At 64.1% G+C, this 57,107-nt stretch carries 52 protein-coding genes and 1 pseudogene (1 of these 53 running past the window's edge); 15 read left to right on the forward strand and 38 right to left on the reverse strand.

Translation table 11 applies throughout. The annotated features are described in order from the left end of the window. The 4 genes from DUGA2_RS33810 to DUGA2_RS27955 form a co-directional block, all read right to left on the reverse strand. Positions 1-4,039: S-layer family protein (locus DUGA2_RS33810; protein WP_210402603.1), on the reverse strand; the 4,039-nt coding region annotated here is incomplete at its 3' end. A gap of 19 nt (positions 4,040-4,058) precedes the next feature. After that, positions 4,059-5,330: a filamentous hemagglutinin N-terminal domain-containing protein gene (locus tag DUGA2_RS34275; protein WP_070272663.1), complete on the reverse strand. Its 1,272-nt coding sequence runs from the start codon at positions 5,328-5,330 to the stop codon at positions 4,059-4,061. Positions 5,331-5,583: 253 nt separating this feature from the next. After that, a complete protein-coding gene (locus DUGA2_RS27950) occupies positions 5,584-7,863 on the reverse strand; it encodes a CHASE2 domain-containing protein (RefSeq protein WP_070272664.1) in 2,280 nt (759 codons plus the stop codon). Positions 7,864-7,881: 18 nt separating this feature from the next. Next, complete coding sequence (locus DUGA2_RS27955; RefSeq protein WP_070272665.1) at positions 7,882-9,507, reverse strand: HD family phosphohydrolase; 1,626 nt, start codon at positions 9,505-9,507, stop codon at positions 7,882-7,884. 209 nt (positions 9,508-9,716) lie between these two features. Here DUGA2_RS27955 and DUGA2_RS27960 point away from each other — a divergent pair, with 209 nt between their 5' ends. Next, positions 9,717-10,613 carry an MBL fold metallo-hydrolase gene (locus DUGA2_RS27960; RefSeq protein WP_070272666.1) on the forward strand — a complete coding sequence of 299 codons (897 nt, stop codon included), beginning with the start codon at positions 9,717-9,719 and terminating at the stop codon, positions 10,611-10,613. An 11-nt stretch (positions 10,614-10,624) separates the two neighbouring features. Then, positions 10,625-12,982 (forward strand): GspE/PulE family protein, encoded by a 2,358-nt coding sequence (locus tag DUGA2_RS27965; RefSeq protein WP_070272667.1) that lies wholly within the window; start codon positions 10,625-10,627, stop codon positions 12,980-12,982. Here the strand turns inward: DUGA2_RS27965 and DUGA2_RS33220 are convergent. From DUGA2_RS33220 to DUGA2_RS27980, 3 genes are all read right to left on the reverse strand, one after another. Further along, on the reverse strand, positions 12,865-13,458 hold the full coding sequence (locus tag DUGA2_RS33220) for a hypothetical protein (protein WP_141753404.1): 594 nt from the start codon (positions 13,456-13,458) through the stop codon (positions 12,865-12,867). The genes DUGA2_RS27965 and DUGA2_RS33220 overlap by 118 nt on opposite strands. Before the next feature lie 138 nt (positions 13,459-13,596). Then, complete coding sequence (locus DUGA2_RS27975; RefSeq protein WP_070272669.1) at positions 13,597-14,064, reverse strand: GNAT family N-acetyltransferase; 468 nt, start codon at positions 14,062-14,064, stop codon at positions 13,597-13,599. 10 nt (positions 14,065-14,074) lie between these two features. Beyond that, the gene (locus tag DUGA2_RS27980; RefSeq protein ID WP_229214789.1) at positions 14,075-14,875 is read right to left on the reverse strand and encodes a metallophosphoesterase; all 801 of its coding nucleotides are present in this window, start codon (positions 14,873-14,875) and stop codon (positions 14,075-14,077) included. A gap of 210 nt (positions 14,876-15,085) precedes the next feature. Between DUGA2_RS27980 and DUGA2_RS27985 the strand changes: the two genes are divergently transcribed. Next, positions 15,086-15,322 (forward strand): antitoxin, encoded by a 237-nt coding sequence (locus DUGA2_RS27985; protein WP_070272670.1) that lies wholly within the window; start codon positions 15,086-15,088, stop codon positions 15,320-15,322. 137 nt (positions 15,323-15,459) lie between these two features. Here DUGA2_RS27985 and DUGA2_RS27990 read toward each other — a convergent pair whose 3' ends face one another. Beyond that, entirely contained in the window at positions 15,460-15,915 is a 456-nt protein-coding gene (locus DUGA2_RS27990; RefSeq protein ID WP_070272671.1) for a nuclear transport factor 2 family protein, read from the reverse strand. A gap of 72 nt (positions 15,916-15,987) precedes the next feature. Between DUGA2_RS27990 and DUGA2_RS27995 the strand changes: the two genes are divergently transcribed. After that, the gene (locus DUGA2_RS27995) at positions 15,988-16,587 is read left to right on the forward strand and encodes a TetR/AcrR family transcriptional regulator (RefSeq protein WP_070272672.1); all 600 of its coding nucleotides are present in this window, start codon (positions 15,988-15,990) and stop codon (positions 16,585-16,587) included. On the opposite strand, the gene DUGA2_RS28000 is transcribed toward DUGA2_RS27995, so the two are convergent. Further along, the gene (locus tag DUGA2_RS28000; RefSeq protein WP_070272673.1) at positions 16,564-16,950 is read right to left on the reverse strand and encodes a hypothetical protein; all 387 of its coding nucleotides are present in this window, start codon (positions 16,948-16,950) and stop codon (positions 16,564-16,566) included. The genes DUGA2_RS27995 and DUGA2_RS28000 overlap by 24 nt on opposite strands. A gap of 24 nt (positions 16,951-16,974) precedes the next feature. After that, positions 16,975-17,610, reverse strand: a complete 636-nt coding sequence (locus DUGA2_RS28005; RefSeq protein ID WP_070272674.1) for a TetR/AcrR family transcriptional regulator — start codon at positions 17,608-17,610, stop codon at positions 16,975-16,977. Positions 17,611-17,678: 68 nt separating this feature from the next. Between DUGA2_RS28005 and DUGA2_RS28010 the strand changes: the two genes are divergently transcribed. Then, a complete protein-coding gene (locus DUGA2_RS28010; protein ID WP_070272675.1) occupies positions 17,679-18,869 on the forward strand; it encodes an MFS transporter in 1,191 nt (396 codons plus the stop codon). 28 nt (positions 18,870-18,897) lie between these two features. Here DUGA2_RS28010 and DUGA2_RS28015 read toward each other — a convergent pair whose 3' ends face one another. The 7 genes from DUGA2_RS28015 to rpsF form a co-directional block, all read right to left on the reverse strand. Next, a complete protein-coding gene (locus DUGA2_RS28015; RefSeq protein WP_008450933.1) occupies positions 18,898-19,908 on the reverse strand; it encodes an inorganic phosphate transporter in 1,011 nt (336 codons plus the stop codon). 21 nt (positions 19,909-19,929) lie between these two features. Then, a complete protein-coding gene (locus DUGA2_RS28020; RefSeq protein ID WP_070272676.1) occupies positions 19,930-20,556 on the reverse strand; it encodes a DUF47 domain-containing protein in 627 nt (208 codons plus the stop codon). A gap of 60 nt (positions 20,557-20,616) precedes the next feature. Next, the gene (locus DUGA2_RS28025) at positions 20,617-22,002 is read right to left on the reverse strand and encodes a replicative DNA helicase (protein ID WP_008450937.1); all 1,386 of its coding nucleotides are present in this window, start codon (positions 22,000-22,002) and stop codon (positions 20,617-20,619) included. 121 nt (positions 22,003-22,123) lie between these two features. Then, positions 22,124-22,576: a 50S ribosomal protein L9 gene (rplI, locus tag DUGA2_RS32960; RefSeq protein WP_008450939.1), complete on the reverse strand. Its 453-nt coding sequence runs from the start codon at positions 22,574-22,576 to the stop codon at positions 22,124-22,126. Positions 22,577-22,610: 34 nt separating this feature from the next. Continuing rightward, complete coding sequence (gene rpsR, locus DUGA2_RS28035) at positions 22,611-22,901, reverse strand: 30S ribosomal protein S18 (protein WP_008450941.1); 291 nt, start codon at positions 22,899-22,901, stop codon at positions 22,611-22,613. 15 nt (positions 22,902-22,916) lie between these two features. Further along, positions 22,917-23,222, reverse strand: a complete 306-nt coding sequence (priB, locus tag DUGA2_RS28040; RefSeq protein WP_043482237.1) for a primosomal replication protein N — start codon at positions 23,220-23,222, stop codon at positions 22,917-22,919. Between the two features lie 18 nt (positions 23,223-23,240). Continuing rightward, positions 23,241-23,627: a 30S ribosomal protein S6 gene (rpsF, locus tag DUGA2_RS28045; protein ID WP_070272678.1), complete on the reverse strand. Its 387-nt coding sequence runs from the start codon at positions 23,625-23,627 to the stop codon at positions 23,241-23,243. Positions 23,628-23,917: 290 nt separating this feature from the next. On the opposite strand from rpsF, the gene lexA reads away from it, so the two are divergent. Next, positions 23,918-24,556: a transcriptional repressor LexA gene (gene lexA, locus DUGA2_RS28050; protein WP_008450946.1), complete on the forward strand. Its 639-nt coding sequence runs from the start codon at positions 23,918-23,920 to the stop codon at positions 24,554-24,556. A gap of 3 nt (positions 24,557-24,559) precedes the next feature. Here the strand turns inward: lexA and DUGA2_RS28055 are convergent, their stop codons facing one another. The 21 genes from DUGA2_RS28055 to DUGA2_RS28150 all read right to left on the reverse strand — a co-directional run bounded on the left by DUGA2_RS28055 (position 24,560) and on the right by DUGA2_RS28150 (position 46,566). Next, on the reverse strand, positions 24,560-25,675 hold the full coding sequence (locus tag DUGA2_RS28055) for a serine hydrolase (RefSeq protein WP_083296512.1): 1,116 nt from the start codon (positions 25,673-25,675) through the stop codon (positions 24,560-24,562). A 74-nt stretch (positions 25,676-25,749) separates the two neighbouring features. Next, positions 25,750-26,244 carry a hypothetical protein gene (locus DUGA2_RS28060; RefSeq protein WP_070272680.1) on the reverse strand — a complete coding sequence of 165 codons (495 nt, stop codon included), beginning with the start codon at positions 26,242-26,244 and terminating at the stop codon, positions 25,750-25,752. Positions 26,245-26,304: 60 nt separating this feature from the next. Continuing rightward, the gene (locus tag DUGA2_RS28065; RefSeq protein ID WP_070272681.1) at positions 26,305-27,549 is read right to left on the reverse strand and encodes a cystathionine gamma-synthase family protein; all 1,245 of its coding nucleotides are present in this window, start codon (positions 27,547-27,549) and stop codon (positions 26,305-26,307) included. A gap of 55 nt (positions 27,550-27,604) precedes the next feature. Then, on the reverse strand, positions 27,605-29,128 hold the full coding sequence (purF, locus tag DUGA2_RS28070; RefSeq protein WP_070272682.1) for an amidophosphoribosyltransferase: 1,524 nt from the start codon (positions 29,126-29,128) through the stop codon (positions 27,605-27,607). Positions 29,129-29,167: 39 nt separating this feature from the next. Then, a complete protein-coding gene (locus DUGA2_RS28075) occupies positions 29,168-29,656 on the reverse strand; it encodes a CvpA family protein (RefSeq protein WP_070272683.1) in 489 nt (162 codons plus the stop codon). Positions 29,657-29,674: 18 nt separating this feature from the next. Next, on the reverse strand, positions 29,675-30,742 hold the full coding sequence (locus DUGA2_RS28080) for an SPOR domain-containing protein (protein ID WP_070272684.1): 1,068 nt from the start codon (positions 30,740-30,742) through the stop codon (positions 29,675-29,677). Positions 30,743-30,764: 22 nt separating this feature from the next. After that, a complete protein-coding gene (gene folC / locus DUGA2_RS28085) occupies positions 30,765-32,054 on the reverse strand; it encodes a bifunctional tetrahydrofolate synthase/dihydrofolate synthase (protein ID WP_070272685.1) in 1,290 nt (429 codons plus the stop codon). A gap of 182 nt (positions 32,055-32,236) precedes the next feature. After that, a complete protein-coding gene (gene accD, locus DUGA2_RS28090) occupies positions 32,237-33,109 on the reverse strand; it encodes an acetyl-CoA carboxylase, carboxyltransferase subunit beta (protein ID WP_070272686.1) in 873 nt (290 codons plus the stop codon). 108 nt (positions 33,110-33,217) lie between these two features. Continuing rightward, positions 33,218-33,556: a hypothetical protein gene (locus DUGA2_RS28095; RefSeq protein WP_070357804.1), complete on the reverse strand. Its 339-nt coding sequence runs from the start codon at positions 33,554-33,556 to the stop codon at positions 33,218-33,220. Beyond that, the gene (locus DUGA2_RS32965; protein ID WP_071658989.1) at positions 33,486-33,761 is read right to left on the reverse strand and encodes a BrnT family toxin; all 276 of its coding nucleotides are present in this window, start codon (positions 33,759-33,761) and stop codon (positions 33,486-33,488) included. Before DUGA2_RS32965 ends, DUGA2_RS28095 begins: the two co-directional genes overlap by 71 nt. Positions 33,762-33,830: 69 nt before the next feature. Continuing rightward, positions 33,831-34,628 carry a tryptophan synthase subunit alpha gene (gene trpA / locus DUGA2_RS28100; protein WP_070272688.1) on the reverse strand — a complete coding sequence of 266 codons (798 nt, stop codon included), beginning with the start codon at positions 34,626-34,628 and terminating at the stop codon, positions 33,831-33,833. A 10-nt stretch (positions 34,629-34,638) separates the two neighbouring features. Then, positions 34,639-35,874: a tryptophan synthase subunit beta gene (trpB, locus tag DUGA2_RS28105; protein ID WP_070272689.1), complete on the reverse strand. Its 1,236-nt coding sequence runs from the start codon at positions 35,872-35,874 to the stop codon at positions 34,639-34,641. Beyond that, complete coding sequence (locus DUGA2_RS28110; RefSeq protein WP_070272690.1) at positions 35,837-36,547, reverse strand: phosphoribosylanthranilate isomerase; 711 nt, start codon at positions 36,545-36,547, stop codon at positions 35,837-35,839. Before DUGA2_RS28110 ends, trpB begins: the two co-directional genes overlap by 38 nt. An 8-nt stretch (positions 36,548-36,555) precedes the next feature. Continuing rightward, positions 36,556-37,359 (reverse strand): tRNA pseudouridine(38-40) synthase TruA, encoded by an 804-nt coding sequence (gene truA, locus DUGA2_RS28115; protein WP_070272691.1) that lies wholly within the window; start codon positions 37,357-37,359, stop codon positions 36,556-36,558. 48 nt (positions 37,360-37,407) lie between these two features. Then, on the reverse strand, positions 37,408-40,194 hold the full coding sequence (locus DUGA2_RS28120) for a FimV/HubP family polar landmark protein (RefSeq protein WP_083296513.1): 2,787 nt from the start codon (positions 40,192-40,194) through the stop codon (positions 37,408-37,410). Between the two features lie 233 nt (positions 40,195-40,427). Beyond that, positions 40,428-41,555, reverse strand: a complete 1,128-nt coding sequence (gene asd / locus DUGA2_RS28125; protein ID WP_071658990.1) for an aspartate-semialdehyde dehydrogenase — start codon at positions 41,553-41,555, stop codon at positions 40,428-40,430. A 37-nt stretch (positions 41,556-41,592) separates the two neighbouring features. Then, entirely contained in the window at positions 41,593-42,663 is a 1,071-nt protein-coding gene (leuB, locus tag DUGA2_RS28130; RefSeq protein ID WP_070272693.1) for a 3-isopropylmalate dehydrogenase, read from the reverse strand. Positions 42,664-42,676: 13 nt separating this feature from the next. Further along, positions 42,677-43,324 (reverse strand): 3-isopropylmalate dehydratase small subunit, encoded by a 648-nt coding sequence (gene leuD, locus DUGA2_RS28135; RefSeq protein WP_008450979.1) that lies wholly within the window; start codon positions 43,322-43,324, stop codon positions 42,677-42,679. A gap of 54 nt (positions 43,325-43,378) precedes the next feature. Continuing rightward, on the reverse strand, positions 43,379-43,504 hold the full coding sequence (locus DUGA2_RS28140) for an entericidin A/B family lipoprotein (RefSeq protein WP_008450980.1): 126 nt from the start codon (positions 43,502-43,504) through the stop codon (positions 43,379-43,381). A 31-nt stretch (positions 43,505-43,535) separates the two neighbouring features. Continuing rightward, complete coding sequence (gene leuC / locus DUGA2_RS28145) at positions 43,536-44,939, reverse strand: 3-isopropylmalate dehydratase large subunit (RefSeq protein ID WP_070272694.1); 1,404 nt, start codon at positions 44,937-44,939, stop codon at positions 43,536-43,538. A gap of 241 nt (positions 44,940-45,180) precedes the next feature. After that, on the reverse strand, positions 45,181-46,566 hold the full coding sequence (locus tag DUGA2_RS28150) for a chemotaxis protein CheA (RefSeq protein ID WP_229214790.1): 1,386 nt from the start codon (positions 46,564-46,566) through the stop codon (positions 45,181-45,183). A gap of 18 nt (positions 46,567-46,584) precedes the next feature. Here DUGA2_RS28150 and DUGA2_RS28155 point away from each other — a divergent pair. From DUGA2_RS28155 to DUGA2_RS28195, 9 genes and pseudogenes are all read left to right on the forward strand, one after another. Next, positions 46,585-47,997 (forward strand): annotated as a pseudogene (locus tag DUGA2_RS28155) (chemotaxis protein CheA); the annotation flags it as partial. 241 nt (positions 47,998-48,238) lie between these two features. Further along, positions 48,239-49,642 carry a 3-isopropylmalate dehydratase large subunit gene (gene leuC / locus DUGA2_RS28160; protein ID WP_070272694.1) on the forward strand — a complete coding sequence of 468 codons (1,404 nt, stop codon included), beginning with the start codon at positions 48,239-48,241 and terminating at the stop codon, positions 49,640-49,642. Between the two features lie 31 nt (positions 49,643-49,673). Then, positions 49,674-49,799 carry an entericidin A/B family lipoprotein gene (locus tag DUGA2_RS28165; protein ID WP_008450980.1) on the forward strand — a complete coding sequence of 42 codons (126 nt, stop codon included), beginning with the start codon at positions 49,674-49,676 and terminating at the stop codon, positions 49,797-49,799. Positions 49,800-49,853: 54 nt separating this feature from the next. Next, positions 49,854-50,501 (forward strand): 3-isopropylmalate dehydratase small subunit, encoded by a 648-nt coding sequence (leuD, locus tag DUGA2_RS28170; RefSeq protein ID WP_008450979.1) that lies wholly within the window; start codon positions 49,854-49,856, stop codon positions 50,499-50,501. A 13-nt stretch (positions 50,502-50,514) separates the two neighbouring features. Beyond that, positions 50,515-51,585 (forward strand): 3-isopropylmalate dehydrogenase, encoded by a 1,071-nt coding sequence (leuB, locus tag DUGA2_RS28175; protein ID WP_070272693.1) that lies wholly within the window; start codon positions 50,515-50,517, stop codon positions 51,583-51,585. 37 nt (positions 51,586-51,622) lie between these two features. Next, a complete protein-coding gene (asd, locus tag DUGA2_RS28180) occupies positions 51,623-52,750 on the forward strand; it encodes an aspartate-semialdehyde dehydrogenase (protein ID WP_071658990.1) in 1,128 nt (375 codons plus the stop codon). A gap of 233 nt (positions 52,751-52,983) precedes the next feature. Beyond that, on the forward strand, positions 52,984-55,770 hold the full coding sequence (locus tag DUGA2_RS28185) for a FimV/HubP family polar landmark protein (protein ID WP_083296514.1): 2,787 nt from the start codon (positions 52,984-52,986) through the stop codon (positions 55,768-55,770). A gap of 48 nt (positions 55,771-55,818) precedes the next feature. Next, positions 55,819-56,622: a tRNA pseudouridine(38-40) synthase TruA gene (truA, locus tag DUGA2_RS28190; RefSeq protein WP_070272691.1), complete on the forward strand. Its 804-nt coding sequence runs from the start codon at positions 55,819-55,821 to the stop codon at positions 56,620-56,622. Positions 56,623-56,630: 8 nt separating this feature from the next. After that, positions 56,631-57,107, forward strand: the 5' portion of a protein-coding gene (locus DUGA2_RS28195; RefSeq protein WP_070272690.1) for a phosphoribosylanthranilate isomerase. Its footprint extends 234 nt past the window's final position; only the first 477 of its 711 coding nucleotides appear in the window; its start codon is at positions 56,631-56,633; its stop codon lies beyond the right edge, outside the window.

Genomic DNA, 57,107 nt, shown 5'->3' on the forward strand with positions numbered 1-57,107 from the left:
GCCGATCATTAACTCCGGCAATGCCGCCGCTGCCGACGCTGATGCTGCCGTTGGTGGCGAGCGCCGAAATGCTGCCGCTCGGCGAATCCACCGTCAAATGGCCGCCCAGCACGATGTCGTTGATCGCGGCCAGGCTGATGGTGTTGTTCGCATGCAGATTCGAGTTCCCGATCAACATGATGTCGGTGCTGGCCGACAGCGTGATGTCATTCCCCGTGATGGTGTCGGTGATCGTCACCGGGCTGTGCGCGGCGATCGACACGCCGCCGCCGTTGCCCGCCACGATAGCGCCTTCGGTACGGATGCCGCCGTGGTTGTCGATGACGATGTTGCCGCTGTAGGAGCTCAACGGTCCCAGATGCAGTTCGCCGCTGGCGACGGTGTTGTTGAGCTGGATGCCGCCTGTGCCATTGGAGCCGTAGAAGGCGCCCACATGGTTGCCGGTGTTGGTCAGCGTGATGCCGCTCGAGGCCATCACGTGCAGGCTGTCCGCCGTCAGCGCGCCGGTCTGGGAGATCGACCCGCTCTCAACGGCGTTCAGCGTGATGCCGTTCTGCGCCCGCACGGTGCCGACGGCGATGTTGCCCGAGGAATTGACGGTCAGCGAGCCGCTCATGTTAATGCTGCCGTTGGTCTGGGTCAGGTTGTTGACGGTCAGGTTGGCGGCGCTGTTGGTACCGCTCAGCACGCCGTTGGTCAGCGTCAGCGAGGTCGCTTCCATCGCGCCATTCAGCACCAGGCCGCCACCGTTGAGGTTGAGCGTGGCGCCGGTCAGGTAGGATTTGCTGCCGCCGCTGGCTATCGTCAGCGCGCCGCCGGTCAGCGCCAGCTGGCTGCCGCTGCCGACGGTGATGGTGTTGAGCGTGGCGTCGCCGCCGTTGCCGTTGTAGGTGATGGTGCCGGCGCTGGCGCCGATGACCGCGGCCAGCACGTTGGCGCCGTCCGGTGCGATGTTCAAGGCCCAGTTGCCGGCGTCGCTCCACAAGCCGTTGCTGCTGTTGCCGGTCCAGGTCGATGCGGTGCGCGGCGTGATCGTGCCCTTGATGCTGGATCCGAGCACGTAGTTGCCGGCGCTGGCGCCGCTGAGGCCCAGCGGCGGGCCGCTGAGGCTGACGGTCTTGTCGACGCCGGCGTTCTTGTCGAGATAGTGGACCGAACTGCCTTCGCCATAGTTCAAAGTGACCGTATCGGATTGGAACAAACCGATCAGGTTGGCGCCGCTGAGCGTCCCGGAGGTGCTGTTGTCATACTGCCGGCTGGCCAGGCTGACGTTCAGCGTGGCGGGCGTGACGACCAGCGGCGCGGAGCCGCTGTAGCTGATGTCGTACTTGGTCGAATACAGGCCGGTGAACGTGTCGTAGGTGCCGACGTTGATCCCGCCGACATACTTGATCGTACCGCCGACATCGGGATGGGTGTAAGCCGGGTTGTAGGCACCGGCCTGGCCGTTGTACACCTTGGTGTAACCCGGACCGTTGACGTCGACCGAGAACGGCGTCAGGAAAGCCTTCAGCAGCGGCATCGTGTTGCCTTCATAGATGCGCCATACCGGCGTGCTGGCGAAATCGAAACCGGTGAAGCTGGCCTGCTGCTTGATCTGCGTGTCGCTCAGGCCGACGGCGTAGATGCTGACCTGCGGTGCGCCAGTGGTCTGGAAAAAGCTGTTCGCGATCGAACCGCCGTTGCCGCCATCGCCGACCAGCGCGTCGATGAGGTCGTTGGTATTGGACCTGCCGGTGCCGCTGCTATACGTGGCGCTCAAGCTGCCATAGGTGTCCAGCCCACCCAGCAGGCCGCCGGTCTTGCCGGTGCTGTTGGCGCTCTTGCCGGTCACGTTGCCGATCACGTAGGAATTGCTGATACTGCCGCTGGAATAGCCGGCCAGGCCGCCGACATAGGCGCCGTTGCCGGTGACGTCGGATTCGATGGCGACGCCGCTGACGTTGCCGCCGTAGTTGATGCTGCCCACCAGCAGGCCGGTGTAGCCGCCGCCCTCGACCGTGGCGCCGGTCAGTTTGACGTCCTGTATCGTGCCCGAACCAAGCACCGAGAACAGGCCGACATGGTTGCTGCCCGGGCGATAGATGTTCAGGCCGCTGATGGTTTTGTGGTTGCCGTTGAAGGTGCCGAAGTAAGAGTGGTCGAGGTCGCCGATCGGCTTGAAGCCGGAGAAGATCCCCGACTGCGGCGTGGTCTGGTTCCAGTGCGCGGTCTCGCTGGCATCGATATCGTTGTTGAGCACATAGGATTGGCTCGATCTCGAAAGCGAACCGACGCCTTGCAGGCCGTAGACATCGACGATCTGGTACGGTGCGCTGCTGCCGTCGCCGTCGGCCGCACGGACGAAGCTACCGTTGCCGCTGATGCGAAAATCATAAGCGCTGAAGCTCGGCAAGCTGCCGACCTGCGACCAGTTGCCCGCTTGCAGATCGAACACGCCGTTGACCGCGACGCTATCGGTGGCGGTGATGTTATTGGTCGCATTGAGTATCAGGCCCCCGGCGGTGACAGCCGCCTGCATTGCTACGCTGCCGGTGGCGCTCAGTTTTAAATTGCCCGCATAGGTCAGCGGCTGGCTGACGAGGATATCGCCGGCAGCGACCTGGTTCTGGTTGCTCACTTCCACCCAGTTGCCGGCGCCGTAATGCGCACTGGCCAAATCGGCGTTGGTCAACGCCAGCGTGTTGGCCGGATTGCCGGTGGCGCCGATGTCGACCGGATTGGTGGTGGCCAGACTGATCGACGTGCCGTTGAGCGAGCCGCCGTCCAGCGTCATCTTGCCGGAGAAAAGATTGATGTTGGCGCTCGATGTGACGCTGCCGTTGTTGGTAATGCGGTGATCGCCGTTGGACTGCGTGATCAGGCTGATCACGCCCGTGTTGGCCACGGCCGCGCCGTTGTTGATCAGCAAGTTGCCGCCCGGGCTGAGCAGCGTCAGCGTCCCCTGGTTCTGCCCCCCCGTCAGATCCAGGTTGCCCACTACGGTCAGGTTGCCGGTGCCAGTGCCGTGGCCGGTGATCGTCAGCGAGCCATTGTTCGGCAGGCTGATACCGGTCAGTTCATCCTGGCTTAGGCCCAGCATGCTGGCGCCATCTATTGCCCCGCTTCCGACCTGAATCGAAACGTTGTCGGTATTCGGCAATAACGTCACGCCGTGCGCCGTAGCACCAATGGTCATGGTGCCGTTGAGCCCCATGTTGTCGGCCTGGATTGCGATATTGCCCCCAGTGGACCACAGGTTGACGCCATTGCCGACGGTGGCAATCCCGTTGGTCTTGTCCGAGGTCAGTGTCATGTTGCCGGCACTTTTAAGATTGCCGCTGACAGTCACATCGCCGTTATGGGCGATCGCCGTCATCGTGCCGCCGGCGGTGCTGGCCCCGAGATAGATGTTGACCGCCTCCAACGTCAAATTGCCGCCGGTTGCTTCCAGGGTTGACGCTGTGCCAATGGTATTGCTGGGATTATTCAGGACGATGTCGTTGGCAGCGATGGCGCTGATGCTGCTGATGGTCAAGGCATCGCTCGGACTTGTGTGCTGCGCGATGGACCCACCCGAATGTAGGGTCAGCGAACCGCCGGTACCGGTCATTGCGGCGTTCAGGCTGATATCGCCGCCGGCAGTGAAGCTGGCAGTGCTCAATGAACCCAGCGTCATGGCCGTGTTGAGCGCCACGTCGGTCCCTGCGGTCAGCGTCAGCGCGCTAGACGGCCCCAGCGTCAAGCCGGCATTGAGGCCGATGTTATGCGCGGCTGTCAGCGTCAGGCCGCTTGAAGAGCCGAGCGAGAGCGCTGCGTTGACGCTGATGTCGTTGCTGGCCGTCAGCGTGAGGCTGCGGTTGTTCGGTACCGCGAACGCGCTCAGGACGGAGATATTCCCGCTGTCGCTGCCGCTGATATTGGCGGTGTTGACCGTAACGTTGTTGCTTGCCAGCGCACTCGTCAGTGTACCGGTCAACAACAGTGAATTCGACAAGCTGCCGGATTCGGCAAAATCCGGACCGCCCAGCAAGTTGGCGTTGCCCAGTGAACCCGGCAAACCGGAAACGCCACTATCGTCAGCGATATAGATGTTGGTAGGATCGAGCAGCAGCGGCTGGCCGGCTGGCGCCCTTGGGCGCGCGGGTATCGACCTTGCCCTGCATGTCCAGGTAGTGGCCCGAGGTTTCGACGAAGCCGCCATTGCCGCCCGCCGCGCCGCCGCGCGCGGCAATGCTGCCCAACACCTGCGTCGCCTTGTCGCTCCAGACGATGACCTTGCCGCCGTCGCCGTTGACCGTGGCGTCCGCCTTGATGACGGCGTCCTTGCCCACATACGATTGCTGCGCATTCTGCACCGCCGCGTTCTTGCCCTGGTAGTCGCCGCCGACCAGTACCGAACCGCCGCCCGCCGCGCCGCTGGCGTCGACCACGGCATCGCCGGTCAGGCCCACCTGCGCGCCCAGCAGCCGGATATCGCCGCCCGTGTTCAGGTTGCTGCCGGTGGCGCTGGTCGTGCTGCCCGCCTCCAGCAGCGTGGTGCCGCTCGATTTCAGGATGATCTGGCCGTTGGCGCCGCGCACCGCGCTGTTGGCGCTGATGCCGCCGCGCTGGCTGACCAGCGCGCCATACACGCCGACCCGGCCGCCCTGCGCCACGATCTGCCCCAGGTTCAGCGCCATGTCGGCAGGCGCCGACACCACCACCTGCACATTCGGATCCTTCGAATCGAACAGCTGCACGCTATGCCCCGCCGCCAGCACCACATCGCCGTTCGGCGACGAGATCACGCCGCTGTTTTCCACCGCCGGCGCGACCAGGAAGATCTGGCCGCCGGACGGCGTGGTGATCGCGCCGGCGTTGCTGACCTTGCCCGCCGTGGCGGCGCCGCTGAAGTTGTTTTTACCGGCCAGGAAATCGGCGTTCGATATCGCCAGGCTGGACGCCACCAGGCCGTTGACGTCCACCCGCGAACCGGCGCCGAACAGCACGCCGTTCGGATTAATCAGGAACACCTTGCCGTTCGATTGCAGCGAGCCGAGGATGCGCGTCGGATCCTGACCGGTGATGCGGTTGAGCACCTTGCTGTCGGCGCCCTGCTGGATGAAGCGCGCCACCTCGTCCGAGGCCAGCGAGAAGCTCTGCCAGTTGATGATGGTGTTGGGCGTATTGGTGATCGAGTAGGTCTTGCCGGTGAGGTTGAAACTGGCCTGCCCTGCCACCACCGACGGATTGACCGGACCAGCCTGCGCCGTGGCGTAGCACGTGGCCACCAGCACGGCGATCAGTTTGCGGCGCAGCGGCGCGGCGGCGGCGCGGCGTTGTGGGGGGCGGCTGGTCTGGGCTTTCATAACGACATCCTCTATCCGGTGTGGATTCGTGCCCGTGGGCGTCATGGTGCCCCGCAGGCGAGTTTTCAGATTGGTTGTGCAGGAGGGATGAAAGCACCCCGCAAAGTATATCCGGTGGGTAACTAATGTTACCTACCAGTGTAGTCTTCTTTGCCGTGGCCGCCACTTTTTTTGCTGTCTGAAAGACAGTTTTTTCCCAGCTTGTGGCTAGATTGCGCTTTATTGTTTCGCCATCATCTTTGAGCTTTTTTTACTATTTGGTTTCGAACGTGGTGACGCCGTCCCAGTCCGCGCCGGGAGGATGTGCTCGGTAGTAAGTGATGCGCTCAGTATAGAGGGAATAAAGGCTGCGCTCTGGAAATGTTGCGGACAAATCAACAATAATCTGCGTTGCGTGGTCCCATTGTTGCAAGCGCACAGCAGCGAGGGCCGTATGCCAGCGTTCCAACTCGTCGCGGGTGGCGGCATCGAGGTCTTTTTCCAGCACGATCGGTTCGAAAATCGCCACCGGTTCGTTCTTGCCCTTGACCCGCACCAGGTCCAGCTCGCGGTAGGCGAACTCCGGCGCGGCGGCGCGGGTGGCCTCGCCGACGGCGATGCCGACGCCGTAGACCTTGGTGATGCCTTCCAGCCGCGAGCCCAGGTTCACGGCGTCGCCCATGACGGTGTAGGCGCGGCGTATCTTCGAGCCCATGTCGCCCACGTGCATCAGGCCGGAGTTCAGGCCTATGCCTATCTTCAGCGGCGGCCAGCCGCGCGCCATGAAGTCGTCGTTGAGGCGGTGGGCCGAAGCCTGCATCAGCAGCGAGGTGGCGACCGCGCGGCTGGCATGGTCGGCAAACGCCACCGGCGCGCCCCAGAAGGCCATGACGGCGTCGCCGATGTACTTGTCGAGCGTGCCGCGATGGCTGTCGCGGATGTCTTCCGACATTGCCGTCAGGTAGAGGTTGATGTATTCGCGCAGCTGCCTGGGCGTCAGTCCTTCGGAGATGGTGGTGAAGCCGCGCACGTCGACGAACAGCACGGTCAGCTCGCGGCTCTCGCCATCCATATTGTATTTTTCCGGATCGTCGGCCATCTCGGCCACCAGCTCGGGCGCCACGTATTCGCCGAAGCGCGACACCAGCGCCTGGCCCTTGCGCACCTCGAAGAAATAACCCCAGGCGACGTTGAGCACGAACACCGCGAAGATCACGATCAGCGGCATGGCCAGGTTGAAGATCAGATTCAGCTCGCTGTAGGCGTAGTAGTTGACGCCGACCGCCGCGCCCAGCACCAGCGCGCCCAGCAGGATGGAGCGCAGCGGCGACAGCGCCGCCAGCGCCAGGCTCAGCGCCAGGCCCACCAGCAGGATGACGATGCCCTCGATCGCGCCGGCCCAGTCGGGGCGGGACTTGAAGCGCATGTCGAGGATGGACTTGATGATGTTGGCGTGGATCTCCACCCCCGGGTATTCCGGGTTGACGGGCGTGGCGCGCAAGTCGACCAGGCCGGGCGCGGTGGTGCCGACCAGCACGATGGCGCCCTTGAGCAGCGCCTGAGGCGCCCGCCCGGCCAGCACATCGGCCGCCGACACGTAGCGGAAGGCGCCGCCGCGCGGGCCGCCCTGGCCGCGGAACTGGACCACGGTGGTCATCGCCTCGCCGACCGGGATCACCCGCTGCCGCTTGCCGGGCAACAGGATGGTGACGGAATCGAAGCCGCCGCTGGAGAGCTGGTTTTGCGACAGCTGGTCCACCGTCTGCGACAGGAAGGGCTTGATCGCCAGCGCCTTCAGGTAGACGCCGGCCGTCGCCAGCGACAGCGCCGGGTAGTAGTTGTCGCCCACCTGCTGGATCAGGCCGGCGGTGCGGACGATGCCGTCCAGGTCGGTGACAACGCTGAAGCTGCCGGCGCCGGCGGCCGCGCTCTGCAGCACGCCGATGTTGGCCTCGTAGCCGGGCGCGGAATAGGCCAGCAGTTCGCGGCCGTTCAAGTCCTGCTCGGTAATGATGGGGGCCGGCAGCTGGCCCTTGACCTGGTCGGCCGACATATTAAAGCCCAGCACCACCGGCTGCCCTTTGAGCGCGGCGGCGAACAGGCCGTCGTAGTCCATCGCCGGCTTCAGCGTGGCCAGCCGCTGCCTGAGCGCCGGCACGTCCTTCAACTCGCCGTTGGACAGTTGCTCCAGCACGCCGTAGCCGGAACTGGTGTCCGGCTCGGGAAAGGAAATATCGAAACCGATGGCGCTGACCTGGTAGTGCCGGGTCAGCTGCGTGACCAGCCGCGCCTGGATGTTGCGGCTCCACGGAAAGCGCCCCACTTCGGTCAGGGCCTTGCCGTCGATGTCGACGATGACGATGCGGGGGTCGAGCACCGGCGGTTCGAGCTTCATGCGCTCGCCGGCCAGCAGGCTGTCGAGGCGGCGCACGGCGTCGATCTCGACCACGCCGGCCGTGTAGGCCACGCCGAACGCCGTCACCAGGATGCCCAGCAGCCAGCGCGGGCCGTACTTCAGCAGGGTCTTGGCCCACTTGGCGGGGAACAGGCGCACGCGCTCTCCTTGCCCGGCTTAGGGCGTGTAGCCGGGGATCTTGGCTTCGTCGATGACGTCGATCTGTTTTTCGTCCATGTTCTTGTGGGCGAACTCCAGGTAGATCTTGCTGCGGATGAAGATGTCGAACAGGTCGGGATCGATGTGGCCGTTGAGCGAGAAGTTGCCCAGGATGCGCAGCGACTCGGACAGCATCTTGCCCTTCTTGTAGGGGCGGTCCTTGGCGGTCAGCGCCTCGAAGATGTCGGCGATCGCCATCAGCCGCGCCTGCACCGACATCTGGTCCTTGGTCAGGCCGCGCGGATAGCCCTTGCCGTCCATGCGCTCGTGGTGGCCGCCGGCGTACTCCGGCACGTTCTTCAGGTGCTTGGGCCACGGCAGCGCCTCCAGCATGCGGATCGTCATCGAGATGTGGTTGTTGATTTCCTTGCGCTCGGACTCGGTCAGCGTGCCGAACTTGATGGTCAGGTTCATCACTTCGTCGGCGTCGAGGAAGTCGCGCTCGACGCCGTCGGGGCCGGTCCAGCGGTGCTGGGCGATGGCGCGCACGCGGTCCTGGTCGGCCGCCTGCATGCCCTCGCCGCCGACGTTGGCGTCGCGGATGAAGTCGCGCTCGGCGCGCAGCGTCGCCTGCTGTTCAGCCAGCTCCTGCGCGATGGCGGCGATGGCGGCCTGGTCGCCGCCGGCCGCCACCTGGCGCTTCAGCGCGGCGATCTCGGCGTCGCGCAGCAGCACCTCGAAGCGGGTGTCGATCAGGGCGATGCGGTCGAAGATGGTTTCCAGCTTGGTGGCCTTGTCGACCACGTGCACCGGCGTGGTGATCTTGCCGCAGTCGTGCAGCAGGCCGGCCAGCCACAGCTCCTTGCGGTCGGCGTCGTTCATGCGGAAATCGGCCATCGGGCCGGTCTCGGTGTTGTGCACGGCCTCGGCCAGCATCATCGTCAGCTCCGGCACGAACTGGCAATGGCGGCCCGTGTACGGCGATTTTTCATCGATGCCGATGTTGATCAGGTTGACCAGCGATTCCAGCAGCTCCTCCAACTGGGCGATCAGGCGCTGGTGGGTCAGCGCCACGGCGGCCTGCGCCGCCAGGGCTTCGATGAAGCGCTGGTCGGTCTGGCTGAAGGCGCGGATCGCGCCGCTGTCGTCCTTGGCGTTGATCAGCTGCAGCACGCCGACCAGCTCTCCCTCGTGGTCGCTCATCGGCACCGTCAGGAACGATTGCGAATGATAGTGGCGCAGCTGGTCGAACTTGACCATGGCGGAGAAGTTGAACACGTCGGCCTTGTAGACGTCCTCGATGTTGACCGACAGGCCGAAGTGGGCGGCGTAGGCCGCCACCGAGGCCAGGTTCTTCTCGCCGTTGTCGTCGAACAGCGGCACGCCGGGCGCGGTGATCGCCGCGCCGTTGACGCCGCCCTGGTGGGTCTGCAGCGTGTCGTTGATCAGGATCGTGAAATCGAGGTAGCGCTTGTCCTCGCTGGGCCGGTACAGCGTGCCGCCGTCGGCGTTGGTCATGCTTTTGGCAACGATCAGGATACGCTCCAACAGCGTCTCGGTATCGTGACTGCTGCCCAGCTCGACACTGAGTTCGGTCAGCTGGTCCAGCCGCTGGGCGATCTGCGTTTGATTCAACTCTTGCATGGTTGTTTTTTCGACACCTGTTGGAGAAGCGCTCGCTGCGGCAGGGCGCGCAGGAGTCCTTTGGAAGTGTAGCTCCAGCGCAAGCTGTTGTACATCGGGAAATGGTCCATGACACAAAATTACCCCGGCCAGTGTCGGGTTTTTCCCTGTTGCCGGGAAAAAAAGCTATCATCGGCCGTAGCATAGAGCGAAAAAAACAGGGACTTTGTATGAAATTTATTTTTTGGGGAGTGCGCGGCTCCATACCCTCCCCCGGCCCGCGCACCGCGCGCTATGGCGGCAATACCACCTGCATCGAAGTGCGCACCGACAACGACACCCTGATCGTCATCGATGGCGGCACCGGCATATTCTCGCTGGCCCAGTCCCTGTTGCAGAACCAGACAGCGCCCATCCACGCCAACATCTTCATCACCCACAGCCACTGGGACCACATCCACGGCCTGCCCTTCTTCACGCCGCTGTTCGTGCGCGGCAGCCGCGTGCGCCTGCACGGCGTCACCGACCCCGTCACCGGCAACGGCATCGAGCACGTGATGGGCGTGCAGCTGCAGAACAGCTACTTCCCGGTCAGCGAAACCCAGATGGACGCCACCATCGAATACCAGACGCTCACCATCGACGAGCCGGTCCAGGTCGGCGACGCGCTGGTGCGCAACGTGGTGATGAACCATCCCGTGACCGACCTCGGCTATCGCATCGAATGCCACGGCAAGTCCGTGTTCTTCACCGGCGACCATGAGCCGCACTACAACATCCACCCGTCCGGCCACCCGGAGCACGCCGCCTACGAACGGTGGATGGCGGAGCGCAACACGGCGATCGACGCCGTGGTGCAAGGCGTCGACGCGCTGATCGTCGATTGCTCCTACACCCGCGAGGAATATCCGGCCAAGCAGGGCTGGGGCCACGGCACCTTCGATTCCGCGTTCGCCATGGCGCTGCGCACCGGCGCCAAAGCGCTATACTGCACCCATCATGAACCGACCCGCAGCGACGACGAACTCGAAGCCGTGTTCGCCGATGTCATGGCGCGCCACGCGCCGCTGCTGGGTGATCTGAAGGTCTTCCTCGCTTATGAAGGCATGGAAGTTCACTTGACCTAGCGAAAGCGATCATGAACGACGCCGGCACCCCCAGTCCACACCCCAGCGATGTCGACCTGCGGCTGGCGTTTTTCCAGAAGCTGCAAACGGTGACGACCAAGATCCACGCCACCAGCAACCTGGACGAGATCATGCTCGACCTCGGCATGGAGTTCTGCGACCTGTTCAATTGCGACCGCTTCACGCTGTACGCGATGGACCATGAAAAAGACTACATCGTTTCCAAGGTCAAGACCGGGCTGACCTCGTTCCGCGACCTCAAGCTGGCGGTGACGCCGGCCTCCATCGCCGGCTACGTCGCGCTGACCCGCAAGACCGTCAACCTCGCCGACGTCTACGACCAGGCCGAGCTGTCGCGCTACTCGCCGGAGCTGCGCTTCCAGCAGGGCGTGGACCAGCGCACCGGCTACCGCACCAAGCAGATGCTGGTGGCGCCGCTGATCTCGGTGCAATCGCGCGAGCTGCTGGGCGTAGTGCAGTTCATCAACAACCGCGACCGCTGCCCCTTCTCCGCCATCGCCGAGGCCGGCGTCAAGGAGCTGTGCGACACACTGTCGGTGGCCTTCAGCCAGCGCATGAAACCACCGCAGATGGTACGCACGAAATATGACGGACTGGTGACGGACGCGGTGCTGTCGCTGCCCGAACTGGAGCTGGCCACGCGTTCAGCCCGCAAGAAGGAGCTCGATGTCGAGGATGTGCTGATCGATGAGTTCCAGGTCAAGCTGGCGGCCATCGGCGCCTCGCTGGAGCGGCACTTCAGCGTGCCGTACGAACACTTCCGCCCCGAGCGCATCAAGCCGGTGGAACTGCTGAAAAACCTCAAGCGCCAGTACGTGGAGGAATCCGGCTGGATGCCGCTGGAGGACGGCAAGGACGGCATGCTGGTGGTGGCGCTGGACCCGGACCGGGTGGCGCACACCCACATCGTCAACCAGATCTTCCCCAAGGCCAAGCCGGTGTACCGCGTCACCAGCAACCGCGAGTTCCGCCAGATGCTGGAGCACTTCTTCGGCGCCACCAGCGACATGGGCAGCGTCGGCGAGCTGCTGTCGGGCATGGACGATGACGACGCCGACGGCGAAGGCGGCCCGGTCGAAGTGTCGGAGGCGGTGGAGAACGAGCTGGTCAAGCTGCTCAACAAGATCATCGTCGACGCCTACCGCCAGGGCGTGTCGGACATCCACATCGAACCGCTGCCCGGCAAGGGCAAGACCGGCATCCGCTTCCGCAAGGACGGCACGCTGGTGCCCTACATCGAGATCCCCGCCTCCTACCGCAGCGCGCTGGTGGCGCGGGTCAAGATCATGTGCGACCTCGACATCTCCGAGCGGCGCAAGCCGCAGGACGGCAAGATCAAGTTCAAGAAGTACGGCCCGCTGGACATCGAGCTGCGGGTGGCGACGATACCGTCGGCCGGCGGCGTCGAGGACATCGTCATGCGGATACTGGCGGCCGGCGAACCTATCCCGCTCGACAAGCTGGGCGTGCTGCCGTTCAACCTGGAGCGCCTGCGCGCCACCATCGAGAAACCGTATGGCCTGTTTTTCGTCTGCGGTCCGACCGGCTCCGGCAAGACCACCACGCTGCACTCGGTGCTGAACTACCTGAACACGCCGGACACCAAGATCTGGACCGCCGAAGACCCGGTCGAGATCACGCAGAAAGGCTTGCGCCAGGTGCAGGTCAACCGCAAGGCGGGGCTGGACTTCGCCACCGTGATGCGGGCCTTCCTGCGCGCCGATCCGGACATCATCATGGTCGGCGAGATGCGCGACAAGGAAACCGTGGGCATGGGCATCGAAGCCTCGCTGACGGGCCACCTGGTGTTCGCCACGCTGCACACCAACAGCGCGCCGGAATCGATCGTGCGGCTGCTGGACATGGGCATGGACCCGTTCAACTTCGCCGACGCGCTGCTGGGCATCCTGGCGCAGCGGCTGGCCAAGCGCCTGTGCGGCAAGTGCAAGCAGGCCTATCAGCCGAGCGAGGAGGAGTTGAAGCTGCTGTTGACGGAGTTTTGCGAAGAGCTGCTCAACACGGAGAGCTTCATCAAGGATGCCGCCGCCGGGCGCGCCGCCGTGCTGGACGGCTGGCGCCAGCGCTACGCCAAGGACGGCAAGTTCACGCTATACCGCGCGGTCGGCTGCGACGAGTGCAACAAGGGCTACAAGGGCCGCGTCGGCTTGCACGAACTGATGATAGGCAGCGACAAGGTCAAGAAGCTGCTGCAGGAACATGCGCGGGTTGCTCAGCTGCTGGCGGCCGCGCTGGAAGACGGCATGCTGACCTTGAAGATGGACGGCATCGAGAAGGTCTTGCTGGGCATTACCGACATCAAGATGGTGCGGGCGGTCTGCATCAAGTAGGCGCGCTTGCCGTTGCGCGGCATGCTGCGGCGGTCGGCCAGCGCGCGCAGGCGCGTCAGGCCGGCTTGCAGATTGAAAGCGCGGCCGGCCAGTTGGCGGTCCACCAGCTGCGTGGCCATGGCCAGCGCCGGCGCGACGGCGGCCTTGGCCGAATACGGCAGCACCAGGCGGTAGCGGCCGCGCATATGCGGCACCACGCCGACGAAACCCAAGGTCACTTCATTGAAAGCCAGGCGGCGCAATTCCATCGCCACCTGCTGCACCAGTTGCACCAGCGGCGGCACCTCGGCGCAGCGCTTGCCCACCAGGTTGCGCTGGCGGCGCAGGCCCGGCAGGATCGCTTGCAGGCGACGCTCCAGCGCGCTGATGGCGGCGGGCGTGGGCGCGTCGCGGTCCAGCTCCAGTATGCTGAGCAAGCAAGGTTGTGAGGAGTAGCGGTTGTCGCTGGCGAGGTAGCGCTGATCGATGATTTTCATGATAGCCAATGTCTTCTTTAAAATTCAGGCAACATTGTCGCAGGCTTCAGGCGTGCGCGTAAGCAGCGTAAGGGCCCTCTGCTTGTAAGACCAGGCTGACAGCTAACGTGCGCTTAAGGCCGGCGTGCTATCAAGCTGTTACGGCGCGGGCAATTGTTTTTCGAAGCAGACGGCCAGCGGGTTGCCGATGTATTTGCCGTAGTTGGCGATGCGCTGATAGCCGCGCGCTTCGTAGAAATCGACGGCGCGGCGGTTGACCAGCCGCGTCTCCAGCCACACGGCCTGGTAGCCCATGGCCAGCGCCTCATCCTCCAGGAAACGCAGCACGGCGCTGCCGACGCCGCTGGTGCCGTGGCGCGCATACATGCGCTTGATCTCGGCCACGCCGGGCTCCAGCGGCCGCAGCGCGCCGCAGCCGAGCGCGTGGCCGCTGGCGTCGCGCGCCACCACGAAACAGCCGGCGGGGCCGTAGACATCGTTGACGTCGAACGAGGCGTTGCCGCTGTCGCCGGTGATGGCTTCCAGCGCCGTCGACAACTCTTCCATCAACAACAGGGATTCGCGCGCGGCGGGATCTTCGGTTTGGAGTTGGATGTCGGTATGCATGGTGTGCAGATTATTGCACAGTACAGATCACCAGTTCCGGATCGGCGTTGATGCGCACCGGGATCCGGCTGCAACCCACGCCACGACTGACGATCAGCTCGCCATTGCCGCGCACCGGGAAGCGTCCGTAATGATAGGGACGCGACAGCGGACCTTCCGGCAGCACCAGCGGCGTGCCGTCGCGCAGCGCGATCTGGCCGCCATGCGTGTGGCCGGCAAAGGCGACGTCGTACTGCCGCTCGGCCACCGTCAGCAGGCCGTCCGGCGCGTGCATCAGCAGCACGCGCACGTCCGAGTCGGCGACGCCGGCAAAGGCGGCCGCGGCGTTGGGTTCGCCGGTCCAGGGATCGTCCAGGCCGCAGATCGACACCGCGCCGAACGGCGCAGGCAGCTGGACGGCGCGGTTGACCAGCATCTGCACGCCGGCCGTCTCCAGGCGGCGGCAAATGTCGCCGTCGTCGGTCGACAGGTCGTGATTGCCGAGCACCGCGAACTTGCCCAGCGGCGGCTGGCAGGCCGCCAGCGGCGGACACATCACGGCGATATTGGCGGCCTGGCCGGAGACGTAATCGCCACCGAGCAGCAGCACGTCCGGCTGTTCGGCCGCGACGGCGGCAAACAGGTCACGGAAGATGCCCGCGTGGGTGGGCGGGCCAGCATGGAAATCCGAGGCAAACGCGATCTTGATCGGGCGCGGCAGGCGTTTGCCTTCCGGCAGCGCGATCGCATGGCGCGTCACGCCGAGGCGGCCGTGCAGCCCGCAGTGGTAACTCAGCGCACTGACCACGCCCCCCATCAGGACGAGATTCACCAACGCCTCCAGCCTGCTCCGGCGCGGTGAAAAGTGCTTGCTGCGGGGAACTATCATGGAGGAAACGATCAAACGGGTAAAGAGGCGGCATGATAGCCTATTTTGCGCCAGCTATTTTTCATACCCAGGTCGGGATACACCAATTCATGTACACACGCTGATTTACATGGGAGGGATTTCGACCTACATTGAGCGTCATCGGAGATGAAAATGCGTACGACAAAAGCGTTCAAGAACGGCAACTCCCAAGCGGTTCGCATCCCTGCCGAGCTGGCATATGCACGCACAGATATCGCGCTGGAAATCGAACGGATCGGCGACGAACTCCGGATCCGGCCTGTGCGGCGGTCGCTGGCTGGCGTACTGAAAATATTCGCCAGGTTCTCGCCTGACTTCATGGCCGAAGGTCGCGGGCCACAAGAGCAACGCGAGCGCGAGGAGCTGTAATGGCTACGTACATGTTGGATACCAATACGTGCATCTACCTGATGAAGAATCAACCGGCATCGATCACGCAGCGCGGATTTTTCTGACTATCCCGGCATTACCATCCAAAATTGGTTGCTCGACTAAGCACGCCATTTTCAAACATCGCTGATCGGCGCGGCGGCGGCTTCGGCGATGCCGGCGGCTGCCATGCTGCGGCAGTAGTTCTCCAGTTTCGCCGTGTCGCAATGCACCTCCAGCTTGTGCACGCGGCCCCAGCGCAATTCGAACTCATGCACGCCCTGGTTGGCGCCGGTGCTGCCGTCGGGCAGCGTGAAGCGGTCCTTCCACGTCACGGTGGCGATGGTGCGCCACGGCCAGCCAGTGACGGCGATGGCGTCGATGTCGAAGCGCAGTCCGGGCAGCAGCCGCTTCAGGCGTGCATACCACTGCGTCGTCGACGCCAACGTGCGGCGCTCGCCAGCCAGCGGATGGTGGCCGTGCATCAGGTGGCGGTGCGCGGCGGCGAACTGCGGCAGCACGCGCTCGTAAGCGCCCGCGTTGATGTCCCTGAACGCCCGCTGCAATTTGCGGCCAACGATAAAGTGGTACATGATCGCCTCCAATCTTTACACAAGAAAGATCTGTATAGTGCGACGATATCTTTCTCGTGTCAAGATAACTCTATGAGCACCAAACCCTACCACCACGGCAATCTGCGCGACAGCCTGCTCGATGCCGCCACCCTGCTGCTGGCGCAGAACGGCGCGCAGGCGCTGACCTTGCGCGAGGTCGCCAAGGCGGCCGGCGTGTCGCATGCCGCGCCGTATCACCACTTCCCCAGCCGCGAGCATTTGCTGGCCGCCGTGGCGGCCCGGGCCTTCGCCGCGCTGGCCGCGGCGATGGCGGCGGCGGACGCCGATGGCGCGCGCGGCCAGGGCCTGCGGCTGATGGATATCTGCGAGGTGTATGTGGAATTTGCCCGCGCGCGGCCGGCGCAGTTCCGCCTGATGTTCGGCCCCCTGCTGGCGCAGAAATCGCGCTACCCCGAGTTGAAGCAGGCGGCGGAAGCGTCGTTCCATGTGCTGGTCACGGCGGCCACGGCCTTCGACGCGGCGCGCGGCCCGGAACTGGCGCTGACCGGCTGGAGCCTGGCGCACGGGCTGGCCAATCTGGCCATCGACGAAGCGTTCACGGATTTGCCGGTGGCGGTGCCCGCGCCGGCCGTGCTGGCGCGCGCCATGGCGGCGCGCATGCTGGGCTTACAGGGCGGCGTCGACCAGTAGCCCGGGTTGCAGCGCGCGGATGCGCAGCTCGGTGAAGTAGCCACCCGCCTCGTTGTAGCGCAGGTAGTGGCGGCCGCAATCCAGGCAGCGCGCCAGCTGGCTGCGGTTGCACGGATAATAGCGCGGCACGATGGGCGCATCGTCGCTCTCGTAGCGCGTGCCATGCGGGTGGTATTCGGCGAAGGTCGGCTCGTCGTAGGGATCGTCCATCAGCGTGCCGATTTCCTCGAAGCGGTCCAGCTCCAGCGAGGTCGGCAGCCGCTGCCAGGCTGCCAGCGACACCGCATTGCAACTGCACGGCGCAGCGATGCCGGCGGAAGCTTGAGCGAGTTGCATCAACTGGGCAAAATCAATTTTCTTCATGCCGCGATTTTACTGCACGCCGACTCAACTCAGGTAGGCGACAAAGCTGCGGGCCAGGTCCCCGGCCAACGCCTCATCCGGCTCCGGTATCACGTTATGCCACAAGGACATCGGCTCCAGCGCGATCGCTTCGATCGATGTGATGGCCTGCAGCACCGCGAATCGCAGCGCGCGCTCGGGCGAGGCGTGGCGGATCTGCCCGCGATGCACCAGCAGGCACTGCACGGACAGCTGGACATTCTCTTCCATGATGGCGCGGGCGGCGGCAACGAACGCGGTGTCGGTGTCGGCGTCGATAAACCGCGCCAGCGCGCGCAGCAGGCGCGGGTGCTGGCGGTACTGCAAAAACATCAGCCGTATCAGCGCGTCGGCGCTTGCGCGCAAGGTGGGATGCTGCAGCATCGCCGGCAGCTGGCTCTTGTTCGCCTCGTTACTGCGCTCCAGCAGGTGCAGGAAGGCCGCCCGCATCAACGCATCCTTGTTGACGAAGCGGCGATAGACGCTGGCCGGCGCGACCTCGGCCAGCGCGGCGATGCGCGGGATCACCGTACCCTCCAGCCCGTGCTCGGCCAGCGAGCGGATGGTGGCGTTCAACAGACGCTCCAGCGTGGCCTGGCTGCGCTTTTGCTGGGGCGCGGCGACGATTTTGTTTGGGCTCATGCACGGCATGATAGACAATTCCGTCGAAATATGCGAATGTAAACACACATTCACTTTTTGGGATCAATATGAACAGCCGGTTCAAGCATGTCTGGGTGGGTTCGACCATTTCGCAGCTGGGCGATGTCGGCTTCATGCTGGCCCTGCCCTGGCTGGTGCTGCGGATGACCGGCTCCAGCCTGGCGCTCGGTTCCGTCATGATGGCGCTGGCGATTCCGCGCGCGCTGCTGATGCTGCTGGGCGGCGCCGTCAGCGACCGCTTCCCCGCGCGCACGGTGCTGGCCGTGGCCTACACGGCGCAGGCGCTGTGCGTGGCGCTGATCGCCCTGCTGCTGCAGCGGCAGGCGCTGAACCTGCAGCTGCTGTATCTGATCGCCTTCTGCTTCGGCGTGGCCGACGCCTTCACCTCGCCGGCCCTGCGCGTGCTGCTGCCGGAACTGCTGCCGACGGAGCAACTGCAACGCGCCAACGCGCTGCTGCAATCGAGCATGCAGATCTGCGTGCTGGCCGGATCGGCCGTGGGCGGCCTGCTGATCGCCCATTACGGATTGCTGTTCGTCTTCATCGCCGACGCGGCCAGCTATGCCTACATCGTCATCGTGCTGCTGTGCATGGCCGCCCGCCCGCGCACGGCGACGCCCGGCGCCGAGGCCGGCGGCATCATGCCGGCCATCGCCGCCGGCCTGCGCTACGTCTGGCGCGATGCCGGACTGCGCGCCGTGCTGATCAGCTTCGCCAGCATCAATTTCTGTGCGACCGGCGCGACGCAGATCGGCCTGGTGGTGCTGGCCGGCCAGCGGCACGGTTCTTCTGGACTGGGGCTGCTGATGGCGTGCGCCGGCGCCGGCTCGCTGCTCGGCCTGGCGCTGGCCGCCAAATGGCGCTCGCCATTGACGGTGCATCGCAGCGCGGCGGCCGCGTCGTTTGCGCTCAGCCTGCTGCTGGCCGGACTGGCCTTGCCACTGCCGCTGTGGTGGGTGGGCCTGGACGCCGCCCTGCTCGGCGCGGTGGCCGGCTACGTCAACATCCAGGTGCTGAGCTGGCTGCAAGGCAGCGTGCGCAGCGATATGCTGGGTCGGACCATGAGCGTGCTGGCGCTGGCGTCGGTCGGCATCACGCCGCTGTCGCTGGCGGCGGCCGGCCTGATGGCGCAGATCGGCACCGGCGCCCTGTTCCTCGGCGCCGGCACGCTGTTGCTGCTGAGCTCCGCCGCGCTCTGGCGCCACGCGGCGCCCGCGCCGTTGGCTGAGCAGGCGTAAAAAAAGGGAGCCGAGGCTCCCTTTTGTTTTACATGATGTGGTGTCCGACCCAGAACGCCAGCGCGGCGACAAACGCCGAAGCCGGTATCGTGAAGACCCAGGCCCAGACGATGTTGCCCGCCACGCCCCAGCGCACGGCCGACATCTTCTGCGACGAACCCACGCCGACGATGGCGCCGGTGATGGTGTGCGTGGTCGAGACCGGCACGCCGAAGTGCGAAGCGATCAGCAAGGTCATGGCGCCGCCGGTTTCGGCGCAGAAGCCGCCCACCGGTTTGAGCTTGGTGATCTTCTGGCCCATGGTCTTGACGATGCGCCAGCCGCCGAACAGGGTGCCGAACGAGATCGCGCCGTAGCACGAGATCACCACCCACAGCGGCGGCGCCGACGCGTCCACCGGCACCTGGCCGACGGCGATCAGCAGCATCCAGATGATGCCGATGGTTTTTTGCGCATCATTGCCGCCGTGGCCCAGGCTGTACGAAGCGGCCGACACCAGTTGCAGGCGGCGGAACCACTTGTCGACCCGGCGCGGCGTCGAGCGCACGAACAGCCAGGACACGATCAGCATGATGATGGAGCCGAACACAAAGCCCATCAGCGGCGAAATGATGATCCACTTGACGGTCTTCAGCAGGCCGTCGCCCATCAGGGCGCTGGTGCCGGACTTGGCCACCGCGGCGCCGACCAGGCCGCCGATCAGCGCGTGCGAGGACGACGAAGGAATGCCGTAGTACCAGGTGAACAGGTTCCACACGATGGCGCCGACCAGCGCGCCGAAGATCACGTATTGATCGACGACGCCGGCATCGATGGTGCCCTTGCCCACCGTGGACGCCACGTGCAGGCCGACCACGAAGATGGCGATGAAGTTGAACAGCGCGGCCATGGCGACGGCCGTCTGCGGCTTGAGCACGCCGGTCGAGACGACGGTGGCGATCGCATTGGCGGCGTCGTGGAAGCCGTTCATGAAGTCGAACACCAGCGCCAGGCCGATCAGCAGGACCAGCACGTAGATGCTGATTTGTAGGGTATGCATATTGGACGATTCTTTTTGTAGTTATGCGTTTTCGACGATGATGCCTTCGATGATGTTGGCCACATCTTCGCAACGGTCGGTCACGGTTTCCAGGATTTCGTAGATGGCTTTCATCTTGATCAGGTTGCGCACGTCCGGTTCGTCGCGGAACAGCTTGGACATGGCGGCGCGCATCACGTGGTCGGCGTCCGATTCCAGGCGGTCGATCTCTTCGCAGATGGCGACGATCTGGCGCGAGTTGTCCATATTGTGCAGCAGGGCCACGGCTTGCTGGACCTTCTCGGTGCAGGCCAGCACCAGTTCGGCCAGGCGCTTGGCTTCCGGCGTCACCGAGTGCAGGTCGTACAGCGACACGGTCTGGCCGGCGTCTTCCAGCAGGTCGAGGATGTCATCCATGCGGGTGATCAGCTTGTGGATGTCGTCGCGGTCGATCGGCGTGATGAAGGTCTTGTGCAGCAGGTCGACGGTGGCGTAGGTGATCTTGTCGGCTTGCTTCTCGATCGATTCGATGGCGTGCACGCGGTTTTCCAGATCGTCGAAATTGGACATCAGGCCCAGCATCTCTTTTGCACCTTTGACGCACAGGTCGGCGTGCTGGTTAAACAGGTCAAAAAATTTGCCCTCGGTGGGCATCAAACGTCCAAACATTTTATTCTCCGTAAATGTGTACTGCAGATCGCCGCCCCCGGGTACGGGACGGCGTAAAGATTAGTCGCCTTGGTACAGCGCCAGATTACCGGCGTAGTTGCCAAACTTCGTGTATTGGCCGATCCAGGTCAGGCGCACCGAGCCGATCGGGCCGTTACGCTGCTTACCGATGATGATCTCGGCCGTTCCCTTATCGGGCGAGTCCGGATTGTAGACCTCGTCGCGATACAAGAAGATGATGACGTCCGCGTCCTGCTCGATAGCGCCGGATTCGCGCAAGTCGGACATGACGGGACGTTTATTGGGGCGTTGCTCCAGAGAGCGGTTCAGCTGCGACAGCGCGATCACCGGGCACTGCAACTCTTTGGCCAGGCCCTTGAGCGAGCGCGAGATTTCCGAGATCTCCGAGGCGCGGTTGTCGCCCTGGGTCGAGCCTGTCATCAGCTGCAAGTAGTCGACCACGATCAGGCCCAGCTTGCCGCATTGGCGCGACAGGCGGCGCGCGCGGGCGCGCATTTCGATCGGGTTCAGCGCCGGGGTCTCGTCGATATAGACCTGGGCGTCGTTCATTTTCTGGATGGCGTGCGTCAGGCGCGGCCAATCCTCGTCGTTCAGCTTACCGGTACGCAGGCGGTGCTGGTCCAGCTGGCCGACCGAGCCCAGCATACGCATGGCCAGCTGCACGCCGCCCATCTCCATCGAGAACACGGCGACCGGCAGGCCCTCTTCGACCGCGACGTTCTCGGCGATGTTCATCGAGAACGCGGTCTTGCCCATCGACGGACGGCCGGCGACGACCACCATGTCGCCCGGCTGCAGGCCGGAAGTCATGCGGTCGAGGTCGATCCAGCCGGTCGGCACGCCGGTGATCTCGGACTGGCTTTCGCGCGAGTACAGCTCGTCGATGCGCTCGACCACCTGGGTCAGCAGCGGCTGCACCGGTATCCAGCCGGCGGCGCCGCGGGCGCCCTGCTCGGCGATGGCGAAGATCTTCGATTCCGCCTCGTCCAGCATCTGCTTGACTTCCTTGCCCTGCGGGCTGAAGGCCTGGCCGGAGATTTCGTCGGCGACCGTGATCAGCTGGCGCAGGATGGAACGATCGCGGACGATCTCGGCATAGCGGCGGATGTTGGCGGCCGATGGCGTGTTTTGCGCCATCGCGTTCAGGTAGGTCAGGCCGCCCACGTCCTCCGCCTTGCCCAGCTGGGACAGGGTTTCAAACACGGTGATGACGTCGGCCGGACGCGAACCGTTGATCATCTTGACGATCTGCTCGAAGATGATGCGGTGGTCGTAGCGGTAGAAGTCCTCGGGGTTCATCATGTCCGCAATGCGGTCGAACGCCGCATTATCGCGCAGCAGGCCGCCGATGACGGACTGTTCTGCTTCGATGGAATGCGGCGGGACGCGGAGTGAATCTACTTGCGGATCGGAGGGGGCGTTCATGGCGCGAATTATACCTGCTTGCTTGAGCCGTATTACAAATTTATGACGAGAAAAAAGCCGGGCAAGCCCGGCTTTTTCAATGTGTTGCTATACCGACCAGACGTTGCCGTCCGGTCTGATATTAGGCGGCTTCGCCTACGACAGCAACGGTCACTTCCACCACCACGTCGGTGTGCAGAGCAACGCTGACTGGGTGCTCGCCAACGGTCTTCAGAGGACCGGTAGGCATGCGCACAGCAGCTTTTTCAACAGCGAAACCAGCTTTGGTCAGGGCTTCAGCGATGTCGAAGTTGGTGACGGAGCCGAACAGACGGCCGTCAACACCAGCTTTTTGCGAAACGTTCACGGTCATGCCGTTCAGTTTCTCGCCTTGGGCTTGGGCAGCGGCCAGCTTTTCAGCAGCAGCTTTTTCCAGTTCAGCGCGCTTGACTTCGAATTCAGCAACGGCGGACGCGGTAGCGCGGCGGGCCATTTTTTGCGGAATCAGGAAGTTACGTGCGTAACCGTCTTTAACTTTAACGACTTCACCCAGGTTGCCCAGGTTGACGACTTTTTCTAACAGAATGATTTGCATAGTTCTTCTCCAGGATCTTATCTAGACGACGCGATTAAGCGTGGTGCAGATCGGTGTAAGGCAGCAGCGCGAGGTAGCGAGCGCGCTTGATTGCGGTGTCAACTTGGCGCTGGTAGTGCGCTTTGGTACCGGTCAGACGTGCTGGCATGATTTTGCCGTTTTCCTGGACGAAGTCTTTCAGGGTGTCGACGTCTTTGTAGTCAACCTGTTCAACGTTTGCTGCGGTGAAGCGGCAGAACTTCTTACGCTTGAACAGTGGATTTTGTTGCTTGCGCTTTTCTTTCAGCTTGAGCTTGTTTTTGTCGAACTTTTTACCGAATGCCATTTTAGGCTCCTGTATCTAAATTGAGCTGTCTGGGACAGCACTAAAATCAATGATGTGAAACACCAGGCTTTTGCTATTGCGATTCTTCTTGTTCAGGAACCCGGTGAACTGATACATGCCGGCCAGTGGCGCCTGACTGAAGCGGCCTGAAATCTCGCCCGCGGCAACCGCGGAAATTTCAAACTCGCTCAATCGGGCAATGCCTGCCTCCATCTGCTGCGACCGGTGCTGGAGTACAGCATTGACGATCGGCATGCCGGCCGGGGTGTAGCGCAAGGCGTCCCGTTCGGCGATGAGGGCAATAAACTGGAGCTGGTTCAGCTCGGTTCCTGACAACAATTAGGCCGCAGGAGCAGCAGCAACTGCTGGAGCTTCGGTGCGATGCGATTTCGCTGCATCTTCACGTTGTACCGACTTCATCATCGGCGAAGGAGCGGTTTCCGCTTTCTTCATCTTGACGGTCAGGTGACGCAGCACGGCATCATTGAATTTGAAGGCGGTTTCCAGCTCGACCAGGGTCTCGTTGTCGCATTCGATGTTCATGCAGATGTAGTGTGCTTTAGCCAGTTTCTGGATCGAGTAAGCCATCTGACGACGACCCCAATCTTCAACACGGTGCACGGCGCCGCCGCGGGTAGTAACCGAGGTCTTGTAACGCTCGATCATGGCGGGCACTTGCTCGCTCTGGTCCGGGTGGACGATAAATACTATTTCATAGTGACGCATACAAACTCCCTTAAGGACTGTGAATATAGCCCACCCTGGCGTCAAGACAGGTGTGGGAAGAGGTAAGCCCGCGACTATATCAGCTTTTCCGGCAAAAAACAATCCGGGGTCAAGTCTGACATTTGGACACGACCTCGACCGTAGTGCGTCGCTACGGTCGAGGTCGTGTCCAAATGTCAGACTTGACCCCACCATGAATTTATTTCGCGCAAAGCAACAAATTCCCTTGCATTTCGCTTCACACTGTACAAAAATACAGACTGTCTATATACACAGGCCCAAAGCACTCTATGATCAAGCTCACCGCAAGACAGGAACAAATTCTCAATCTGATCAAGGATGCCATCGAGAACACCGGCTTCCCGCCGACCCGCGCCGAGATCGCCAACGAACTGGGCTTCAAATCCGCCAACGCGGCCGAGGAGCATCTGCAGGCGCTGGCGCGCAAGGGCGCGATCGAGATCGCCGCCGGCACCTCGCGCGGCATCCGCCTGCTGGGCGTGCACGCCGAACCGGCCACGCCGAAAGTACCGGTGTCGCTGATGATGTCGCTGCCGCTGATCGGCCGCGTGGCCGCCGGCTCGCCCATCCTGGCGCAGGAAAACCTGGAAACCAGCTACAGCGTCGACCCGGCCATGTTCTCCTCCCGCCCGGACTACCTGCTCAAGGTGCGCGGCGAGTCGATGCGCGACGCCGGCATCATGGACGGCGACCTGCTGGCCGTGAAGAAAGTGGACAGCGCCAAGAATGGCCAGATCGTCGTGGCCCGCATCGGCAACGACGTCACGGTCAAGCGCTACAGGAAGACCGGCTCCACCGTGGAGCTGCTGCCGGAAAACCCGGACTTCAAGATCATCAAGGTCGATCCTGAAGCGGACGAGTTCGCGCTGGAAGGCCTGGCGGTCGGCCTGATGCGCAGCTGGCACTAAGCCTTACATAGCCATAGGCTTCGGCACGATAAGCGGGAAGGCGCTGTTCAGCGCCCGCCTGGCGATATCGTCCGAGCCCATGTGCGAATTCGACATCAGCACCACGCCCCGCTGCGTGCCGGTGTCGAAGCCGATATACGTACGGTAGCCGCCCGTGCCGCCGTTATGCCAGACGATGTGCGAACCGTGCTGCTCCAGCACATGCCACCCCAGCGCCACCGACGCGCCCTCCCTGCCCTCGATCGCATGACGCGGCCGATGCGCCGCCTGCATCGCGCCGTATAGCGGCGTCTTCAGCAATCCCATATTGGCCCCGACAAACTTCAGCATGTCCGCCGTCGACGAGCGCAGCGCGCCCATGCCCGCCAGCACCGGCATGTCCCAGTTGACCGCGACCACGCCCGGCATGCCGTAGCCGATGGCCAGATGCCGGCGCATGGCGGGCGTCAGCGCGACGGCCGTGCTGCTCATGCCCAGCGCGCCGGTGATGCGCTGGCGCACCAGGGCTTCGTAATCGACGCCGGCGCGCAGCGCCAGCGCATGGCCCAACAGGCCGACGCCGGCATTCGAATATTCGTAACGTTCGCCCGCCGCGCGCGCAGGCGTAAAGCCGTGCACAAATTCGTACAGCTGCGGCGCCGTGTAATCGGCGAAGGGATTGTCGTCATCCTTGGGCGCCAGGTTGGAAGGAATGCTTGGGATGCCGGACACCTGCGACGACAGGTCCGCCAGCGTGATCTGCCTTCCGCCGAAAGCCGGCGGCGCCGCTGCAGCCGGCAGGTAGCGCGCCACCGGATCGGCCAGGTTCACTTCGCCGCGCAGAGCCATGTCGCTCAGGATCGTGGCGGTGAACACCTTGGTGATGGAGCCGATCTCGTAGACCGAATCCGCATCGACAGGCGCCCCGCCCTCGCTCAGGCTGCCGTAGGCCAGCACATGGCTACCCTTGGCGTCGATGATGCCGATCACCATGCCGGTGCCGGCGTGGTCGACATCGACGCGGGTTTTCATCATGGCGAGCAACTCGGCGTCGCTGGCCGGGGCCGCTTGCGCGGCGGCGGCCAGCAGCGCGCCGCCAAGCAGGGCGAGCATGTGCTTCAGGGGGAATGGGGTAGTCATGCCGCGCAGACTAGCAAACTTCCAGCGGCGACGGACAGACAATATTGCGTCAATTCCTGCCAAACGGCGGCTGCTCAGCGCTTGCCGGCCGTTACCGGCAGGTGCGGCAGCTCGCGCGCGCTCAAGGCGATGTCGCCGCGCCGGCCTTCCCACGCGGCCTCCGCCACCGTGACCGCGTCGGCCTGACGCTTGGCGTCGTCGGCCACCTGGACGAACACCTGGCTCATCAGCGTTTGCGCGGCGCTCATCTCATCGTCGGTCATCAGGTCGGCCAGATCGGCGGGGATGCTCTTGCCGACCGGTAGCGCAGCGTTGTAGTTGGCAAGGAACCTGTCGTAGCAGGCGCGCCACGCGGCCAGCGTCTGCGCCACCGCTGCGCGGCCGGCCGTGGCCGGGCGCATCGGAATGTAGGGCGGCTGGCATTCGAAGCGGGCCAGGGCAATATCGGCGCCGTCGTAGTGGCTGGTGTAGTACTCGATCTCGGCTTGCCGGGCCAGGCGGCGCGTCGGCTCTTCGGCAAGGGCGTTACTCGACAGCACGGTCAAAGCCAGAACCCATGCTGCTCTCATGACGCCTCCCCCGTGCTTAGTAAAATTGAAAGCTTAGATTATCACAACCGGCGACAGGGATCAGCAAGCTTCCAGCGCGCAGGTGAAATCATCCAACAGATCGTCGGTATCCTCGATGCCCACCGACACCCGTATCAGCGATTCGGCGATGCCCATCGAAGCGCGACGCTCGGCGCCCATCTCGAAGAAGATGGTGTGCGCCACCGGGATGATCAGCGTGCGCGTATCGCCCAGGTTGGAGGCCGGGATCGCCAGCTTCAGGCGGTTCAGGAAATCGAAGCAATCGATGCCGTCCTTCAGCTCAAAGCTCAGCAGCGAGCCGAAGCTGCGGAACAGTTCGCTGGAGATCGCGTGCTGCGGGTGCGAGGCCAGGCCAGGGTAGTAGACGGCCGCCACGCGCTCGTCCGATTCCAGCAACCTGGCCAGCGCCAGCGCATTGGCGCTGGTGCGTTCCATGCGCAGCGCCAGCGTCTCGGCGCCGACGGCGATGTGGTGGGCCGCTTCCGGCGCCAGCGAGGAACCGAAGTCGCGCAAGCCCTTGGCGCGGATCTGCGCCAGGCCCCATTGCAGCGGCGCGGCTTTCTTGTAGTTCTCGTAGATGTTGGGGAAGCGGGTCCAGTCGTAGGCGCCGGTATCGGTCAGGCTGCCGCCCAGCGCGTTGCCGTGGCCGCCGATCGACTTGGTCAGCGCGTTGACCACCAGCCCGGCGCCGACCGACTTCGGACGGAACAGGTAAGGCGTGGTCATGGTGTTGTCGACGATGTAGAGGATGCCGCGTTGCTGGCACAGCTCGCCGATGCGCTTCAAATCCGCCACTTGCGTGCGCGGGTTGGCAATGGTTTCGACGAACACCACGCGGGTCTGCTCGGTGATGGCGGCGGCGACGTTGGCGACATCGGTGGCGTCGACAAACGACACGCCCACGCCCTGCGCCATGGTGGTCTGCCACAGGCTGTTGGTGTTACCGAACAAGAACGACGACGACACCACGTGATCGCCCGCGCGCAGCAGCGACTGGAACACGGCGCCGATCGCGCCCATGCCGGTGGCGAAGCAGATCGTGCCGACGCCCTGCTCCATCTTGTTGACCTTGTCTTCCAGCGCGGAGATGGTCGGATTGCCCTGGCGGCCGTAGCGGAAGCCCGGCTCCTTGCCCTGGAATACCGAGGCCAGCTGGCGCGCGTCGGCGTAGCCGAAGGCGACCGAGGTGTGGATGGGCTTGTGCAGCGAACCGTGCTCGATGCCCTTCTGGCGATCGTTGTGCAGGATGGTGGTGGTGAAGCCGTAGTTTTTCTTGTCGTTCATATTCAAGCAGTCAAAAAAAAAGCCCGGTGCGGAGTGATCCGCACCGGGCGCGACATCAGCCTTCGGCGGTCGCGAGATTCAGATTCAGTTGCGAGCGGCCCGCATCTTCGGGGCCGGCGGCCTTCGGATGGTGGCGCGCGTATTCCAGCTTGTCCAGGTAGTCCTTGGAGATGTCGCCGGTGACGTAGACGCCGTCGAAGCACGAAGCCTCGAAGTTCTTCAGCGCCGGATTGACGTCGGAGATGGCGCGCTTCAACGCGTCGATGTCCTGGTACACCAGGTGATCGGCGGTGATCTCGCGGCAGACTTCCTCGGTGCTGCGGCCGTAGGCGATCAGCTCGTCGCGGGTAGGCATGTCGATGCCGTACACGTTGGGGAAGATCACCGGCGGCGCCGCCGAAGCGAAGATCACCTTCTTGGCGCCGGCTTCGCGCGCCATCTGCACGATCTCGCGGCTGGTGGTGCCGCGCACGATGGAGTCATCCACCAGCAGCACGACCTTGTCCTTGAACTCGGAAGCGATGGCGTTCAGCTTCTGGCGCACCGACTTCTTGCGCGCAGCCTGGCCCGGCATGATGAAGGTACGGCCGATGTAGCGGTTCTTGATGAAGCCTTCGCGGTATTCCACGTTCAGCGCCAGCGCCAGCTGGATCGCGGCGGGACGCGACGAATCCGGAATCGGCATGACGACGTCGATCTCGCCATCCTTGAATTCGCGCTTGATCTTCTCGGCCAGGTACTCGCCCATTTTCAGGCGGGTGGCGTAGACGGAAGCGCCGTCGATGACGGAATCCGGACGCGCCAGGTAGACGAACTCAAACACGCAAGGGTTCAGCGACGGATTGTCCGCGCACTGGCGCGAGTGCAGCTGCTTGTCGGCGTCGATGAAGACGGCCTCGCCCGGCGCGATGTCGCGCACGAAGCGGAAGCCCATGCCTTCCAGCGCCACGGACTCGGAAGCGATCAGGTACTCGGCGCCCTGCTCGGTTTCATTGATGCCCAGGCACAGCGGACGGATGCCGAACGGATCGCGGAAGGCCAGCAGGCCGACGCCGGCGATCTGCGCCACGGCGGCGTAGCCGCCGCGCACGCGGCGATGCAGCACGGTCACGGCTTCGAAGATGGTGTCGGCGTCGATCGAGATGCCGGTGGTGGCTTTCTGGATCTCGTGGGCCAGCACGTTCAGCAACACTTCCGAATCGGAATCGGTGTTGATGTGGCGGCGGTCGTTCTGGAACATTTCTTTCTTGAGCTGTTCCCAGTTGGTCAGGTTGCCGTTGTGCGCCAGCGTGATGCCGAACGGCGCGTTGACGTAGAACGGCTGCGCCTCTTCCTCGCTCGACGAGCCGGCGGTTGGATAGCGGCAGTGACCGATGCCGGAATTGCCTTGCAGCGTACGCATGTTACGGGTACGGAAAACGTCACGAACGAGGCCGTTGGCCTTGTGCATGGCGAACATGCTGCTGTGATTGGTCGCGATACCTGCCGCATCCTGGCCGCGGTGCTGCAGCAGCAGCAATGCGTCATACAGCAGTTGATTGACAGGTTGATGGGATACGACGCCGACGATGCCACACATGATGTTGCTCCTGGACTTGGTGCTACAGATTTAAAGAATTCAAAAATTCACATGCTGCGCCATGGCAGCGGGAAGAAAGGCTTTCACCGTATGCGCTCCGGTCTCCGCGAGCGGACTCAATAGCGCATCCTTCCAGAATGCTTGTTGCGGTATCGACGTCATCCCGCACAGGATGACACCGGCCAGCACAATGACCAGGCCGCGGCCGAAGCCGAACACCATGCCCAGCGCGCGGTCGACGATGCTGAGGCCGCCGGCATCGAGCAAGGCGCCCAGCGCCATGGACAGCAGGCCCATCAAAATCCGCACACCGATAAACAGTGCGATAAAGGCAAGGATCAGGCGCAGCACCTCGCCCGGCACCACCGGCGGCAGCATCTGCGCCAGCGCGGCGGCGTAGGCGTTGGCGACCACGAAGGCCACCACCCAGCTTGCCAACGACAACACTTCCTTCACCAAGCCGCGCATCATGCTGATGATGACCGACGCGACCAATACAAACATCACCAGGTAATCAAAGATCGTCACGTCGGGCAGCCTGCTGGATCAAACGGTTTCGAGACGGCCGCTCAGGCCCATCGCGGTCAGCTTGGCCCGCACTTTCTCGGCTTCGTCCTTGTTGGTGAACGGCCCCACGCGCACGCGGGTGATGTCGCCGGACGGCGTCTTCTGCGTGAAGGAGCTGATGCCGGCTTTCTTGAGCTTGTCGCGCAGCTCGTCCACCTTGCCCTGGTCGCTCAGCGCGGCCACTTGCAGGACGAATTTCTGGCCCGTTTCGGCGGCGGCGGCAGGCTTGGCGGCGGCCTTGCCTTCCAGGATGGCCAGCGCGCGCGCGTCTTCCGAGGTGGCGGCCGGCTTGGCGCTGTCGGCCTGCTTGGCGGCCTTGGCTTCGGCCAGCTTGCGTTCGGTTTCCTTGGCGTCGGCCTTGGCCTTGGCTTCGGCTTTCACCTCGGCTTGCTTGCGTTCGATTTCAGCCTTGTAGTCGGCGTCCTGGCGGGATTTGGCTTCGTTATCGGCCTTGTTTTTGGCGATGGCTTCCGCCTTGGCCTCGGCCTTGAGCCTGGCTTCGGCCTTCAGCTCGGCTTCACGCTTGAGGGCGTCAGCCTTGGTGGTGTCGACCTTGACGGGCGCGACGGCCGGCGGCGTGGCCGGCGCGGCGGCGGCCAGCGCGGCTGCCGGCGCGGCGGCGGCCGGTTTGGCCGGTTTGACGTCCTCGACGATTTCTTCCCTGCTGTCCAGCGCGGCGCTCTGGGCTACCGGTGCGGCGGCAGGCGCGGCTTCGGCCGGCTTGTCCTTGGCGGGGATTTTGATTTCGATATCGGACGACAGCGGCTTGGGTTCGGAATCGAGCACCATCGGCAGGCCGATGGCGACGCCCAGCGCCAGCGCGATCGCGCCGACCAGGCGGCGGCGTGCGCGTTTCTTTTCCGGCAACACCGGGTCGTCCGCTTCGCGGTCTTTGCTGCGGCGGGATTTGGCGGAACCATCCGCCGACGAGGCGCGCTTGGAGCGTGCGCGCTCCGTCGCGTCCTGGTCATCTGCGCTGGTGTAATAGCCGCTGTCCTGACCAGCCGACTCTTGCTTGTTTTTACCGAGTTTCGAGAACAAGCCCATGCGTGATTTCAGTCCTGTGCGTTCAATGAAATGCGGATTTTCGCGCCGCCATGACGCCGGCGACCGTGAGGAAAGATCCAAAGACCACAATTCTATCATTCTCCCCGGCTCGGCTGATCGCATTTGCATACGCGGCAGCCGGATCGTCGAAGATATTGATGGTGCGCTCGGCTTTTTCTTCCTGCACGATCTGCACCTTGGCAGCCAGTTCCGAGGCGCTGGCGGAGCGCGGCGACGGCAGCGTGGCCAGGCACCAGTGGTCCACGTGCTCGGACATGGCGGCGATCACGCCGTCGATATCCTTGTCGTGCATGGAGCCGAACACGGCGTAGGTGTAGGGGTGGAAGCCCATGTTGCCGAGGTTCTGGTTCAGCGCCGAGGCCGCGTGCGGATTGTGCGCCACGTCCAGGATCACGGTCGGGCGGCCAGGCAGCACCTGGAAACGGCCCGGCAGTTCCACCGTCACCAGGCCGGTGCGCACTTCCTGCGCGCCCACCGGCAGCTCCAGCTTCAGCGCTTCCAGCGCGGCCAGCACGGCCGAGGCGTTGAGGATCTGATTGGCGCCGCGCAGGCTAGGATAAGCCAGCGAATTGCGGCGCTGCGAGCGGCCGCCGTAGTTCCACTGCTGCTTGTCGCCGGAATAATTGAAATCGCGGCCCATCAACCACAGGTCGGCGCCAATGGCATTGGCGTGGTCGATCAGCGACTGCGGCGGCACCGGGTCCGAGCAGATCGCGGTTTTACCGGCGCGGAAGATGCCGGCCTTCTCGAAGCCGATCGCCTCGCGGGTATCGCCCAGGTAGTCGGTATGGTCGATGTCGACGCTGGTGACGATGGCGACGTCGGCATCGACGATGTTGACCGCGTCCAGGCGGCCGCCCAGGCCCACTTCCAGGATCGCGACATCCATGCCGGCACCCGCGATCAGGTGCATGATGGCCAGCGTAGTGAATTCGAAATACGTCAGCGGGGTATCGCCGCGCACCGCCTCGACCGCGTTGAAGGCGGCCACCAGCACTTCGTCGCTGGCCAGCTCGCCGTTGATGCGGGCGCGCTCGTTAAAGTCCAGGAAGTGCGGCTTGATGTACAGGCCGACCTTGTAGCCGGCGCGCATCAGCACCGATTCCAGCATGGCGCAGGTCGAACCCTTGCCGTTGGTGCCGGCCACCATGATGACGGGGCAGCTGAAACTCAGCTGCAGACGCTCCTTGACCGCGAGTACGCGGTCCAGGCCCATGTTGATGACGGTTTCGGCATGGCGCGATTCAAGCAGCGCAAGCCAGGCGGGCAAAGTAGTTGGGAGGTTCGACATGATGATGGCTCAGAAATGAAAAACGGCGCGCAGGCCGGCATGATAGCCGATTGCGCGCCGTTGCGTGAGGGAGTCGCTTGGCGGTTGCTTCAAAATGAGCGCAGCAAGGCGCGGTGGCGAAGACAGTGCGTTAGCACGGCGAGACACCGCAACGCCGCTGCGGTCTTTTTGAAGCGACCGCTTTAGGCCAGCACTTCCACCGCTTGATTTTGCAGCAACGCCATCAGGCGGGCGATTTCTTCGCGCATCTTGCGGCGGTCGACGATCATGTCGACGGCGCCCTTGGTGACGAGGAACTCGGCGCGCTGGAAGCCTTCCGGCAGTTTCTCGCGCACGGTGTTTTCGATCACGCGCGGGCCGGCGAAGCCGATCAGCGCTTTCGGCTCGGCGATCACGACGTCGCCCATGAAGGCGAACGAGGCGGACACGCCGCCCATGGTAGGGTCAGTCAGCACGCTGATGAACGGCAGCTTCTTGTCGGACAGCTTGGTCAGCATGGCGGTGGTTTTCGCCATTTGCATCAGCGACAGCAGGCCCTCTTGCATGCGGGCGCCGCCGGTGGCGGTGATGCAGATGAACGGCACTTTCTGTTCCAGGGCCACTTGCGCGCCGCGCACGAAGCGCTCGCCGACCACGGAACCCATGGAGCCGCCCATGAATTCGAATTCGAAGCAAGCCACCACGCAAGGCAGGCTCATGATGGCGCCGCCCATGACGATCAGCGCATCGGTCTCGCCGGTGGCTTCCATGGCTTGTTTGAGGCGGTCGGGGTATTTCTTGCTGTCTTTGAACTTCAGCGTATCGACTGGCAGGGTGTCCATGCCGACTTCATAGCGGCCGCCGGCGTCGAGCAGGCTGTCGAGGCGTTCACGGGCGCGGATGCGCATGTGATGGTCGCATTTCGGGCAAACGTGCAGGTTCGATTCCAGATCGGTGCGGTACAGGACGGCTTCGCAGGACGGGCATTTGACCCACAGGCCCTCGGGCATGGTCTTGCGTGCGGCAGCGTCGGAACGCTGGATACGTGGGGGCAGCAGTTTTTCCAACCAACTCATAAATTCTCCTTGCAGCTAACTTGTGGCCGAAGTGTAGCCGTTTCTTGCCCCCCTGTCGAACTTTGCTGTACAACAATTTTTAAGGTTCGTCATGGAATTGATGGGTTTTTAGAGGGAATCACCTACTGACTCCTTTGCTTGTTCGGCATTCAAGACGGGCAAATCCAGCGGAATTCTGTAACCGGCACAGGCGATATTTCTCAAATACAACTCTATGATCCGATGCGCCGGCCAGCCAAATTCATCGCCGATTTTCTGAAAATAGTTGATGGTATCGTTAGGCAAACGCAGAGGCAGCTCACGCGTCAACAGCTCGATGAAAGGGTTCGGCACCGTAACGCACTTGGCAACATCGATCTCGTCCTCGCACATGGCTTCACTCCCAAAAATATAGTCGTACTTCCAATGCATTGGCTTTGCGAGCAGAAAAAATTCGGACGGCGTCATTGCCGCGAAAACAATAGCATACCGTCAACAATCTACCTCGATCACTAACACCGATATTGATAAACCTGTCCTCATCGTCCGAGTGTTCGATGTCAGCGAAAGACCTTGCGCGGCCATCCCGAAATACCGATTCTGCCTCATCGAAACTCACGCGATGCTTTTGCAAGTTAGCCTTGGCCTTGCGGGCATCCCATTCGAAGCGCACGACCGCTCCCCTTCAACATAGTCAGTTCTTAACTATGTATCAAGGTGAGCGGTCGAGATTTGCGGGAGGTCAGGCGTCGAGGGCGGTGCGGATGCTGGTGACGAAGGCTTGTACGGCGGCGACGGCGCCGTCTTTGCCGGCACTTTCGATTTCCTGGATGATGCGGCTGCCGATGACGACCGCGTCGGCCACCTCGGCCACGGCGCGCGCGGTGGCGCCGTCGCGGATGCCGAAGCCTACGCCGATCGGCAACTCCACATGCCGGCGGATCGCCGTCAAGCGCTCAGCCACTTCCACCGTGTCGATATTGCCGGCGCCCGTCACGCCCTTCAGCGAGACGTAGTAGCTGAAACCGCCACCCACCTTGGCCACCTGCGCGATGCGCGCTTCGGTCGAGGTCGGCGCCAGCAGGAAGATCAGGTCCAGCCCGGCGGCGCGCATGGCGGCCGCGAACTCTTCGCACTCTTCCGGCGGGTAATCGACCACGATGGCGCCATCCGCACCCACCGCCTTCGATTTGGCGATGAACGCCGCCGCGCCGATGCGCTCGATCGGATTGGCATAGCCCATCAGCACCACCGGCGTGGTCTGGTTGGTCTTGCGGAATTCCGCCACGTAGCCGAACACGTCGTGGATGCCGACGCCGTTGGCCAGCGCCCGCTCGCAGGCGCGCTGGATCACCGGGCCTTCGGCCATCGGATCGGAGAACGGCACGCCGAGCTCCAGGATGTCGGCGCCGCCGGCCACCATGGCGTGCATCAGCGGCACGGTCGACTCCGGCGACGGATCGCCGGCGGTGATGAAGGTGACGAGCGCGGTTTTGTTGTGCGCCTTCAGGGCGCTGAAAGTTGCTGCGATTTTGGACATGTCGTTTTCCTTAGTTGAAGTTCAAACCCATACGTTCTGCAACCGTATGCATGTCCTTGTCGCCCCGGCCCGACAGGTTGGCCAAAATGATTTTATCTTTCGGCATGGTCGCCGCCAGCTTGGCCGCGTACGCCAGCGCGTGCGACGATTCCAATGCCGGGATGATGCCTTCGATATGGCAGCAGTCGTGGAAGGCCTTCAGCGCTTCCTCGTCCGTGATCGATACGTACTCGGCGCGGCCGCTATCCTTCAGGTAAGCGTGCTCCGGCCCCACGCCCGGGTAGTCCAGACCGGCCGAGACCGAATGCGTCTCGATGATCTGGCCGTTCTGGTCCTGCAGCAGATAGGTGCGGTTGCCGTGCAACACGCCCGGATAGCCCTTGGTCAGCGAAGCGGCGTGCTTGTCGCCGTCCAGCCCCTCCCCCGCCGCCTCGACACCGATCAGGCGCACCTGTTTCTGGTCGATGTACGGATAGAAGATGCCCATCGCGTTGGAGCCGCCGCCGATGCAGGCGACCACGCAGTCGGGCTGGCGGCCGGTCATTTCCGGCATCTGCACCAGGCATTCCTCGCCGATCACCGACTGGAAGTCGCGCACCAGCATCGGGTAAGGATGCGGGCCAGCCACGGTGCCGATGATGTAGAAGGTGTTTTCGATATTCGTGACCCAGTCGCGCATCGCTTCGTTGAGCGCGTCCTTCAGGGTCTTGGAGCCGGACTCCACCGGCACCACGGTCGCGCCCAGCAGCTTCATGCGGTAGACGTTCTGCGCCTGGCGCTTGACGTCCTCGCTGCCCATGTAGACCACGCACTCCAGGCCGAAGCGGGCGCAGATGGTCGCCGTGGCGACGCCGTGCTGGCCCGCGCCGGTCTCGGCGATGATGCGCGGCTTGCCCATGCGCTTGGCCAGCAGGGCCTGGCCGATGACGTTGTTGATCTTGTGGGCGCCGGTGTGGTTCAGGTCTTCGCGCTTGAAGTAGATCTGCGCGCCGCCGGCCAGTTCGGACCAGCGCTTGGCGTGATAGATCGGCGACGGCCGGCCGACAAAGTGCTTGAGCTCGTAGCGGAACTCGTCGAGGAAATCGGGATCCTTGCTGTAGCGCTCATAGGCTTCGTTGAGCTCGGCAAGCGCGTAGGTCAGGGTTTCGGCGACGAAGGAGCCGCCGTAGGGGCCGAAATGGCCCTTGGCATCGGGCAGGTGGTAGTCTTTAGCGTGGAACAGCGGCTTTGGTGGGGTGTTCATCATGATGGGCTTCGCTTTCTTTCATGGCATCTCCGGCCCGCACCGCCGCGACAAAGTCGGCGATCTTGCGGGCATCCTTGATCCCCTTGGACGCTTCGACACCACTGCTGATGTCGACGGCGTAGGGGCGTACACGTACCACCGCGTCAGTCGCGTTGTGTACGCTCAAGCCACCACTTAAAACGACCCGAGGCGCGAGATCTTTTGGAATGAGAGACCAATCAAAACCCTTTCCTGCGCCACCATAGGCATCCACATAGGTATCCAGCAACAGGCTGGTGAACAAGGGACTGGCGGCGCGGCATAGCTGCTCGTATTCTAGCAAATCGGACGGCTGTGTGTCAGGTTTGACGCGGAACACCCGCATGAACTGTCGCCCGGCCGCCGCAGCGATGGCGGCCGACTGCGCCGCCGTCTCATCGCCGTGCAGCTGGATCAGCGAAATCGGCGCCACCTTGCAGGTGGCCGCCACCTCTTCCGGCGTGGCGTTGACGAACAAGCCGGTGCAGGTAATGAAGGGCGGCAAGGCGCGCATCAGTTCGGCGGCCTGCGCCGGCGTGACGTAGCGCGGGCTCTTCGGGTAGAACACGAAGCCGATCGCATCGGCGCCGGCAGCCACCACGGCTTGCACATCTTCCACGCGGGTCAGCCCGCAGATCTTGATACGGGTACGCATAGCATTCCTTAAAACCAGGGCAGCGCGCTGGTGGTTTCCAGCGGCAATTCCCATTTGGGGTCGTAGTCGATTTTCGCCAGGTAGAGGCCGTCCGGCATGAAGGTCGGCGCGGCGGCGTGGCGGTCCTTGGTTTCCAGCAGCTGGCCCAGCCATTCCGGCCGCTCGCGCCCGGTACCGATGTAGACCAGCGAGCCGACCAGGTTGCGCACCATGTGGTGCAGGAAGGCGTTGGCGGTGATGGTGAACACCACCAGTTCGCCATGGCGCTTGATCTGGATGTCATGCATCAGCTTGACCGGCGACTTGGCCTGGCACTGCGCGGCGCGGAAGGCGGTGAAGTCGTGCCAGCCCAGCAACGGCGGGATGGCTTGCCGCATCAGCTCCACGTCCAGCGGACGGAAGCAGAAACCGGCCCGCCCCTCCAGCAGCGGCGAGCGGGTCGGATTGTTGTACAGCACGTAGTGATAGGTGCGGGCGCGGGCGCTGAAGCGGGCGTGGAAGAAGTCGTTGACGCCCGGGTCGCCGTCGAGCTGCTTGGCCCAGCGCACGGCGATCGACGGCGGCAGGAAGGCGTTGACGCCGCGCACCCAGGAATGGGTGTCGCGCACCAGCTCGGTGTCGAAGTGCACCACCTGTTCCAGCGCGTGCACGCCGGTGTCGGTGCGGCCGGCGCAGGTGGTGGCCAATGGCACCCTGGCGAATTTCTCCAGCGCCTGTTCCAGCTTGTCCTGGACCGTGTGGCCGTCCGCCTGCTTCTGGTAGCCGTTCCACGCGGTTCCGTCGTACTGGACGCCGATTGCTATCCGTTTCAATTGCTGCCCGATGTAATGTCTGAGTCAGCCATTATATACGGAGCCGCCTTACCCCAATTGGGCGCGCATGGCGTTGGCCTTGGCGATCTGGTCGTCGCTGCCGCCGCGCAGCACTTCGTCCAGCAGTTCGCGCGCGCCTTCCTTGTCGCCGATCTCCTGGTAGGCGATCGCCAGGTCCAGCTTGGTGTCCATTTCCATGTGGTGGGCCGACAGGTTGTCGTCGCGCACATGGCCTGGCGCTGCGTCGGACGCGGCGGCCGTGCCGGCGCCGCCCAGTGCGGTGTCCAGGTCGAGGTCGATGCCGGACAGGTCGAACTCCTGCGCCGCAGGGGCGGGCGCCGGAGCCACCTCTTCCGCCTCGGGCAGCGCGAAGTCGTCGATATCCACTTCGCCGGCAGGCGCCGGTGCCGGCATGGCCGGCACTTCGGGTATGTCAAAGTTCATCAAGTCCAGGTCCAGCGGATCGCTGCTGGCGGACGGCAGGCTGGACGCGGCTGGCGCCGGGGTGGCCTCGACCGGCAGGTCCAGGCCGAAGTCCATGCCCAGGTCTTCCACAGGCGCGGGTGCCGGGGCTGGCTCGGCCGGGGCCGGGGCGTCGAAGGCCAGGTTGAAGGCGTCTTCCGGCAGCGCTTCCGGCTCGGCGGCCGGGGCTGGCGCAGGCGCGGCGGCGGTCGGCTCGAAGCTCAGGCCGCCCAGGACGAAGTCCATCAGGTTGTCGGATTCCGCCGCCACCGAGGCCGGCGACACGGAGGCGTCGGCGGCTTGCGGCAAGGCGGTGTCCATGTCGCTGCCGAAGTCCATGGAGTTGTCGGCGGCGGCAGGCGGGGCGTCGAAGCCCAGGTCCAGGTCCAGGCCGCCAGCGGCAGGTACCGGGGCCGGTGCAGGAGCGTCGAAATCGCTGGCGAAGTCGGATGCGCTGAAGGCGGCGGCGCCAGCGGCTACACCGGCGGCGGCAGCGGCCGGCGCGGCGGCGAACATGGTGGAACCGTCGCCGTCGGCGGATGCGGCGGCGCCTTCGGAATACAGCGGATTGTGCGGATCCAGCGTCAGGCCCATGGCGGCGGCCTGCGCCCACTCGTCGCCCTGGCCGCGCGTCAGCGCATACAGCTCGGAAGCCTGGGTTTCAAACGAGCGCGGGTCTTTGCGGGTGACGTAGATTTCCAGCAGCTTCAGGCGGACGGCGTGGCGTTCCGGATGGCTGCGCAGCGCTTCCTTCAGGATTTCCTCCGCCTGGGCGTCGCGGCCGTAGGCGATGTAGACGTCCGCCTCCGCCACCGGATCGACCTCGTTGGTATCGAGCTGGCTGGCCGATGGCGCGAAGTTGGAATTGAAGACGCTGTTGTTGGTGTCGACGCTCTGGCCGCCGGCCTCGGCGATCAGCACCTGAGACGGCATCGCGGTATCGCCGAGGATGCTGGTTTCCTCCTTCGGCACTTCAAATTTCTTGCGGCGGCGCGAAGCGATGAACGCGCCTGCGGCGGCCAGCAAACCGGCGCCTGCCAGGCCCACGTACTGCAGGTTGTCCATCAGCGTTTCGAACAGGCTAGGCTCCAGCTTTTTCGGCGGGATCACCAGCGTGCGCTTGGGCTTGGGCGGTACCGACGCTTCGGCCGAGACCGAAGTCGAGGCCGGCATCGAAGCCGCCGCCGAGGCGGAAGCCGACGGCTTGACGTTTTCCGCGCCGGCCTTGTTCTTGACCGACATCAGGTTTTCCAGATCGCGGACGTTCTTTTCCAGTTCCTTGGTGCGCGCGGCGGCCTCGTCCATTTCCTTCTGGCGGGCGATCTTGTCTTCCACGGCCAGGCCGGTCTTGCCTTCGACCGGCGCGCTGGAGGTGGCTTTCGACAGCGTCAGCTTGTCCTTGGCGGTGTTGACGGCGCTGGGCTTTTCTTCCACCTTGGCGGTGATCTTGCCCGAGACGTTCTGGGTCGCATCCGGCTCCTTGGCCGGCGTGCTGTTGGCGACCTGCCCCGCCAGCTTGGCGCGATAGGCGTTGAAGTCGGCCGCATGCGCCACCACCACGCCGCGCGCCTCGCCTTCCGGCGCGCTGTTGCGGATCGTGTCGGCATCCGGCACGGCCAGGATCTGGCCCGACTTCAGGCGGTTCATATTATTGCCGGAGAAGGCTTCCGGATTGGCGCGGTACAGCGCCACCAGCATCATGTCCAGCGACACGTCGACCGGCTTGACCTGGTTGGCGATGCGGGTCAGGTTGTCGCCGGCTTTGACGGTGTATTCGTTGACGGCGGCCTTGGCGGCCGGCTGGCGCGCCGGTGCCGGCGTGCCCTGTGCTGCCGGTGCGACCGACGCGGCGGCCGGAGCGGACGCGGCAGGCGCAGTTGCCGCAGCAGCGGGCGTGGTGCTGCGGTTCAAGTCCACCGGCGGCGCCACTTGCGGCGCTTGCGTCGCGCGCATGTCGGCCGGGTCCAGCAGGAAGGTGTATTCACGGACCATGCGGCCGCCGGTCCAGTTCAGCTCCAGCAGCATGTCGACGAAGGGTTCGTTGACCGGCTGGGTGGACGTTACGCGTATCACCTGGCGGCCATTGCGCTGCTCGACTTCGAAGCGCAGCGACAGCAGGGTTGGATTGAAATCGATGTTGGCGGTGCGGAAAGCTTCGGCCGGCGCCAGCTTGGCGACCAGCGCGCCCGCTTCATCGGCGGACACGGCCGTCAATTCGATCTCCGCCCGCAGCGGCTGCCCCAGCGACGACAGGACGGTCAGCTTGCCGAGCCCGGCTGCGTTGGCCGAAGCCACCAAGACCGCACTGGCGACAGCCCCGGTGAGCGTCTTCAACGCGAAGGAAACAATGCTGGAGCGAGTTGGTACGTGCATAGTGGGCGGCATCTGGTTGTCAGAGGGAAAATGTTACTTTCCCAGATATATCAACATATCATCATGCTCCAGAGCATGCAAGCTTTGCACGATGTTTCTCTAGTGATACATGAGGATGTGTAACGTCTATGCCTACTTTAAACCAAAAAAAGGGATTTCCCCTATGAGAGCTCATAGAGAAAACCCCTTCTGCTTTAACAATTGCGCCCTTGCCAAGCGAATTGTTACGCTGCTTACTTGTCCAGCACGATGCGCAGCATGCGGCGCAGCGGTTCGGCCGCGCCCCACAGCAGCTGGTCGCCGACGGTGAAGGCCGACAGGTAGTCGTCGCCCATGCTCATCTTGCGCAGGCGGCCGACCGGTATCGTCAGGCTGCCGGTGGCGGCGGCCGGCGACAGGTCCTTGACCGACGCTTCACGCGTGTTCGGCACCACTTTGACCCACCGGTTGTTGGCGGCGATGATGTCGTGGATCTCGTCGATCGGCACGTCTTTCTTCAGCTTGATGGTCAGCGCCTGCGAGTGGCTGCGCATGGCGCCGATGCGCACGCACAGCCCGTCCACAGGAATCGCCTTCGAGCCGAAGTCCGCGCCCAGGCCCAGGATCTTGTTGGTTTCGGCGCCGCCCTTCCACTCTTCCTTCGACTGGCCGTTGCCCAGGTCCTTGTCGATCCACGGGATCAGGTTGCCGGCCAGCGGGGCGCCGAACTGCTTGGTCTCTTCGGCGCTCAGGCCGTGCTGGGTGGCCAGCACCTGGCGGTCGATTTCCAGGATGGCCGCGGCCGGATTGTCCAGCAGCGACTTCACCGATGCGTTGATGGTGCCGAACTGGGTCAGCAGCTCGCGCATGTGCTGGGCGCCGCCGCCCGATGCCGCCTGGTAGGTCATGGAAGTCATCCACTCGACCAGGTTGTGCTGGAACAGGCCGCCCAGGCCCATCAGCATGCACGACACGGTGCAGTTGCCGCCGATGTAGTTCTTCACGCCCTTGCCCAGCGCGTCCTTGATGACGTGCAGGTTGACCGGGTCCAGCACGATGACGGCGTCCTTCTCCATGCGCAGCGTGGAGGCGGCGTCGATCCAGTAGCCGTTCCAGCCGGCGGCGCGCAGCTTGGGGAACACTTCGGTGGTGTAGTCGCCGCCCTGGCACGAGATGATGATCTCGCACTTTTTCAGTTCGTCGATGTCGGTGGCGCTTTTCAGTTTGGTTTCGTTCTTCGCCATCGCCGGTGCGTCGCCGCCCGGATTCGAGGTGGTGAAAAATACCGGTTCGATGTGGGCGAAATCGCCCTCTTCCTGCATGCGCTGCATCAGGACCGAACCGACCATGCCGCGCCAACCTACCAAGCCTACGAGTTTCATTTTCATTCCCTATAACGATTTATACTATTTACACTGTTTACGACAGCGCCTTGACCACGGCATCGCCCATCTGTTCCGTGCCCACCTTGGTGGTCCCGGCTTCGTAGATGTCGGCGGTGCGCAGGCCTTGCGACAGCACGTGCTTGACGGCGTTCTCGATGCGGTCGGCCTGCTCGGCCTTGTTCAGCGAGTAGCGCAGCATCATCGCGGCCGACAAAATCGTCGCCAGCGGATTGGCGATGCCCTGGCCGGCGATGTCGGGCGCGGAGCCGTGCGACGGCTCGTACAAGCCCTTGTTGTTGGCGTCCAGCGAGGCCGACGGCAGCATGCCGATCGAACCGGTCAGCATCGCCGCCTGGTCGGACAGGATGTCGCCGAACATATTGCCGGTGACGATGACGTCGAACTTCTTCGGCGCGCGCACCAGCTGCATCGCGGCGTTGTCGACGTACATATGCTCCAGCGCCACGTCCGGGTATTCCTTGTGGACGTCGGTGACGATGTCCTTCCAGAACTGGAAAGTCTCCAGCACGTTGGCCTTGTCCACGCTGGTCAGGCGCTTGCCGCGCTTCTGCGCCGCCTGGAACGCCACATGGGCGATGCGGCGGATTTCCCCTTCGGCATAGCGCATGGTGTCGTAGCCTTCGCGCTGGCCCTTGAAGGCGCCGTCCGGGCACTCGCGCACGCCGCGCGGCTGGCCGAAGTAGATGTCGCCGGTCAGTTCGCGGATGATCAGGATGTCCAGGCCGGACACCACTTCAGGCTTCAGGGTCGAGGCGTTGGCCAGGTCCGGATACAGGATGGCCGGACGCAGGTTGGCGAACAGGCCCAGCTGCTTGCGCAGGCCCAGGATCGCCTGCTCCGGACGCAGCGCGCGTTCCAGCGTGTCGTACTGGTAGTCGCCGACGGCGCCGAACAGCACCGCGTCGGCGGCCTTGGCCAGCGCCAGCGTGGCTTCCGGCAGAGGGTGGCCGTGGGCCGCGTAGCCGGCGCCGCCGACCGGCGCGCTTTCCAGCTCAAATTTTTCGCCCAGCACGTTCAGGACTTTAACGGCTTGCGCGACGATTTCCGGGCCGATGCCGTCGCCCGGGAGGATAGCGATTTTCATAGTTCTTCTTCGATTAGATGACGTTGGCCAACCAAGGTTGGGTTGCCAGATGGCGCTCTTCGAAACCGCGGATAGCGTCGGCGTGGCGCAGCGTCAGGCCGATATCGTCGAGCCCGTTCATCAGGCAGTATTTGCGGAAGGCGTCGATCTCGAAGGGATAGGAGACGCTGCCATTGCTGGTGGAGATGCGCTGCTGTTCAAGGTCGACCACCAGGCGATAACCGGGGAAGGCCTTGACTTCATTGAACAGGTGATCGACCTGCGCTTCAGGCAATACGATGGGCAACAAGCCGCTCTTGTAGCAGTTGTTGAAGAAAATGTCGGCGAACGAGGGCGCGACGATGGCGCGGAAGCCGTACTGGTCCAGCGCCCACGGCGCGTGCTCGCGCGAGGAGCCGCAGCCGAAGTTCTTGCGCGCCAGCAGGATCGATGCGCCCTGGTAGCGCGCCTCGTTGAGCACGAAGTCGGGATTGAGCGGACGGCGGCTGTTGTCCTGGCCCGGTTCGCCGTGGTCCAGGTAGCGCCACTCGTCGAACAGGTTCGGACCGAAGCCGGTGCGGTGGATGGACTTCAGGAATTGCTTCGGAATGATGGCGTCGGTGTCGACATTGGCGCGGTCGAGCGGGGCCACCAGTCCTTCGTAGATCGTAAATTTGTCCATGATTCTCGTTCGGGTTGTGCGACGGCGGACCGTCGCGGCCCGCCGTGCTGCGGTTTATTTTTTGGTCGAAGCGCCTTCCAGCGACTCACCGACTTTTTTGACGTCCTTGCCGAAACCGTTGACGGTGTTGCAGCCGGTCAGGATCAGCGCGATGATGGACAGGGCGAATAGTTTTTTCATGATGAGGATTTCTCGTTATGGTGTGATCGTATCAACGCAGGCTGCGCACGTCGACGAAATGGCCGGCGATACCGGCTGCCGCCGCCATCGCGGGAGACACCAGATGGGTGCGCCCGCCCTGGCCTTGGCGTCCTTCAAAATTGCGGTTCGAGGTGGAGGCGCAGCGCTCGCCCGGTTCCAGGCGGTCGGCGTTCATCGCCAGGCACATCGAGCAGCCCGGCTCGCGCCATTCGAAGCCGGCGTCGCGGAACACGCGGTCCAGTCCTTCCTGCTCGGCTTGCGCCTTGACCAGGCCCGAGCCCGGCACCACCAGCGCCAGCTTGACGTTGGAGGCGCGGTGCTTGCCGCGCACCACGTCGGCGGCGGCGCGCAAATCCTCGATGCGCGAGTTGGTGCAGGAACCGATGAAGACCTTGTCGATGCGGATGTCCTCGATCGCGGTGTTCGGCTTCAGGTTCATGTAGACCAGCGCCTTCTCGATGGCGTCGCGCTTGACGCTGTCCTTCTCGTGGTCCGGATCCGGCACGCGGCCGTCGATAGCCGTCACCATTTCCGGCGAGGTGCCCCAGGTCACTTGCGGCTTGATTTCGGCGGCGTTGAGCGTGACGACCAGGTCGAATCTGGCGCCGGCGTCGCTGTGCAGCGTGCGCCAGTAATCGACCGCGCGGTCCCAGTGCGGCCCCACCGGCGAGAACGGACGGCCCTTGACGTAGTCGATGGTGGTGTCGTCGACGCCGATGATGCCGGCGCGCGCGCCCGCTTCGATCGCCATGTTGCAGACCGTCATCCGGCCTTCCATCGACAGGGCGCGGATGGTCGAACCGCCGAACTCGATACAGTAGCCGGTGCCGCCGGCGGTGCCGATCTTGCCGATGATGGCCAGCACCACGTCCTTGGCGGTGACGCCGGCCGGCAGCGCGCCGTCGACCTGCACCAGCATGGCTTTGGATTTTTTCTGCAGCAGCGTCTGGGTGGCCAGCACGTGTTCCACTTCGGAGGTGCCGATGCCGTGCGCCAGCGCGCCGAAGGCGCCGTGGGTGGACGTGTGCGAATCGCCGCACACCACCGTCATGCCCGGCAAGGTCGCGCCCTGCTCCGGCCCGATCACGTGGACGATGCCCTGGCGCTTGTCGTTCATGTTGAAATACGTCAGGCCGTAGGACTTGGCGTTGTTGTCCAGCGTTTCCACCTGCAGGCGCGAGACCGGATCGGCGATGCCGTCGGCACGCGAGGTGGTCGGCACGTTGTGGTCGGCCACGGCCAGGTTGGCCGAGATGCGCCACGGCTGGCGGCCGGCGGCGCGCAGGCCGTCGAACGCCTGCGGGCTGGTGACTTCGTGTACCAGGTGGCGGTCGATGTACAAGATCGTGGTGCCGTCTTCCTCGGCCTTGACCACGTGGGATTCCCAGAGTTTGTCGTAAAGCGTCTTCATCATGATTTATGAGTGCCCAATCAAGGGAACTACTGCTGCCTGTGTGAGTGATCCACTTCGATTATGCCATATTGTGCAATGCGGTAGCGGCCGCCGCTGGCCGGCCTCGTGAGCCGATGCAGTTCCGCCTACCGATACACTTTTTATGACTCCTTTTGCAAAATTCGGTATTGAAAATAAAACCAGCAATAAAAAAAAGCCTGCGTGAACGCAGGCTTTTGGTCTATCTGGCCCAGTCCCCGGACTAGGCCGCCATGCGTACACTACCTCGACATCCGTCCATTAGGAACGATAGGCCCACCACTAGCACCAGTTCGCCTTCGGCCGAACGCGCGGTGCCGGTAATGCCCTCGACGGTAATCGCGGTCATCGGTTTAATCACGAGGTCGGCGGTGCCGTCGACCGCTTCCACCGCCAGGATGTACGGCTGTGGTGCAGCGACAACAATACCGACCTTCTCGCGGCAGCTCTCGTAGCCCAGCGAATCGGCCAGCGAGCGTACCGGCAGCGGACGGCCCTGGTCTTTCAGCACCGGCGCGCCGCCCACTTCCATGAACACTTCCGGCAGTTCGACCACGCGCTGCACCACGGCCATCGGCAGCGCCAGCGCGGCGCCCGAGGTCGAGACCAGCATGGTCGGCACGATGGACAGCTCGATCGGCAGGCGGATGGCGAACTTGGTGCCCTTGCCCAGCGCCGATTCGATGTGGATGGCGCCGCGGTTCTTCTCCACGGCGGTCTTCACCACGTCCATGCCGACGCCGCGGCCGGACACGCTGGACGCGACTTCCTTGGTCGAGAAGCCCGGCAGGAATACCAGCTGGAAGCATTCGTCGTTGGTCAGCTGCACCGATTCCGAGATCAAGCCTTTTTGCTGGGCCTTGGTGCGCAGCACCACCGGATCCATGCCCTTGCCGTCGTCCTGAAGCACAATCATAACGCTATTTGCTTCCTGCCATGCTTTGAGCGAAATATAGGACTTGGCCGGCTTGCCTGCGGCCAGGCGGTCTTCCGGCGATTCGACGCCGTGGTCCAGCGAGTTGCGCAGCATGTGCACCAGCGGATCGTACAGGCTGTCCACCACCACGCGGTCGACCTCGGTCTCCGCGCCTTCGATGGTCAGTTCGACGTCCTTGCCCAGGTCTTTCGCCAGCTCGCGCACCAGGCGCGGGAACTTCTGGAACAGGCGGCCGACCGGCTGCATGCGGGTCGCCAGCGTGGCGCGCTGCAGCTCGGTGGAGTAGCGCGAGGCGCGTTCCAGCGTTTCCGCCAGCGTCGCCATCAGGGTCTGGGCCTGGCCTTCGAACTTGAATTGCAGCAGGCGCTCCAGCAGCACGGCGGCCTGGTTGGCGGCCTGCACTGATTCGCCGGCCACTTCCAGCAGCGCGTCCAGCTTGACGGCGTCGACGCGGATCGATTCTTCCTTGGCCGGTGCGGCGTGCGGACGTTCTTCGCGTTTTTCGGCGGCTTCGCGCTTGGCCGGCGAGGATGCCGGGGCGGCCGCTTGCACGGCGGCCACGACGGCGGCCAGCTCGGCGGCCGGGATCGGCGCGGACGGCGCCGCCGCCGGGGCCGCGGCGGAGGCCGCAGGCTTGGTGTAGCTACCGGCCGGCATCACGGCTTCGTACATGCCTTCCCAGTCAGGCCGTCGGCCGACGGCCTGGACTGGGAAGGCATGTACGAAGCCGTGATGCCGGCCGGTAGCTACACCAAGCCTGCGGCCTCCGCCGCGGCCCCGGCGGCGGCGCCGTCCGCGCCGATCCCGGCCGCCGAGCTGGCCGCCGTCGTGGCCGCCGTGCAAGCGGCCGCCCCGGCATCCTCGCCGGCCAAGCGCGAAGCCGCCGAAAAACGCGAAGAACGTCCGCACGCCGCACCGGCCAAGGAAGAATCGATCCGCGTCGACGCCGTCAAGCTGGACGCGCTGCTGGAAGTGGCCGGCGAATCAGTGCAGGCCGCCAACCAGGCCGCCGTGCTGCTGGAGCGCCTGCTGCAATTCAAGTTCGAAGGCCAGGCCCAGACCCTGATGGCGACGCTGGCGGAAACGCTGGAACGCGCCTCGCGCTACTCCACCGAGCTGCAGCGCGCCACGCTGGCGACCCGCATGCAGCCGGTCGGCCGCCTGTTCCAGAAGTTCCCGCGCCTGGTGCGCGAGCTGGCGAAAGACCTGGGCAAGGACGTCGAACTGACCATCGAAGGCGCGGAGACCGAGGTCGACCGCGTGGTGGTGGACAGCCTGTACGATCCGCTGGTGCACATGCTGCGCAACTCGCTGGACCACGGCGTCGAATCGCCGGAAGACCGCCTGGCCGCAGGCAAGCCGGCCAAGTCCTATATTTCGCTCAAAGCATGGCAGGAAGCAAATAGCGTTATGATTGTGCTTCAGGACGACGGCAAGGGCATGGATCCGGTGGTGCTGCGCACCAAGGCCCAGCAAAAAGGCTTGATCTCGGAATCGGTGCAGCTGACCAACGACGAATGCTTCCAGCTGGTATTCCTGCCGGGCTTCTCGACCAAGGAAGTCGCGTCCAGCGTGTCCGGCCGCGGCGTCGGCATGGACGTGGTGAAGACCGCCGTGGAGAAGAACCGCGGCGCCATCCACATCGAATCGGCGCTGGGCAAGGGCACCAAGTTCGCCATCCGCCTGCCGATCGAGCTGTCCATCGTGCCGACCATGCTGGTCTCGACCTCGGGCGCCGCGCTGGCGCTGCCGATGGCCGTGGTGCAGCGCGTGGTCGAACTGCCGGAAGTGTTCATGGAAGTGGGCGGCGCGCCGGTGCTGAAAGACCAGGGCCGTCCGCTGCCGGTACGCTCGCTGGCCGATTCGCTGGGCTACGAGAGCTGCCGCGAGAAGGTCGGTATTGTTGTCGCTGCACCACAGCCGTACATCCTGGCGGTGGAAGCGGTCGACGGCACCGCCGACCTCGTGATTAAACCGATGACCGCGATTACCGTCGAGGGCATTACCGGCACCGCGCGTTCGGCCGAAGGCGAACTGGTGCTAGTGGTGGGCCTATCGTTCCTAATGGACGGATGTCGAGGTAGTGTACGCATGGCGGCCTAGTCCGGGGACTGGGCCAGATAGACCAAAAGCCTGCGTTCACGCAGGCTTTTTTTTATTGCTGGTTTTATTTTCAATACCGAATTTTGCAAAAGGAGTCATAAAAAGTGTATCGGTAGGCGGAACTGCATCGGCTCACGAGGCCGGCCAGCGGCGGCCGCTACCGCATTGCACAATATGGCATAATCGAAGTGGATCACTCACACAGGCAGCAGTAGTTCCCTTGATTGGGCACTCATAAATCATGATGAAGACGCTTTACGACAAACTCTGGGAATCCCACGTGGTCAAGGCCGAGGAAGACGGCACCACGATCTTGTACATCGACCGCCACCTGGTACACGAAGTCACCAGCCCGCAGGCGTTCGACGGCCTGCGCGCCGCCGGCCGCCAGCCGTGGCGCATCTCGGCCAACCTGGCCGTGGCCGACCACAACGTGCCGACCACCTCGCGTGCCGACGGCATCGCCGATCCGGTCTCGCGCCTGCAGGTGGAAACGCTGGACAACAACGCCAAGTCCTACGGCCTGACGTATTTCAACATGAACGACAAGCGCCAGGGCATCGTCCACGTGATCGGGCCGGAGCAGGGCGCGACCTTGCCGGGCATGACGGTGGTGTGCGGCGATTCGCACACGTCCACCCACGGCGCCTTCGGCGCGCTGGCGCACGGCATCGGCACCTCCGAAGTGGAACACGTGCTGGCCACCCAGACGCTGCTGCAGAAAAAATCCAAAGCCATGCTGGTGCAGGTCGACGGCGCGCTGCCGGCCGGCGTCACCGCCAAGGACGTGGTGCTGGCCATCATCGGCAAGATCGGCACCGCCGGCGGCACCGGCTACTGTATCGAGTTCGGCGGTTCGACCATCCGCGCCCTGTCGATGGAAGGCCGGATGACGGTCTGCAACATGGCGATCGAAGCGGGCGCGCGCGCCGGCATCATCGGCGTCGACGACACCACCATCGACTACGTCAAGGGCCGTCCGTTCTCGCCGGTGGGGCCGCACTGGGACCGCGCGGTCGATTACTGGCGCACGCTGCACAGCGACGCCGGCGCCAGATTCGACCTGGTCGTCACGCTCAACGCCGCCGAAATCAAGCCGCAAGTGACCTGGGGCACCTCGCCGGAAATGGTGACGGCTATCGACGGCCGCGTGCCGGATCCGGACCACGAGAAGGACAGCGTCAAGCGCGACGCCATCGAGAAGGCGCTGGTCTACATGAACCTGAAGCCGAACACCGCGATCGAGGACATCCGCATCGACAAGGTCTTCATCGGTTCCTGCACCAACTCGCGCATCGAGGATTTGCGCGCCGCCGCCGACGTGGTGCGCGGCAAGCACCGCGCCTCCAACGTCAAGCTGGCGCTGGTGGTGCCGGGCTCGGGCCTGGTCAAGGCGCAAGCCGAGCAGGAAGGACTGGACCGCGTGTTCCGCGACGCCGGCTTCGAATGGCGCGAGCCGGGCTGCTCGATGTGCCTGGCGATGAACGCCGACCGCCTGGAACCGGGCGAGCGCTGCGCCTCCACCTCGAACCGCAATTTTGAAGGACGCCAAGGCCAGGGCGGGCGCACCCATCTGGTGTCTCCCGCGATGGCGGCGGCAGCCGGTATCGCCGGCCATTTCGTCGACGTGCGCAGCCTGCGTTGATACGATCACACCATAACGAGAAATCCTCATCATGAAAAAACTATTCGCCCTGTCCATCATCGCGCTGATCCTGACCGGCTGCAACACCGTCAACGGTTTCGGCAAGGACGTCAAAAAAGTCGGTGAGTCGCTGGAAGGCGCTTCGACCAAAAAATAAACCGCAGCACGGCGGGCCGCGACGGTCCGCCGTCGCACAACCCGAACGAGAATCATGGACAAATTTACGATCTACGAAGGACTGGTGGCCCCGCTCGACCGCGCCAATGTCGACACCGACGCCATCATTCCGAAGCAATTCCTGAAGTCCATCCACCGCACCGGCTTCGGTCCGAACCTGTTCGACGAGTGGCGCTACCTGGACCACGGCGAACCGGGCCAGGACAACAGCCGCCGTCCGCTCAATCCCGACTTCGTGCTCAACGAGGCGCGCTACCAGGGCGCATCGATCCTGCTGGCGCGCAAGAACTTCGGCTGCGGCTCCTCGCGCGAGCACGCGCCGTGGGCGCTGGACCAGTACGGCTTCCGCGCCATCGTCGCGCCCTCGTTCGCCGACATTTTCTTCAACAACTGCTACAAGAGCGGCTTGTTGCCCATCGTATTGCCTGAAGCGCAGGTCGATCACCTGTTCAATGAAGTCAAGGCCTTCCCCGGTTATCGCCTGGTGGTCGACCTTGAACAGCAGCGCATCTCCACCAGCAATGGCAGCGTCTCCTATCCCTTCGAGATCGACGCCTTCCGCAAATACTGCCTGATGAACGGGCTCGACGATATCGGCCTGACGCTGCGCCACGCCGACGCTATCCGCGGTTTCGAAGAGCGCCATCTGGCAACCCAACCTTGGTTGGCCAACGTCATCTAATCGAAGAAGAACTATGAAAATCGCTATCCTCCCGGGCGACGGCATCGGCCCGGAAATCGTCGCGCAAGCCGTTAAAGTCCTGAACGTGCTGGGCGAAAAATTTGAGCTGGAAAGCGCGCCGGTCGGCGGCGCCGGCTACGCGGCCCACGGCCACCCTCTGCCGGAAGCCACGCTGGCGCTGGCCAAGGCCGCCGACGCGGTGCTGTTCGGCGCCGTCGGCGACTACCAGTACGACACGCTGGAACGCGCGCTGCGTCCGGAGCAGGCGATCCTGGGCCTGCGCAAGCAGCTGGGCCTGTTCGCCAACCTGCGTCCGGCCATCCTGTATCCGGACCTGGCCAACGCCTCGACCCTGAAGCCTGAAGTGGTGTCCGGCCTGGACATCCTGATCATCCGCGAACTGACCGGCGACATCTACTTCGGCCAGCCGCGCGGCGTGCGCGAGTGCCCGGACGGCGCCTTCAAGGGCCAGCGCGAAGGCTACGACACCATGCGCTATGCCGAAGGGGAAATCCGCCGCATCGCCCATGTGGCGTTCCAGGCGGCGCAGAAGCGCGGCAAGCGCCTGACCAGCGTGGACAAGGCCAACGTGCTGGAGACTTTCCAGTTCTGGAAGGACATCGTCACCGACGTCCACAAGGAATACCCGGACGTGGCGCTGGAGCATATGTACGTCGACAACGCCGCGATGCAGCTGGTGCGCGCGCCGAAGAAGTTCGACGTCATCGTCACCGGCAATATGTTCGGCGACATCCTGTCCGACCAGGCGGCGATGCTGACCGGTTCGATCGGCATGCTGCCGTCGGCCTCGCTGGACGCCAACAACAAGGGCTTGTACGAGCCGTCGCACGGCTCCGCGCCCGACATCGCCGGCCAGGGCATCGCCAATCCGCTGGCGACGATTTTGTCGGCCGCGATGATGCTGCGCTACTCGCTGAACAAGGCCGAGCAGGCCGACCGCATCGAGAACGCCGTCAAGCACGTGCTGTCGCAAGGCCTGCGCACCGCCGACATCTACGAAGCCGGGACCACCAAGGTGGGCACGGAACAGATGGGCGATGCCGTGGTCAAGGCGCTGTCGTAAACAGTGTAAATAGTATAAATCGTTATAGGGAATGAAAATGAAACTCGTAGGCTTGGTAGGTTGGCGCGGCATGGTCGGTTCGGTCCTGATGCAGCGCATGCAGGAAGAGGGCGATTTCGCCCACATCGAACCGGTATTTTTCACCACCTCGAATCCGGGCGGCGACGCACCGGCGATGGCGAAGAACGAAACCAAACTGAAAAGCGCCACCGACATCGACGAACTGAAAAAGTGCGAGATCATCATCTCGTGCCAGGGCGGCGACTACACCACCGAAGTGTTCCCCAAGCTGCGCGCCGCCGGCTGGAACGGCTACTGGATCGACGCCGCCTCCACGCTGCGCATGGAGAAGGACGCCGTCATCGTGCTGGACCCGGTCAACCTGCACGTCATCAAGGACGCGCTGGGCAAGGGCGTGAAGAACTACATCGGCGGCAACTGCACCGTGTCGTGCATGCTGATGGGCCTGGGCGGCCTGTTCCAGCACAACCTGGTCGAGTGGATGACTTCCATGACCTACCAGGCGGCATCGGGCGGCGGCGCCCAGCACATGCGCGAGCTGCTGACCCAGTTCGGCACCATCAACGCATCGGTGAAGTCGCTGCTGGACAATCCGGCCGCGGCCATCCTGGAAATCGACCGCCAGGTGCTGGCCACCCAGCACGGCCTGAGCGCCGAAGAGACCAAGCAGTTCGGCGCCCCGCTGGCCGGCAACCTGATCCCGTGGATCGACAAGGACCTGGGCAACGGCCAGTCGAAGGAAGAGTGGAAGGGCGGCGCCGAAACCAACAAGATCCTGGGCCTGGGCGCGGACTTCGGCTCGAAGGCGATTCCTGTGGACGGGCTGTGCGTGCGCATCGGCGCCATGCGCAGCCACTCGCAGGCGCTGACCATCAAGCTGAAGAAAGACGTGCCGATCGACGAGATCCACGACATCATCGCCGCCAACAACCGGTGGGTCAAAGTGGTGCCGAACACGCGTGAAGCGTCGGTCAAGGACCTGTCGCCGGCCGCCGCCACCGGCAGCCTGACGATACCGGTCGGCCGCCTGCGCAAGATGAGCATGGGCGACGACTACCTGTCGGCCTTCACCGTCGGCGACCAGCTGCTGTGGGGCGCGGCCGAACCGCTGCGCCGCATGCTGCGCATCGTGCTGGACAAGTAAGCAGCGTAACAATTCGCTTGGCAAGGGCGCAATTGTTAAAGCAGAAGGGGTTTTCTCTATGAGCTCTCATAGGGGAAATCCCTTTTTTTGGTTTAAAGTAGGCATAGACGTTACACATCCTCATGTATCACTAGAGAAACATCGTGCAAAGCTTGCATGCTCTGGAGCATGATGATATGTTGATATATCTGGGAAAGTAACATTTTCCCTCTGACAACCAGATGCCGCCCACTATGCACGTACCAACTCGCTCCAGCATTGTTTCCTTCGCGTTGAAGACGCTCACCGGGGCTGTCGCCAGTGCGGTCTTGGTGGCTTCGGCCAACGCAGCCGGGCTCGGCAAGCTGACCGTCCTGTCGTCGCTGGGGCAGCCGCTGCGGGCGGAGATCGAATTGACGGCCGTGTCCGCCGATGAAGCGGGCGCGCTGGTCGCCAAGCTGGCGCCGGCCGAAGCTTTCCGCACCGCCAACATCGATTTCAATCCAACCCTGCTGTCGCTGCGCTTCGAAGTCGAGCAGCGCAATGGCCGCCAGGTGATACGCGTAACGTCCACCCAGCCGGTCAACGAACCCTTCGTCGACATGCTGCTGGAGCTGAACTGGACCGGCGGCCGCATGGTCCGTGAATACACCTTCCTGCTGGACCCGGCCGACATGCGCGCGACGCAAGCGCCGCAAGTGGCGCCGCCGGTGGACTTGAACCGCAGCACCACGCCCGCTGCTGCGGCAACTGCGCCTGCCGCGTCCGCTCCGGCCGCCGCGTCGGTCGCACCGGCAGCACAGGGCACGCCGGCACCGGCGCGCCAGCCGGCCGCCAAGGCCGCCGTCAACGAATACACCGTCAAAGCCGGCGACAACCTGACCCGCATCGCCAACCAGGTCAAGCCGGTCGACGTGTCGCTGGACATGATGCTGGTGGCGCTGTACCGCGCCAATCCGGAAGCCTTCTCCGGCAATAATATGAACCGCCTGAAGTCGGGCCAGATCCTGGCCGTGCCGGATGCCGACACGATCCGCAACAGCGCGCCGGAAGGCGAGGCGCGCGGCGTGGTGGTGGCGCATGCGGCCGACTTCAACGCCTATCGCGCCAAGCTGGCGGGGCAGGTCGCCAACAGCACGCCGGCCAAGGAGCCGGATGCGACCCAGAACGTCTCGGGCAAGATCACCGCCAAGGTGGAAGAAAAGCCCAGCGCCGTCAACACCGCCAAGGACAAGCTGACGCTGTCGAAAGCCACCTCCAGCGCGCCGGTCGAAGGCAAGACCGGCCTGGCCGTGGAAGACAAGATCGCCCGCCAGAAGGAAATGGACGAGGCCGCCGCGCGCACCAAGGAACTGGAAAAGAACGTCCGCGATCTGGAAAACCTGATGTCGGTCAAGAACAAGGCCGGCGCGGAAAACGTCAAGCCGTCGGCTTCCGCCTCGGCGGCGGCTTCGATGCCGGCCTCGACTTCGGTCTCGGCCGAAGCGTCGGTACCGCCCAAGCCCAAGCGCACGCTGGTGATCCCGCCGAAAAAGCTGGAGCCTAGCCTGTTCGAAACGCTGATGGACAACCTGCAGTACGTGGGCCTGGCAGGCGCCGGTTTGCTGGCCGCCGCAGGCGCGTTCATCGCTTCGCGCCGCCGCAAGAAATTTGAAGTGCCGAAGGAGGAAACCAGCATCCTCGGCGATACCGCGATGCCGTCTCAGGTGCTGATCGCCGAGGCCGGCGGCCAGAGCGTCGACACCAACAACAGCGTCTTCAATTCCAACTTCGCGCCATCGGCCAGCCAGCTCGATACCAACGAGGTCGATCCGGTGGCGGAGGCGGACGTCTACATCGCCTACGGCCGCGACGCCCAGGCGGAGGAAATCCTGAAGGAAGCGCTGCGCAGCCATCCGGAACGCCACGCCGTCCGCCTGAAGCTGCTGGAAATCTACGTCACCCGCAAAGACCCGCGCTCGTTTGAAACCCAGGCTTCCGAGCTGTATGCGCTGACGCGCGGCCAGGGCGACGAGTGGGCGCAGGCCGCCGCCATGGGCCTGACGCTGGATCCGCACAATCCGCTGTATTCCGAAGGCGCCGCCGCATCCGCCGACGGCGACGGTTCCACCATGTTCGCCGCCGCGCCGGCCGCTGCCGCCGCCGGTGTAGCCGCTGGCGCCGCCGCCTTCAGCGCATCCGACTTCGCCAGCGATTTCGACGCTCCTGCACCGGCCCCGGTACCTGCCGCTGGCGGCCTGGACCTGGACCTGGGCTTCGACGCCCCGCCTGCCGCCGCCGACAACTCCATGGACTTCGGCAGCGACATGGACACCGCCTTGCCGCAAGCCGCCGACGCCTCCGTGTCGCCGGCCTCGGTGGCGGCGGAATCCGACAACCTGATGGACTTCGACCTGGGCGGCCTGAGCTTCGAGCCGACCGCCGCCGCGCCTGCGCCAGCCCCGGCCGCCGAGCCGGAAGCGCTGCCGGAAGACGCCTTCAACCTGGCCTTCGACGCCCCGGCCCCGGCCGAGCCAGCCCCGGCACCCGCGCCTGTGGAAGACCTGGGCATGGACTTCGGCCTGGACCTGCCGGTCGAGGCCACCCCGGCGCCAGCCGCGTCCAGCCTGCCGTCCGCCAGCAGCGATCCGCTGGACCTGGACTTGATGAACTTTGACATACCCGAAGTGCCGGCCATGCCGGCACCGGCGCCTGCCGGCGAAGTGGATATCGACGACTTCGCGCTGCCCGAGGCGGAAGAGGTGGCTCCGGCGCCCGCCCCTGCGGCGCAGGAGTTCGACCTGTCCGGCATCGACCTCGACCTGGACACCGCACTGGGCGGCGCCGGCACGGCCGCCGCGTCCGACGCAGCGCCAGGCCATGTGCGCGACGACAACCTGTCGGCCCACCACATGGAAATGGACACCAAGCTGGACCTGGCGATCGCCTACCAGGAGATCGGCGACAAGGAAGGCGCGCGCGAACTGCTGGACGAAGTGCTGCGCGGCGGCAGCGACGACCAGATCGCCAAGGCCAACGCCATGCGCGCCCAATTGGGGTAAGGCGGCTCCGTATATAATGGCTGACTCAGACATTACATCGGGCAGCAATTGAAACGGATAGCAATCGGCGTCCAGTACGACGGAACCGCGTGGAACGGCTACCAGAAGCAGGCGGACGGCCACACGGTCCAGGACAAGCTGGAACAGGCGCTGGAGAAATTCGCCAGGGTGCCATTGGCCACCACCTGCGCCGGCCGCACCGACACCGGCGTGCACGCGCTGGAACAGGTGGTGCACTTCGACACCGAGCTGGTGCGCGACACCCATTCCTGGGTGCGCGGCGTCAACGCCTTCCTGCCGCCGTCGATCGCCGTGCGCTGGGCCAAGCAGCTCGACGGCGACCCGGGCGTCAACGACTTCTTCCACGCCCGCTTCAGCGCCCGCGCCCGCACCTATCACTACGTGCTGTACAACAATCCGACCCGCTCGCCGCTGCTGGAGGGGCGGGCCGGTTTCTGCTTCCGTCCGCTGGACGTGGAGCTGATGCGGCAAGCCATCCCGCCGTTGCTGGGCTGGCACGACTTCACCGCCTTCCGCGCCGCGCAGTGCCAGGCCAAGTCGCCGGTCAAGCTGATGCATGACATCCAGATCAAGCGCCATGGCGAACTGGTGGTGTTCACCATCACCGCCAACGCCTTCCTGCACCACATGGTGCGCAACCTGGTCGGCTCGCTGGTCTACATCGGTACCGGGCGCGAGCGGCCGGAATGGCTGGGCCAGCTGCTGGAAACCAAGGACCGCCACGCCGCCGCGCCGACCTTCATGCCGGACGGCCTCTACCTGGCGAAAATCGACTACGACCCCAAATGGGAATTGCCGCTGGAAACCACCAGCGCGCTGCCCTGGTTTTAAGGAATGCTATGCGTACCCGTATCAAGATCTGCGGGCTGACCCGCGTGGAAGATGTGCAAGCCGTGGTGGCTGCCGGCGCCGATGCGATCGGCTTCGTGTTCTACCCGAAGAGCCCGCGCTACGTCACGCCGGCGCAGGCCGCCGAACTGATGCGCGCCTTGCCGCCCTTCATTACCTGCACCGGCTTGTTCGTCAACGCCACGCCGGAAGAGGTGGCGGCCACCTGCAAGGTGGCGCCGATTTCGCTGATCCAGCTGCACGGCGATGAGACGGCGGCGCAGTCGGCCGCCATCGCTGCGGCGGCCGGGCGACAGTTCATGCGGGTGTTCCGCGTCAAACCTGACACACAGCCGTCCGATTTGCTAGAATACGAGCAGCTATGCCGCGCCGCCAGTCCCTTGTTCACCAGCCTGTTGCTGGATACCTATGTGGATGCCTATGGTGGCGCAGGAAAGGGTTTTGATTGGTCTCTCATTCCAAAAGAT

Source organism: Duganella sp. HH101 (assembly GCF_001758795.1).
Lineage (GTDB): Bacteria > Pseudomonadota > Gammaproteobacteria > Burkholderiales > Burkholderiaceae_D > Rugamonas > Rugamonas rivuli.

Coding starts and splice junctions, on each gene's coding strand:
- DUGA2_RS34275 (WP_070272663.1), bottom strand. CDS start 5,330: ATGAAAGCCCAGACCAGCCGCCCCCCACAACGCCGCGCCGCCGCCGCG.
- DUGA2_RS27955 (WP_070272665.1), bottom strand. CDS start 9,507: ATGCAAGAGTTGAATCAAACGCAGATCGCCCAGCGGCTGGACCAGCTG.
- DUGA2_RS27960 (WP_070272666.1), top strand. CDS start 9,717: ATGAAATTTATTTTTTGGGGAGTGCGCGGCTCCATACCCTCCCCCGGC.
- DUGA2_RS27965 (WP_070272667.1), top strand. CDS start 10,625: ATGAACGACGCCGGCACCCCCAGTCCACACCCCAGCGATGTCGACCTG.
- DUGA2_RS33220 (WP_141753404.1), bottom strand. CDS start 13,458: ATGAAAATCATCGATCAGCGCTACCTCGCCAGCGACAACCGCTACTCC.
- DUGA2_RS27975 (WP_070272669.1), bottom strand. CDS start 14,064: ATGCATACCGACATCCAACTCCAAACCGAAGATCCCGCCGCGCGCGAA.
- DUGA2_RS27985 (WP_070272670.1), top strand. CDS start 15,086: ATGCGTACGACAAAAGCGTTCAAGAACGGCAACTCCCAAGCGGTTCGC.
- DUGA2_RS27990 (WP_070272671.1), bottom strand. CDS start 15,915: ATGTACCACTTTATCGTTGGCCGCAAATTGCAGCGGGCGTTCAGGGAC.
- DUGA2_RS27995 (WP_070272672.1), top strand. CDS start 15,988: ATGAGCACCAAACCCTACCACCACGGCAATCTGCGCGACAGCCTGCTC.
- DUGA2_RS28000 (WP_070272673.1), bottom strand. CDS start 16,950: ATGAAGAAAATTGATTTTGCCCAGTTGATGCAACTCGCTCAAGCTTCC.
- DUGA2_RS28005 (WP_070272674.1), bottom strand. CDS start 17,610: ATGAGCCCAAACAAAATCGTCGCCGCGCCCCAGCAAAAGCGCAGCCAG.
- DUGA2_RS28010 (WP_070272675.1), top strand. CDS start 17,679: ATGAACAGCCGGTTCAAGCATGTCTGGGTGGGTTCGACCATTTCGCAG.
- DUGA2_RS28015 (WP_008450933.1), bottom strand. CDS start 19,908: ATGCATACCCTACAAATCAGCATCTACGTGCTGGTCCTGCTGATCGGC.
- DUGA2_RS28020 (WP_070272676.1), bottom strand. CDS start 20,556: ATGTTTGGACGTTTGATGCCCACCGAGGGCAAATTTTTTGACCTGTTT.
- DUGA2_RS28025 (WP_008450937.1), bottom strand. CDS start 22,002: ATGAACGCCCCCTCCGATCCGCAAGTAGATTCACTCCGCGTCCCGCCG.
- rplI (WP_008450939.1), bottom strand. CDS start 22,576: ATGCAAATCATTCTGTTAGAAAAAGTCGTCAACCTGGGCAACCTGGGT.
- rpsR (WP_008450941.1), bottom strand. CDS start 22,901: ATGGCATTCGGTAAAAAGTTCGACAAAAACAAGCTCAAGCTGAAAGAA.
- rpsF (WP_070272678.1), bottom strand. CDS start 23,627: ATGCGTCACTATGAAATAGTATTTATCGTCCACCCGGACCAGAGCGAG.
- lexA (WP_008450946.1), top strand. CDS start 23,918: ATGATCAAGCTCACCGCAAGACAGGAACAAATTCTCAATCTGATCAAG.
- DUGA2_RS28055 (WP_083296512.1), bottom strand. CDS start 25,675: ATGACTACCCCATTCCCCCTGAAGCACATGCTCGCCCTGCTTGGCGGC.
- DUGA2_RS28060 (WP_070272680.1), bottom strand. CDS start 26,244: ATGAGAGCAGCATGGGTTCTGGCTTTGACCGTGCTGTCGAGTAACGCC.
- DUGA2_RS28065 (WP_070272681.1), bottom strand. CDS start 27,549: ATGAACGACAAGAAAAACTACGGCTTCACCACCACCATCCTGCACAAC.
- purF (WP_070272682.1), bottom strand. CDS start 29,128: ATGTGTGGCATCGTCGGCGTCGTATCCCATCAACCTGTCAATCAACTG.
- DUGA2_RS28080 (WP_070272684.1), bottom strand. CDS start 30,742: ATGGGCTTGTTCTCGAAACTCGGTAAAAACAAGCAAGAGTCGGCTGGT.
- folC (WP_070272685.1), bottom strand. CDS start 32,054: ATGTCGAACCTCCCAACTACTTTGCCCGCCTGGCTTGCGCTGCTTGAA.
- accD (WP_070272686.1), bottom strand. CDS start 33,109: ATGAGTTGGTTGGAAAAACTGCTGCCCCCACGTATCCAGCGTTCCGAC.
- DUGA2_RS28095 (WP_070357804.1), bottom strand. CDS start 33,556: ATGACGCCGTCCGAATTTTTTCTGCTCGCAAAGCCAATGCATTGGAAG.
- trpA (WP_070272688.1), bottom strand. CDS start 34,628: ATGTCCAAAATCGCAGCAACTTTCAGCGCCCTGAAGGCGCACAACAAA.
- trpB (WP_070272689.1), bottom strand. CDS start 35,874: ATGATGAACACCCCACCAAAGCCGCTGTTCCACGCTAAAGACTACCAC.
- DUGA2_RS28110 (WP_070272690.1), bottom strand. CDS start 36,547: ATGCGTACCCGTATCAAGATCTGCGGGCTGACCCGCGTGGAAGATGTG.
- DUGA2_RS28120 (WP_083296513.1), bottom strand. CDS start 40,194: ATGCACGTACCAACTCGCTCCAGCATTGTTTCCTTCGCGTTGAAGACG.
- asd (WP_071658990.1), bottom strand. CDS start 41,555: ATGAAACTCGTAGGCTTGGTAGGTTGGCGCGGCATGGTCGGTTCGGTC.
- leuB (WP_070272693.1), bottom strand. CDS start 42,663: ATGAAAATCGCTATCCTCCCGGGCGACGGCATCGGCCCGGAAATCGTC.
- leuD (WP_008450979.1), bottom strand. CDS start 43,324: ATGGACAAATTTACGATCTACGAAGGACTGGTGGCCCCGCTCGACCGC.
- DUGA2_RS28140 (WP_008450980.1), bottom strand. CDS start 43,504: ATGAAAAAACTATTCGCCCTGTCCATCATCGCGCTGATCCTGACCGGC.
- leuC (WP_070272694.1), bottom strand. CDS start 44,939: ATGATGAAGACGCTTTACGACAAACTCTGGGAATCCCACGTGGTCAAG.
- DUGA2_RS28150 (WP_229214790.1), bottom strand. CDS start 46,566: ATGTACGAAGCCGTGATGCCGGCCGGTAGCTACACCAAGCCTGCGGCC.
- leuC (WP_070272694.1), top strand. CDS start 48,239: ATGATGAAGACGCTTTACGACAAACTCTGGGAATCCCACGTGGTCAAG.
- DUGA2_RS28165 (WP_008450980.1), top strand. CDS start 49,674: ATGAAAAAACTATTCGCCCTGTCCATCATCGCGCTGATCCTGACCGGC.
- leuD (WP_008450979.1), top strand. CDS start 49,854: ATGGACAAATTTACGATCTACGAAGGACTGGTGGCCCCGCTCGACCGC.
- leuB (WP_070272693.1), top strand. CDS start 50,515: ATGAAAATCGCTATCCTCCCGGGCGACGGCATCGGCCCGGAAATCGTC.
- asd (WP_071658990.1), top strand. CDS start 51,623: ATGAAACTCGTAGGCTTGGTAGGTTGGCGCGGCATGGTCGGTTCGGTC.
- DUGA2_RS28185 (WP_083296514.1), top strand. CDS start 52,984: ATGCACGTACCAACTCGCTCCAGCATTGTTTCCTTCGCGTTGAAGACG.